Genomic DNA, 57671 nt, shown 5'->3' on the forward strand with positions numbered 1-57671 from the left:
CGCACACGATCGAGGTGACGGCGTCGTCGAGTGACGGCTCGACGTCGAGCCAGAGCTTCACGATCAGCGTGACGGATGAGAACGAGACGGCGATCTCGGCGATCAGCGACAGCAACGGCTCGGCCGACCTGGTGTCGGAAGATGCCGCGATCGGCACGGCGGTCGGTGTGACGGCTTTGGCGAGCGACGCCGACGTCACCGACACGGTGACCTACTCGCTCAGCTCCAACCCGGGCGGGTTCTTTGCGATCGACGCCAACACCGGCGTGATCACGGTCGCCAATGCGCTCGACTATGAGGGGGCTGCCGATCACACGATCGAGGTGACCGCCACGTCCAGTGACGGCTCGACCTCGACGCACAGCTTCACCATCGATGTCGGTGATGTGAACGACAACGCGGCGAGCTTCACCTCGGGCACGAGTGCGTCTGCGGCGGAAGATTCCGCCGAGACCGATGTGCTCTACACGGCGACCGCAAGCGATGCGGACACCACCGGTGAGGCGCTGACCTACAGCCTGACCGACGATGCGGGCGGTCTGTTTACGATCGACGCCAATACCGGTGAAGTGACGCTGGCCAGTGGCCAGACGCTCGACTACGAGACGGCGACCAGCCACGACATCACGATTGAGGTCTCCGACGGCACCAACACGTCATCGCAGACGGTGACGGTCAATGTGACCGACGTGAACGAGGCGCCGACCAATATCACCTACACCGCGGATGCGCCGAGCGTCAGCAATCTCATCGTCAACGGCTCGTTCGAAGACAATGAGGTCGTCGGCAGCGGCGGCAATTACACCTACACCAGCACGGTCGACGGCTGGTCGTCTCCGACGCAGATGGAACTGCAGGAAGATGGCGTGGGCGGCCATGTCGCAAGCGACGGCGATCAATGGCTCGAACTGGACGTCGACAGCGAGGTGGACTCCGTCTACCAGGACGTGACGACCGAAGCGGGCAAAGTCTACGAACTGAGCCTCGATCTAGCCCATCGCAGCACGACGACATCGGCATCGAGCACGATTGAGATCTACTGGAACGGCGTTCTGGTTGACTCCGTCGATCCCGCGACGACCGATTTCACGACCTACACCTACAACGTGACCGGAACGGGCGGGTCGGATCGCCTCGAGTTCCGCGAAACGGCGGAAGACACCAACAACGAAGGCGCGCTGATCGACAACGTTCAGCTTGTCGACGTGACGGTGGGGTCGGCAGCGGGTTCGGACCCCGACAGCGGCGACACGCTGACCTATTCGCTGGTCGATGATGCCGGTGGCGCCTTTGCGATCGATGCCTCGAGCGGGCAGATCTACATCACCGACCGGACGCTCGTTGATTACGAATCCGCCCCGACGATGGATGTCACGGTGCGCGTCACCGATGGCTTCGGTCTCACGCATGACGAGACGATCACGATCGACGTTCCGGACTACAACGACGCCACGGAAATTACGTCCGATGGCGGCGGCGACAGCGCAAGCGTCTCGGTCTCTGAGAACAGTTCGACCGTGACGACTGTCGCGGCAAGCGATGAGGATGCCGGCGACACGATCACCTATTCGATCGTTGGCGGCGCCGATGGCGGGATGTTCTCAATTGACTCCGCAACCGGTGAACTGACGTTCAATTCTGCGCCCGACTATGAGGCGGCCGGGGATTCCGGCGCCGACAACGTCTACGAAGTGCGGGTGCAGGCGTCCGACGGTGTGTCTTCGGATGTCCAGACGATCAACGTCACGGTGGATGATGTTGCCGAACACCAAATCCTGACGTCCGGGGATGACAGCTACACGGAAGCCGGCATTGCCGAGCTTTCGGTCGACGGCGGAACCGGCAACGACACCATCGTCGGCGGGTCCGGCAATGACTCGCTCGTCGGCGGCGACGAAGCCGAGTCATCCGGTGCGGTTGAAATCAATCTCGATGGCGCGACCGATCAGTATGTGACGGCGACCAATATTACCGACTTCCCGTCGTCTCGAATCTCCTTCGAGATGCGCTTCACGGCCGACGCCGACGCAACCAGCGGCAACGACGTGGCGCTCGTCTCGTATAATACCTCTTCCGGCGACAACGAGTTCACGGTCATCGCCAAGCCGGGTGGCTATATCGAAGTCCTCGTCGACAATGTTTCCCATGTGACGACGGTCAGCTCCGCCGATCTGATCGACGGGAGCCAGCATACGCTGTCGGTCACCTGGGACAGCAGTACCGGTGCTCTCAAGGTCTACGTCGATGGCACCCTGGACTATTCTGGCACGGTCGCGCAGGGCCACACGATGTCGTCCGGCGGCACGCTGATCATCGGCCAGGAACAGGATTCTCTGGGTGGTGGTTTCAACTCCGCCCAGATCTTCGCCGGCACGGTCGATGAGGTTCGCCTCTATAACGACGTGCGCACCAGCAGCGAAATCTCCGACAACTACGACAGCGAACTTGCTGATCCCACCAGCGACCATCACCTCGTTTCGAACTGGCAGTTCAATGAGGCATCCGGTTCGACGATTTCCGACCTCGCCGGCAGCAACGACTTTACCATGGTCAATGGTGCAGCGCTCGAGACCGGCGGCGGCGACTCGCTCGTCGGTGGCGCAGGGAATGACACGTTGGTCGGCGGGAGCGGTGCGGACACCCTGTCGGGCGGTGACGACAATGACGTCCTGCTCGGCGGCGCGGGGTCGGACTCGCTCGTCGGCGGCGCCGGCGACGACAGCCTAGACGGCGGTGAAGGCAACGACACGTTCGTGATCGAGTCGGGCGCCGACACCATCGTCGGTGGCGAAGGCTTCGACACGCTCGAATTTTCGGGGTCGAACGCCGTCGAAATCGACCTTTCGGCCGGGACGGTCACTGGTACCGGTGTGACCGGCACGACGTTCTCGGATATCGAGGCAGCCTCCGGCGGCAGCGGCAACGACACCATCACCGGTTCGTTCAACGACGAGACGCTGAGCGGCAACGACGGTTCCGACGTCCTCTACGGCGGTTCGGGCGATGATGTGCTCGACGGTGGTGCCGGCGATGACCGGTTGGTCGGCGGTGCCGGCGATGACACCATCTCCGGCGGCGATGGGACCTACGACGTCGCGGTGTTCACCGGCAACAAAGCCAACTACACGATCACCTGGAACAGCTCGACCCAGACCTACACGGTCTCCGGTCCGGACGGCACTGACACTGTCGACACGACGGTCGAATACCTGGCATTCGACGATCAGACAGTTGCGATCGATGATTTCGGCAACGTGACGACCCCGTCGTCGGGCGGCATCAACGGATCCTACAACGGCGGCACGTCCTCTGAAAACCTGGTCGGCTCGTCGAACAGCGATGTCCTGTACGGCAACGCCGGCAATGACACCATCGATGGCGGTGGCGGCGACGATTTCATCTATGGCGGCAATGACAACGACAGCCTCCTCGGTGGCGACGGCGACGACTACATCTCCGGCGGCGGCGGCGGGGACACGCTCGACGGTGGCGCCGGGTCGGACACGGTCTATTACGGCTACACCAATACCGGCCTGACGATCGATCTTTCGGCCAGCAAGGCCTATGTGACCAGTACGCCGTCGACCTATGAAACGATCACGAACTTTGAAAATGCCATCGGCGGCAACTACAATGACGTTCTGGTCGGTACGACCGATGCCAACGTGCTCGACGGCGGCGCGGGCAACGACTCGCTGTCCGGTGGCGATGGTGATGACACGCTGATCGGTGGGTCCGGGTCCGATACGCTTTCGGGCGGTACGGGGACGGATACGGCGGACTATTCGTCCTCGACCAGCGGTATCGCTCTGTCGCTCGGTGCGACGGACGGAACGGGCGTCGGCGGCGTTTACACCAACCGCAGCGCCGGCGGTTACGCGGGCGATGCCAATGGCGACGTCTTCTCGAGCATCGAGAACGTCATTGCCACCGAATACAACGACACCATCGGTGGCGGCACCTCGGCCGGTACCTACCAACTCGGCGAAGGCAACGACGTCTTCGACACCAACAGCACGTCGACCGCAGCCGATACGGTCTATACCGGCAGCGGCAACGACTCCGTCTGGGCCGGCGCCGGCAACGACGTGATTTATGGCGAAGAGGGCAATGATAACCTCGCCGGTGAAACCGGCAACGACACGATCTATGGCGGCTCCGGCAACGACTGGTTGGATGGCGGGTCGGGTAACGATCTGCTGGACGGCGGTTCCGGCAACGACGAACTCGTCGGCGGCGACGGAGACGACCTCGTCAGCGGCGGCAGCGGCGACGATACGCTGAGACTTAACTCTGGCGCTGATACCCTTGACGGCGGCGAAGGTCACGACGTGCTTGATCTGTGGACCAGTTCGACCAACGTCAATCTCGCGACCGGTATGGTCACCAGTGGCGAGGGCGACGGCACGACGGTCTCCGGTTTCGAGGAAGTCTGGGGTGGCACCGGCAACGACACCATTACCGGTTCGAGCGGTGATGAAACGCTGTACGGCTATGACGGCAACGACTCGATCTACGGCGGCGCCGGCGACGACTCGCTGGAAGGTGAAAACGGCGACGACACCATCGAAGGTGGCACGGGCAACGACACGATTCTCGGCGGCAGTGGGACCGATACGGTCGTCTACAGCGGCAATCGCTCGGATTATACGGTGACCTATGATGGTGGGGCAGGAACCTACACGGTCATCGACAACCGCGCCGGTGGTGGAGACGGCACCGACACCGTCTACGACGACGTCGAGAATATCTCGTTCGCCGACGAAACCCTGGCGATCTCGGATGCGGCCGGCGTTGCGCCCGCAAGCCCGGCCTATGTCGAGGACAACCCGGACTACGACGAACTCGGCAGCGCGGGCGCTCAGTCGACCTGGGGCACCTTCGACGCTGACACCCTCTACGGCGGTGCCGACAACGACACACTCGGTGGCTACGAGGGCAACGATGTTCTCTACGGCGGTTCGGGCGATGACTGGCATTTCGCAGCCGAAGGCAACGACACCGTCTATGCGGGCTCCGGCAACGACCTTGTCTATGCCCATACCGGCGATGACCTCGTTACCGGTGACGGCGGCAACGACAGTCTTTACGGCGATGACGGCAATGACGAGATCCACGGCGGTTCAGGTCTCGACCTGATCTATGGCGGTATTGGCGACGACACCATGCGTGGCGGTACCGGCGATGACACCTTGTACGGCGAAAGCGGCAATGACGTTTTCATGTTCCAGGAAGGCGACGGCCACGATGCGGTCACCGGCGGTGCCGGCGGAAGCTGGATCGACACCATCGACCTCAGCGTCGGCGGCGATCTCGGCACGCTCGGCACCGACTGGACGGTGACGATTACTGTCGGCACGATCGACGCACAGGATGCCTCGTCCATGACCCTGTCCGACGACGCCCAGGGCTACATCACGCTGCAGGACGGCTCGCAGATCGATTTTGTCGAGATGGAACGCATCGAGTGGTGAAGGGAGGGCGAAGAAGAGCCCGCGACCTGACCGCTCTCTGAAGCGAAACGAAGGGGCGATCCGAAAGGGTCGCCTTTTCTTTTGTCGATGTTCGCGCGGCAGAAGAGTCTTCAACAATTGCGATCCGGGGCGCCTCGGGGCAAACTCACTGGATGATCGATCCTTCCGACCGCGAGTTTCTCAAAGCCCTGTTCGATGTTGCCGTGTCCGCCGCCGATCCGGCGCGGGTGCTGGCCGCTCATCTGCCCGACAAACCGAAGGGCCGCACCATTGTCATCGGCGCCGGCAAGGCGTCGGCTGCCATGGGGCGCGCGCTCGAAGAGGCCTGGGACGGCCCGCTCGAAGGTCTCGTGGTGACCCGTTACGGCCATGCGGCGCCGTGCGAGCAGATCGAGATCGTCGAGGCTTCGCACCCGGTCCCCGATGCGGCTGGCGAACAGGCGGCTGGACGTATCCTTCAGACGGTTCAGGGGCTTGGCCCGGACGATCTGGTGATTGCGCTGATATCCGGCGGCGGTTCGGCCCTGCTCAGCCTGCCGGCGCCGGGACTGACGCTTGCCGACAAGCAGGCGGTCAACAAGGCGCTGCTCGCCTGCGGCGCGACCATCGACGAGATGAACTGCCTGCGAAAACACCTCTCGGCGGTGAAAGGCGGACGATTGGCGGCGGCCGCTGCGCCCGCCCGCGTCGTCACCATGATCATCTCCGACGTGCCGGGCGACGATCCGGCGGTGATTGCGTCTGGCCCGACCGTGCCGGATCCGACCAGCGCAGCGGATGCCCGTGCGATCCTCGAACGCTATCGCCTCGATGTGCCGCAAGTGGTGCGCGACTGGCTCGCCGATCCGGCCTGCGAGACGCCGAAGCCGGGCGATGCCGTGTTCGACGGCAATGACGTGCGCATGATCGCGACGCCGATGATGGCACTCCAGGCCGCTGCCGCCTTTGCACGCGAACAGGGCGTGACGCCGCTCATTCTCGGCGATGCGCTCGAGGGCGAGGCGCGCGAGGTCGGTATCGTGCACGCCGGCATCGCCGAATGCGTCCGCGGTCATGGCCAGCCGATTGCCGTGCCTGCCGTGCTCCTGTCGGGCGGCGAGACGACGGTCACGGTGCGGGCCAAGGGCAAGGGCGGCCGCAACACCGAGTTTCTGCTCTCGCTGGCGCGGTCGCTGCGCGAGGTGCACGGGATTTCGGCGGTTGCCGGCGACACCGACGGCATCGACGGGTCTGAAGATAACGCCGGCGCCTTTGCCGACGGCTCCACCTTCGCCCGGCTCGCCGCGCAGGGGCTCAGCCTCGATACCTTTCTCGATGGCAATGACGCCTACTCCGCCTTCGAGGCCCTCGGTGACCTGCTGGTCACCGGCCCGACGCTGACCAATGTCAACGACTTCCGCGCCATCCTGATCCGCTGAGGCGAGGGCACAGCAAACCCGCGCCGAGCGTGGATTTGCTGCGCTGCATCACAACCAATCCGGCGGGGCCGGTTCCCTTTGCGCCGGCCAGCCACTATTTATGGCCGTAATCCGAACCGCCGTCCGGCGGCCACCAAGCTCCAAACCAAGGACCGAGAATGATCGATCTCTACACCTGGACCACGCCGAACGGCCGCAAGGCCTCGATCGCGCTCGAAGAGCTGGAACTGCCCTACACGGTCCACCCGATCAACATCATGGCCGACGAGCAGTTCGCGCCGGATTTCCTGAAAATCAGCCCCAACAACAAGATCCCGGCGATCGTCGATCGCGAGACCGGCATCGAGATGATGGAATCGGGCGCGATCCTCATCTACCTCGCCGAAAAGACCGGACGGCTGATGCCGAGCGACCAGAAGGGCCGCTTCAAGGTCATGGAATGGCTGATGTGGCAGATGGGCGGCTTCGGACCGATCCTCGGCCAGGCGCATCACTTCCTCGAATTCAATCCGGGCAAGGCGCCCTATGCGGAGGAGCGCTTCTCCAAGGAGGCCGAACGTCTCTACGGCGTGCTCGACCGCCAGCTTGCCGACAATGAATTCGTCGCCGGCGATTTCTCCATCGCCGATATCGCCATCTGGCCGTGGGCGACGCGCTTCGACTGGCAGCGCATCGAGATCGAGGATTTCCCGAACGTGATGCGTTGGTACATTGCGATGGCCGAACGTCCCGCCGTGCAGCGCGGCTATCACGTGCCGAAGAAGATGCCGGAAATCCCGATGCCGTAACCGGCACGGGAACGGAAACAACGCGAGCCAGACCGAAGGAGACATATATGCGCGCCGTCGTGCTCGAAAACGATTTCGGTCTCGCCAACCTTGCGATCGCCGAACGCGAGACGCCACGTCCGGGGCCGGATCAGGTGCTGGTCAAGGTCGGCGCCGTCTCGCTCAACTATCGCGACGTGCTGCTGATCGAGGGCGTCTACAATCCGCGCCAGAAGCTGCCGGTCGTGCCGGTCTCGGATATGGCGGGCGTCGTCGAGGCGGTCGGCGAGAACGTCACCCGCTTCCGGCCGGGCGACCGGGTGCTAAACGTCTTCATGGAGAAATGGCCGGCCGGCCAGCCGTCGTCGCAGTCGCTCTCGGCCGCGCGTGGCGGTCCAGGCGGCGATGGCGTGCTCGCCGACTATGTGGCGTTCGACGAGGACGCGCTTCTGCCGATCCCCGCGCATCTCAATTTCTCCGAAGCCGCGACCTTGCCTTGCGCCGGGCTGACGGCCTGGGCGGCGGTTGCCGAGCATGGCGATATCCGCCCCGGCTCGACCGTGGTGGTCGAGGGCACCGGCGGCGTCGCGCTGTTCGCGCTGCAATTCGCCAAGCTCGCCGGCGCTCGCGTCATGGTGCTGTCGTCATCCGACCAGAAACTCGAATGGATCCAGGATCTAGGTGCCGACGAAGTTGTGAACTACGCCGAGACGCCGGACTGGTGGCGCACGGTGCGCGAGCGGCTCGACCCTGAAGGCGCCGACCTGGTGATCGAACTGGGCGGTGCGCAGACGCTGGAAAACGCGCTGCGCGCTGTGCGTCCCGGCGGTGTGGTGTCGCTGATTGGCGTGTTGTCGGGCGCGCATGCGCCGCTCAACCTGCCGCTCGTCGTCATGCGCCAGGTCCGCCTGCTCGGCATCACCTGCGGCTCGCGCGCCGACATGGTCCGCATGATGGCCGCCGTCGAGCAGCACGGGATGAGGCCCTGGGTGCACGAAACGCTGCCGTTCGAGCGCTATGTCGATGCCTTCGAACTGCTGAAGAGCGGCAGCCATGTCGGCAAGGTTGCGATTCAGGTGAATGACCTGTGATATCAAGAGCATTGCAAATGCTGCTTGATATTCCATTCGCAGATTTCTCAAGCTATTGGAGCATTTGAGAAATCTGCGAGTGTCCGACGATCGGATGCGTGAGCATCTTCGATCGTCCAGAAGTTCCCTATTCCTTCGTGGTGAAGGTGGCGATGCCGCCCCAATCGCCGGGCGGCGGGGTTGCCTCAAGCGCGTCGATACGCGTGCCCATGAACGCCGCATAGCCGGCGAGCGGCAGCAATTCGTTGCCCGCGATCTCGCCGAGCGCTGTCCGCGCGTGCGCCCAATCCTGTGCCCGATAGGCGGCGAGGAAGGCGGATTGGCTCTCGGCAAGCGCGGCGAAACCCGCGCTTTCGCGCATCTCTTCGTCGCCTGCGAGCGCATAGAGCGTGACGGCTTCGGTCTTGCCCTTGGCGCGGATGCGGTCGAGTTCCAGCCAGGCGAAACCGGGCGCCTCCGCCACCGTGTCGTCGCCGGCGATCGTCGTCACGCCATAGGTCTTGGTCAGGTCTTCGAGCCGCGAGGCGATGTTCACCGTGTCGCCGATAGCGGAATAGTCGAAACGCTGCTCCGAGCCGAGATTGCCGACACAGCACGGGCCGCTGTTAAGGCCGATACCGACGGTGATCGGGTCGCCCGCGCGCCGGGTGTTCAAAGCGGCGAGCTCATCGCGCATGACAAGCGCGGCGCGGCAGGCATGGACGGCGTGGTCGGCATCGTCCATCGGCGCGTTCCAGAACGCCATCACCGCATCGCCCATATATTTGTCGATGGTGCCGCGGTTCGACAGGATGACGTCCGTCATCGGCGTCAGGAAGCCGTTGATGATCGCGGTCAGCGCCTCGGCATCGAGCCCTTCGGCGAGCGTGGTGAATCCGCGGATGTCGCAGAACAGCACCGTCAGCGGGCGGATCTCACCGCCGAGCACCAGCCGTGCGGGATCGTCGGCCAGTTCATCGACCAGATCCGGCGCAAGGTAGCGGCTGAACGCGGTTCGGATGCGTCGCCGCGCTCTTTGTTCGGAAAAGGTGACGATGCCGGTGCCGGCAAACAGCGCGGCGAGCGTCGTGCCGATCGGGAAGGCCGGGTCGACCAGCACGCCTGAGCGCGAAAAGGCGAGCCAGCTCGCCGCGCCGAAAGTGGCAACGCCGAGCAGCGCGAGCGGTAGCGCGAAACGTACTGGCGCCGCGGCGACGAGGATGGCGGCGAGCAATGCGCCGAGTACCGCCGCGACGGTTTCCAGCCCGTCGGCCCAGTCCGGCCGCACAAGGCGGGAACCGGCGAGAATGTGCTCAATGGCCTGCGCGTGCACCTCGACACCGGCGGCAGCGGCATTGAGCGGCGTTGCACGAAGGTCGAGCAGGCCCGCTGCGCTGGTGCCGATCAGGATGATGCGGCCGGCGATCTCGGAGGCTGGGACTTTGCCCTCGAGCAGTTTCCAGGCCGGCAGGAACCGCTCGCTTCGAAATGCGCCGTAGTGCACCACGATTGCTCCGCTGCGGTCGGTGGGAACGTCGATGGCGCCAATACGTATCGCGTTCATCCCGCTTGCCGCGCCAAAGGCGGTCTCGCCGCTGGCGTTCGAGGCGCGAAGGACATAGGTCGACGCGCCCTGCGCCACCCGGAGCGTTTCGGCGACCAGCGTCGGAACGTAGTGGTCGCCCTGTCGCAGCACGAGAGGGACCCGCCGAACGACCTGATCACGGTCGGGGATCCAGTTGACCGCGCCAAGTCCGCGCGCGGCGTCACCAAGGATCGCAAGCGGCACGACCGCATGGCCGAAGTTCGGCACAAACGGCGCGGGATCGTCGCCGGCAATCGCGAAGCCGGCGGTCTGGCGCGGTGCTGTCGTGCTGCCGCTGTTGGCAAGGACGACCGCGAGAACGGCAGGCGCGGAACCCAGCGTCTGTGCCAGCCTCTTGTCGTTGGTGTCCTCCGGGTCGAGTACCGCATCGAGCGCGCGCCGGGCCGGGCTGTCGGGCAGCGTGGCGAGGATTTCCTCAGGCGAAGACCGGTCGGGCTCGGAAAAGACGAAGTCGAACGCGATAGCCGCGGCGCCCGCCGCCGTCAGTCGTTCGACCAGTTCGGCCACCTGGGTTCGCGGCCACGGCCATTGCCCGAGCCTGGAGAGCGACTCCTCGTCGATGTCGACGATGCGCACTGGCGCGTCGGGCGACCACTGGCGCGGCGAAAGTCGCTGGTAGCCGTCGAAGACATCATTGGCGATGCCGCGCACAACCTCCGGCTGGGTCACCTTCAGGCCGACGGCCAGAAACGCGATGAGCGCGGCTGCGGCAAACGCGAGCAGGGTTGTCGGCGTGGGGAGGAAAGGCCGCATCCCGCGCCTGTCGGTACCGACCTAGAACCGCGCCTGGATGCGCGCGGTCACGGCGTGGTTGTCGAAGTCGCGCGTCGGGTCGTTCGAGTTCTGGTGCTCGAAGCGGTAGTCGACGCGGATATCGACATTCTCGGCGATCAGGTCATGCAGCACCGCCGTCGCGCCGGGCGCGAAATAGGTGTCCTCGCGATCCGGTCCGGCAAAGAAGGCCGGCGTCTTGTACCAGCGCTGCGCGAAGGTCACGGTCGGCCCGGCATAGAGCCAGTCGGTGAACGGCACGGTGTAGGCAAGCGTTGCGCCGGCCTCGACATAGCGCCCCGGCTCCAGTGTCGAAACGAGCAGCACGCCCGGGCGGACGTCGATGTCGCTCCAGCGCAGCTTCGGGCTGAGCACCAGCGCGTCGCCCTCGGCGATCACGCTGTCGGCGGCGAAGCGCCCGCGCAGATCGATGATGAACCCGTCGTCGGACACCCAGCGGCTGGTGTAGTCGCGCCACACCGTGCGAAGTTCGACCGACTGCAGCGCGCCGCCATAGCGGCCTTCCAGCGTGAACGAGGCGCCGACCTCGCCGTAGAAGCCGTCGCCGTCGAGCACCGAATAGCCGCCGACCAGCGCCGGCCGCAAGACGACGACATTGCCGAGCGGGACGAGCGGGCCGATGCCGGCCGAAAGAACCGCCTGGTTGAGCTGGTTGGTGTCGCCATAAAGGCGGCCGTACAGACCGGCTTCCGTACGCCAGCGCATCGAACCGAGCCGGCGCTCGTCGCGCACCGAGACGGCGGCAAAGGCGCTTCCGTCCTCATCCTCGAAGGGCGAGGGGAACTGGCGCGCATTGCTGTCGTAGCCGAACCCGAACTCGGCGAAGAATTGCGTCGTCTCGGGCTCGATCAGCCGGCGCACGCGCACCAGAGCGGCGGAAGCTTCCGGGTGATCGGGATCGGCGGCGAGCACACGCTCATAAGCGGCCAGCGCCTTGCGGTATTCGCCGCGGTCTTCGGCACGCTGGGCGTAGGCGAGATTGACCGCCGGATCGTCCGGCGTGGCAAGCACCTGCGAAAAGAACGGATCGACCCCGCCGCCGGCGGCGACGGCGCTGCCGGCCCCGAATGTGAGCGCGGCGAGCGAAACGGCAATCGCGGCCGCCGATGCGGTCAGGACCGATGTCATCCTTGCCAAACCCTGTTGTCGGGCCTCGGTTTGGGCGGGTTCAAACAATCGCTGCCCGCTTCCGACGCCGCAAAGTGTCGTAATTCTGTCGGCCCGAAGGTATCAGACGGGGCCCTTCACGCAACGCATTGCCGCCATTTTTTTCCCCTTGTGTCCTTTTCATCGCGCCTGTCGTTGAAATCACACCTTTGCCCCGGGCAGGTGTGTACAAGTTTTCTAAGGGCGGGCGATTTCCTTGCCTTCGCCGATGCTCTAGGATCGCGGCGAAACCGGATCGGAGCGAAAAAAGGCATGCGACGGGAGCACGGCATGAAACGATCATGGTCCTTGAAAGTGGTTGGGGCGGCGCTCGCGGGCACGCTGCTGGCCACCGGCGTGTCGTATACGGCAAGCGCGGCCGACCGGGTCGGCGTCGCCGCTGCCGTGCGCAAGGACGTCTCCGGCCAACTCGGCGGTGCGCCGCGCGCGCTCGCCTCCGGCGACTCGGTGTTTCGCAACGAACGGGTCAGCACCGGCGTCGACAGCTCCGCGCAGCTGATGTTCCTCGACGAGACGAACCTGTCCATTGGCCCGTCGTCGCAGGTGGTCCTCGACCGCTTCGTCTACAATCCCGACGGCACCGTCAGCGATCTTGGCCTCAACGCCACCAAGGGCGCCTTCCGTTTCATTTCCGGCTCGTCGCGGCCGCAGAACTACAACATCAACACGCCGGTCGCGACGATCGGCGTGCGCGGCACCATCCTCGACATCATCGTGGAAGCAAGCCGCGCGATCGTCATTCTCGTCGAAGGTGCGAGCGACGTGTGCGTTGGCGGTTCCTGCACCGGCCTCGTCAAACCCGGCAGCTATGTCACCGTTCATGCTGGCGGCCGGGTCGAGGGCCCGCGCACCTGGGACGGGTCGCTGCGCCGGATTCTCGGCCGCACGTCCTTCCCGCTCTATGGCAACCGTCTCGACGGCGATCTGACCGATCCGGTGGCGCCCGATGACAATCGCTCGATTGTCGACGAGGTCGAGGCGCGTCACCACTACGATTTCTACCGGAACTATTTCGACTATCCGCAGCGCTATCGCACGCGCTGACGCATGCTCCCGCGCGGCGCGGCCCGGCGACCGCCTCGTTTGGGGCCGGTCGAAAGGCGCGCTGCTCACCATGAATAACCGACAGCCGGGACGATAAAACGCCCGCAGCGAGAACCGGAGGACACAACATGACCGCAGCGATTGTCGGCTGGGCCCATTCGAAATTCGGCCGCCTCAGCGACGAGACCGTCGAAAGCCTGATCGTTTCCGCCGCCACCGAGGCGGTGCGCGATGCCGGGCTCGAGCCGGGCGATATCGACGAGATCGTGCTTGGTCATTTCAACGCCGGTTTCAGTGCTCAGGACTTCACTGCAAGCCTCGTTCTGCAGGCCGACCCGGCGTTCCGCTTCAAGCCGGCGCTGCGTGTCGAGAACGCCTGCGCGACCGGCTCGGCGGCCGTTCATCAGGGCATCACCACGATCCGCGCCGGCAAGGCCCGCTTCGTGCTCGTCGTCGGCGTCGAGCAGATGACGACGACGCCGGGACCGGAAATCGGCAAGAACCTTCTGAAGGCGTCCTATCTGCCTGAAGACGGCGACACGCCCGCCGGCTTTGCCGGTGTGTTTGGCAAGATCGCCCATCTCTATTTCCAGAAATACGGCGACCAGAGCGAAGCGCTCGCCCGCATCGCGGCCAAGAACCACAAGAACGGCGTCAACAATCCGTACGCCCAGATGCAGAAGGACCTCGGCTTCGACTTCTGCTTCGCCGAGTCGGAAAAGAACCCCTTCGTCGCCGGGCCGCTGAAGCGCACCGACTGCTCGCTGGTGTCGGATGGCGCCGCGGCGCTGGTGCTGACCGATCCGACGACGGCGCTCGGCATGAAGAAAGCGGTGGCCTTCCGCGCCGCCGCCCATGTGCAGGACTACCTGCCGATGTCGAAGCGCGACATCCTGAAATATGACGGCTGCAATGTCGCCTGGGCGAAGGCGCTGGCGGGCGCCGGCGTCACCCTCGACGACCTTTCCTTCGTCGAGACCCACGACTGCTTCACGATCGCCGAACTGATCGAATACGAGGCGATGGGCCTTGCACCGGAAGGCGAGGGCGCCCGCGCGATCCTCGAAGGCTGGACCGAGATGGACGGCAAGCTGCCGATCAACCCGTCGGGCGGCCTGAAGTCGAAGGGCCATCCGATCGGCGCGACCGGCGTTTCCATGCATGTGCTGACCGCCATGCAGCTGACCGGCACCGCCGGCGGCATGCAGGTCAAGGATGCGAGCCTCGGCGGCATCTTCAACATGGGTGGCGCCGCGGTCGCAAACTATGTGTCGATCCTGCAGCCGATGAAGTAACGCGGCAGAGCCGAAAAGTTCGCGGCGGGGACTGGTGTGATCCGGTCCCCGTTGTCGTTTGGCGTGAACCGCACCTTGAAAAGCTCCGGTCCTCACCGCACATCTCCGCAGATGGTGCCGGCGTATTGCGATGCAATCGCGCTGGCGCCGCCATTCACCCGCTGCATCGCCGGTGAGCCGTTTTTCGCCCCTCGGGAGACCGTTTGAGTGCTGATTGATGTCGTCCTGCTGGTGGTGGGGCTCGTGCTTTTGTTCGCGGGCGGCGAGGGGCTCGTGCGCGGTGCCGTATCGCTTGCCAACCGGCTGCATCTGTCGCCGCTCGTCATCGGCCTGACCGTCGTCGGCTTCGGCACCTCGACGCCGGAACTGCTGGTCTCATTGAAGGCGGCGATGCACGGTTCGCCCGATATCGCCATCGGTAATGTCGTTGGCTCCAACACGGCCAATATCCTGCTGATTCTTGGCATTGCCGCGCTGATTTCGCCGATGGTCGTGCGGGTGTCCGGGCTTGCCCGCGATCTCGCCGTCATGACGCTTGCCGCCGCCGCCGCCCTTGCATTCGGTTTCCTCGGCGGAGTTGAGAGGATCGGCGGCGCGCTGATGTTTGCCGCCCTTGTCGTCTATCTCGCCTATGCCGCGATCGCCGGCCGTCGCGACGGCGTTCCCGTCGCCGACCTGCCGATCCAGCTCACCGGCTGGAAGGAGGCGCTGCTGATCGTCGGCGGGTTGGCCGCGCTCATGTTCGGCGCCGACACGCTGGTGAATTCGGCGACGCGCATCGCCCGTGACTTCGGCGTTTCGGAAGCGGTCATCGGTCTGACCATCGTCGCCATCGGCACCAGCCTGCCGGAACTGGCGACATCGATTGTTGCCGCCCTGCGGCGCCATTCGGAAGTGGCGATCGGCAACGTCGTCGGTTCCAACATTTTCAATATTTTCGGTATTCTTGGCGTGACCGCGATGGTCAAGCCGGTGCAGATCGCCCCGGAGATCGCCCGCTTCGATATCCCGCTGATGCTCGGCCTGTCGCTGGCGCTTGCCGTGCTCATGCTGGCCTTTGGCCGGATCAGTCGCCTGATCGGCGCGGTTTTCCTCGCCGCCTACGCGGCCTATGTGGCGTTCCTTTTCTGACGAGCCTTGAACCGTCCTCGTCGTTCGGGCATCACCTCGGCAAGGCACGACAGGCCCACTGTGCGGAGGATGCCCGATGACCACGCCCGAAAAGCCGTCCCGCGAACCCGTCAGCATCGACGCGACCGAGAATCTTTTCTCCGGGTTCCTCCGCCTCGACCGGCTGACCGTCAGCCATGACACGCGCGACGGACGGCGGCTGACCGTGGAGCGCCTCATCCATGATCATGGCAATGCGGTCGCGGTTTTGCCCGTCGATCCGCGCCGCCGCACCGTGTTGCTGGTGCGTCAGCTTCGCATGCCGGTCTACCTCAATCCCGCCGACGCGCCGGGCGCCGAGGGCGGCATGCTCGTCGAAGCCTGCGCCGGTCTCATCGATGGCGATGGCGAGGGGGCGGCGGCGACCGCCGAGCGCGAGGCGATCGAGGAACTCGGATACCGCATCCACGATCTGACCAAGGTCGCCGAGGTCTACATGTCGCCGGGCGCGGTCACCGAGCGGGTGACCTATTTCCTCGCAACCTATGACGGCGACGATGACCGCGTCGCCGATGGTGGCGGCCTGCATCACGAAGGCGAGGATATCGAGGTGCTCGAATGGTCCTGCGACGAGCTGCGCAGGGCGCTCGGGGAAGGCCGCGTGCACGACGGCAAGCTGGTCGTCCTCGCCCAGGCGCTGCAATTGGCGCACCCCCATCTTTTCGCGTGAGTTTTGCCGGCTTTCCTGAGAGAATCGGCGACAATGAATGAGGGGTTCCGGCGGTTCGCCGCCGCGCTCCGGGGGAATGCTGGGGAACGGAATACGATATGCGGATTGAATCCATGACCGGCGATGCGCTGGCCGCGGCGCTTGGTGACCTCGCGCGGCTTCGCATCGCTGTCTTTCGCGAATGGCCTTATCTCTATGATGGCGATCTCGACTACGAGGCGGGCTATCTCCAACGGCTCGCGGAAGGCGAGGGCAGCGTCATCGTCGGCGCCTTCGATGGCGACGCGCTGGTCGGAGCCGCGACGGGCGCGCCGCTCGCCACCCAGCACGACGCCTTTGTGCAGCCGGTCGCGGGCAGCGGAGCGCCGATCGATCAGACGTTCTATTTCGCCGAGTCCGTTCTGCTGCCGGACTATCGTGGTCGCGGTATCGGCAACGCCTTTTTCGATGCCCGTGAAGCGCACGCCCGTTCGCTCGGTTTCGATCGTGCGGTGTTCTGTTCCGTGGCCCGCCCGAGCGACCACCCCGAAAAGCCTGAGGACTATCGCCCGCTCACCGGCTTCTGGAAGAAGCGCGGCTACCGTCCGCTTGCCGGCGTCGTCGGCCATTTCTCGTGGAAGGATGTCGGCAGCGAGAAGGAAACAGAAAAGCCGATGCAGTTCTGGATCGGGCATCTGGTATGAGCCGCTCTCTCGTCGTCGCCACCGCGCAATACCCGATCGACTGGCTCGATTCCTTCGCTGCCTATGAGGAGAAGATCGCCGATTGGGTGGTCGGGGCGGTCGATGACGGGGCGGAGCTGCTCGTCTTCCCTGAATACGGCGCGATGGAGCTGGCAAGCCTCGCAGGCGCCGAGATCGCCGGCGACCTCGCCGGCTCGCTCAACGCCGTTAGCGGTTTTCTCGAGGAATCCGACCGGCTGCACGAGGTGATGGCGCGCATTCATGGCGTTCACATTCTGGCCGCCACCGGCCCGCGCCGCGCCAAGTCCGGGCGCATCACCAACGAAGCCAAGCTTTTCGCCCCGAACGGGGAAATCGGCGTTCAGCCGAAACAGATCATGACGCCGTTCGAGAGCGATTGGGGGGTGGTTGGTGTGCCCGGTCTCAAGGTCTTTGACATCGGCAAGGCGAAGATTGGCATCTCGATCTGCTACGATATCGAGTTCCCGTTGATCGCCCGCGCGCTTGCGATGGCCGGTGCCGAGGTGATCCTTGCTCCGAGCAACACCGAAACCAAGGCCGGCGCCTGGCGGGTACGCACCGGCGCGCGGGCTCGCGCGCTCGAAAACCAGTGCTGGACGGTGGTCTCCCCGACGGTCGGCAAGGCCGACTGGTCACCGGTCGTCGACCTCAATCACGGCCGTGCCGGCATCTACGGTCCGCCCGACCGCTATTTCCCCGAAAGCGGCATTCTGGTCGAAGGGGAGTGGGACGACCCGACCTGGGTGATCGGCGAGCTCAACCTCGATCTCGTTCGCCAGGTGCGCGCCCACGGCAATGTCCGCACCTTCCGTGATTGGACGCAGCAGCAGGGCCTCGGCGATCTGCCTCAGGTGGACGTGGTCGAGCTGTAGGGCGCGAGGCATCGTCCCTTTGGCCTCTCTACTCAACTCCCCACGTCATCCTCCGGCTTGACCGGAGGATCGCTCTCGAATGTCCCCGGCTTTGGTTTTCGAAGCTTTTTGATCGGCACGCCGAAGCGCACGAAACTCGGCGCCGGGCGAAAAGCAACCCGATCCTCCGGTCAAGCCGGAGGATGACGGGAGAGGGGATTCGAAGGATGCGGAATAAAGAGGGCGCTACTGGAACCTCAGGCCGGCAGTGCGGCGACCAGCGTTTCGCGGGTGCGGATCAGATAACGCACCAGCCGGCTGGCCGCGTCCTTCTCGTCGCCCTTGCGCACGGTCTCGAGCAGCGAGTCGAGATCGGCGGCGATCGCCGCACGGTCGTTGGCCGCTTCGACGTGGTTGATCAGCCCGGAAAGCCGCAGCCGTAAGTCGCGGATCAGATGCAAATAGAGCGGCCGCGTCGCGCCGGCATAGAGCGCTTCGAAGAAATGCCAGTCGGATACAGTGACCGGAACCTCGCTGTCGCTCTGGCGCAGTGCGGCGAGCGCCGCATCGGCGGCCTCGAAGTCGCGCGGTCCGAGCCGCGGCACGGAAAGCCGCAGGACATGCGGTTCAAGCTGCATGCGCAACTCGAAGATCTCGACCACCTCGTCGCGATCCGGGCTGTGAACGAAGGTGCCGTCGCCAAAGACGATATCGACGAGCCCCTCGGCCTCGAGCTGCTTCAGCGCTTCGCGCACCGGAATCCGGCTGACACCGTAGCGTTTGGCGAGCGCGTCCTGGACCAGCGTTGCGCCGGGCTCCAGCGCGCCCGTCGCGATGTCCGCGCGCAGGGCTTCGGCGAGATCTTCGGGCCTGGGCTTGCGCGATGACATGACGAACTTCCGGATGAGCAGAATCGGGTGAGCCGACCGATTATGACCAGTTCCCGCCGGCGGACAAGTCACCGGCATGGCGATCCGCGGGGCGCTCCATAAAGGCGCCGCGCCGCGTTTGGCGAACCGCGATGGCCTAAGCGGCGGCGAACGCGCCGAAAAGAATGAATACCTATAGGCTATTTACTGAAATCCAGAATGGAATTGCTCAAAACAAGGCAATCAGAAAACCGCTAGTCTTTGGTTCATTGGTCGAAAAAAGCTGTCGTCAGACGGTTGTTGGTAAGCGTTAGAAGATTGAAAAAGTTTCGGAAAAATGCCGTGCCTGCGACATATTTGAAGTGCTTGCGTTCTGCGCTTTCAAACAAATCAAGCAGACGATACGCTCCTTTACATAATAAAATGAAACTGGATTGCAGTATTTAAGTAACTGCTTAAATACTGCAAAGGGTGGGACGCATGAAAGGCCGAGCATTGGTCCGTGGAATATTGCTGGGGCTGAGCCTGGCAATAGGCCAAGGGGTTTGGGCCGCCGAGGAACCGCATGAGGCGGTTGCAGGCGGCATCGACGAATACAAGCACACCAGCGACCTGAGCGCGCAGCAGATACCGGATGACGGCTCGACCGCCGATCATGCCCGGTTCAAGGAGCTGCAGGGACCGTTCGCCGACGGCCCGTCGGTAACGGCGGCCTGCCTCTCCTGTCACAACAAGGCCGGCGACCAGTTCCTGCATTCGATCCACTGGAAGTGGGAATACAAGCACCCCAAGACCGGGCAGGTGCTTGGCAAGAAGACGCTGGTCAACAATTTCTGCACCAACGCCCGCGGCAATGAGGGCATGTGCTCGCAGTGCCACGCGGCCTACAATCACACATCCTACGAGTTCGACTACAAGAACACGGCGAACATCGACTGCGTCGTCTGCCACGACCGCACCGGGACGTACTACAGGACCCCGGCGACCAAGGGCAGCCCGGCCTGCTCGGTCATGTTCGAGGGCAAGGACCCGATCGACTGGACCAAGGTCGCCCAGAGCGTCGGCATGCCGACCCGGCGCAATTGCGGCACCTGCCACTTCTACGGCGGCGGTGGCGACAACGTGAAACACGGCGATCTGTCGTCGGCGCTGGCCAAGCCCGCCAAGGATCTCGACATCCACATGGCTTCCGACGGGCTAAACTTCGCCTGTCAGAAATGCCACGTCACCCGCCAGCACATCACCGCCGGCAGTCGCTACGAGATGGCCGCGGTCGATCTGGTTGGCACCGGCAAGCCCGGCGAGCGGCGTCAGGCCTCGAGCTGTGAATCCTGTCACGGGAACCAGCCGCATCCGGTCGACGGCATTCTCGCGGTCAAGCTGAATGGCCACACCGACAAGGTCGCCTGCGTGACCTGCCATGTGCCCGAATACGCCAAGGGCGGCGTCGCGACCAAGACCGAGTGGGACTGGCGCACGGCCGGCAAGCTGAAGGACGGCGAAGGCTTCTACGTCAAGGGTTACACCCAGGGCAACGGCGTTCACCGCAAGACCTACAAGTCGATCAAGGGCGATTTCAAATACGGCGAGAACCTGAAGCCGGAATACGCCTGGTTCGACGGTACGATGCGCTACACCACGATCGACACCAAGTTCGATCCGGCGGCGGGCCCGGTCAAGATCAACAGCTTCGCAGGCTCTTACGAGGATCCGCAGTCGCGTATCTGGCCGTTCAAGCGCATGAAAACCGTGCAGCCCTACGACAAGGGCAACAACACGCTCGTCTACATGCACCTGTGGGGCGACGACGACTCTTCCTTCTGGGGCAACTACGACATGGCCAAGGCGATCAGCTACGGCATGAACGAGGCCGGCAAGCCCTACAGCGGCGAATTCGACTACATCGAGACCGCGTCCTACTGGCCGATCACCCACATGGTCGCGCCGAAGGAAAAGGCGCTGCGCTGCGGCGCGTGCCATTCCGAAAATGGACGGCTCGCCGCGCTCGGCGGGTTCTACATGCCCGGCCGTGACCGCTGGTGGTGGCTTGACCTGCTCGGCTGGCTTGCCATCGGCGGCGCGCTTGCGATTGCCATCATTCACAGCATCGCGCGCGTGATCCTGTGCAAGAAAAACCGGTTGGAACAATGCAAGACCGGGGAGGAAAAGTGATGGCCACGCTCAATCGCAGCACCCATGCCGTCGTCATCTACACGCGTTACGAACGCTTCTGGCACTGGACGCAGGCGGCGCTGATTTTCTTCCTCGCCTTCACCGGCTTCAATGTGCACGGCACCTTCGACGTGTTGCCCTTCGGGCTCGCGGTGAAACTGCACACCTACGCCGCCATCGCGCTGATCACGCTGTGGATCTTCACGACGTTCTGGAACTTCACGACCGGCAATTGGAAACAGTTCCTGCCGTTCTTCCAGATCCGCGAGACCGACGGTCAACGCTCGAGCCGTATCGCGGTGTTCTTCAAGCGGCTGTTCGCCGTTATCCGCTATTACGCATACGGCATCCTGCGCAACGAGGAACACCCGCACAAGAAGACGCTGCGGCGCAAGCAGAACGCGCTGCAGGGGCTCTCTTATCTGTTCTTCATGATCATCATCGGCCCGGCACTGTGGCTGACGGGCATCGTCTACCTGCTGTTCGACGTGTGGAACGGCGGGCCGAATTCGGGCGTGCTCTTCCAGATCGTCGCTTTCATCCATACGGCAGCGGCGTTCCTCATCATCGCCTTCGCCATCATCCACGTCTACATGACGACGACGGGCCACACGGTGTTCCACTACATCAAGGGCATGATCACCGGTGTCGAGGAAATCGAACTGACCGACATCGAGAAGGCCTATCTGGAGACCGAGCACCCCGAGCGGATGGGGTAACCACAAGGGTTCAAAAAAACGCCCGCCGGTTCGCACTGGCGGGCGTTTTCTATTGGATGCGGTGCGGGTGCGTCTACAGCCGGTCTCTGAGCGCGAACCAGCTCATCGCCAGCACCATCGAGGGGTAGCGCAGCCAGCGTCCGCCGGGAAAGCGTTGGCTCGGCAGCCGCGCGAAGGTGTCGAACCGTTCCTGATCGCCGGCAAACGCCTCGGCGAAGATCTTGCCTGCCATCGTTGCCGTGCCGACGCCATGGCCGGAATAGCCGGCCGATACGTAGACGCCGGGCGACTGCCGGCGCAGATAGGGCATGCGGTTGACGGTGACGGCGACCGCGCCGCCCCAGGCGTAGTCGATGCGCGCATCGGCGAGCTGCGGATAGACCTTCAGCATATGGCGCCGCACGAAAGCCGGCAGGTCCTTGGGGAAGTTCGGCGAATAGTTCTCGCCGCCGCCGAACAGCATCCGCCCGTCCGCCGAAAGCCGCCAGTAATTGACCACGAAGCGGGTATCGGCCGCGGCCTCATTGCCGGGGATCAGCTCCTTGGTGCGCTCCCCGAGCGGTTCCGTCGCCAGGATGAAATTGTTGATCGGCATCACCCGCGCATCCGTCGCCTCATCGATGCCGGCGATGTAGCCGTTTCCGGCAAGCAGGACCGCCTTGGCGCGGATCGTGCCGCACTCGGTGACGATTTCGACCGGGCTCCCTTCGCGCACGGCCGTGACGCGCGTGTTTTCATAGATCCGAGCACCGGCCTCTTCCGCCGCGCGGGCCAGCCCGAGCGCGAAGTTGAGCGGATGCAGATGGCCGGCCGTTGCATCCCGCGTGCCACCGAAATAGACGTCGGTACCGAGCGCGGCTCTGGTTTCCTCCGCGCTCAGCATCGACAGCACGTCGTAGCCGTATTTCCGCTGCAGGAAGTCGACGTAGTGCTTTTCCTCGTCGAGATAGCGGTGCTTGTGGATGCCGTGGATCAGCCCCTCGGCGAAATCGCAGTCGATTCCGTGCTTGGCGATGAGGTCGCGGATGAGCTGTTTCGACTCTTCCGCCATCGCCCACAGCTTGCGCGCGTCCGCCTCTCCGACAGCCTTTTCCAGCCACATCTGGTCGCGTCGCTGGCCGGAATGGAGCTGGCCGCCATTGCGGCCCGACGCGCCCCAGCCGGCCCGGTTGGCTTCCGCCACGATGACCGAATAGCCGCGCTCGGCCAGATGCAGCGCCGCCGACAGGCCGGTGAAGCCGGCGCCGACGACGCAGACATCGGCCTCCACATCCCCGAATATGGAGGGGAAGGTCTGCATGCCCTTGGCGGTTGCCGCGTAGTAGGAAGGTGCGTGGCTCTCCGCGTTCGTGAGGGGCGCCATGTCTTTGTCCTCGCCGGTTCGACGGTCTTTTTCACTTCGTTATGGGTGCGGCCCGTCGCACCGAAATGCGCGGGCCGCTCGCCACTTTTTCTGCACAATAATACGAAAAACGTATCTCGTGTATTGGGGAGTTTCGCTACGCCGTGATCTTGCCGAGCCGGTTCAGTTCGGCATAGGCATCGTCGAGCGTCTTCTTCGCCCGTACGATCAGCTCGTCGGCTTCCTCATGCGTCAGCACCAGCGGCGGCGACAGGATCAGCGAGTCCCGCACGCCGCGCATGATCAGGCCGTTGTTGATCGAGATATCGCGGGCGATGGTCCCGACCTCGCCCGTATTGTCGAACTTCGCCGCCCGCGTGGTCTTGTTGGGCACCAGCTCGAGCGCACCGACCATGCCGAGCATGCGCGCTTCGCCGACCAGCGGGTGATCGCCGAGTTCGAGCCACTGCTTCTTCAGATAAGGGCCGATGTCGTCGCGCACCCGGTCGACGAGCTTTTCTTCCTTGATGATGCGCAAATTCTCGATTGCCGCCGCGCAGCACACCGGGTGCCCCGAATAGGTGTAGCCGTGATAGAACTCGCCACCCTTTTCGACGACTTCGGCGACCTTGTCGGAGATCATCACGCCGCCGATCGGCAGGTAGCCCGACGACATGCCCTTGGCCATCGGCATCAGGTCCGGTTCGACGCCGAAATACTGCGAGCCGAACCATTCGCCGAGCCGGCCGAAGCCGCAGATCACCTCGTCGACGACGAGGAGGATGTCGCGTTCGGTGCAGATGCGGCGGATTTCCGGCCAGTAGGTCTCCGGCGGGATGATCACGCCGCCGGCGCCCTGAATAGGCTCGGCGATGAACGCCGCGACCTTGTCCTCGCCGATCTCGTCGATCGCCTTTTCCAGCTCGCGGGCCGCCCACAGGCCGAACTCGGCGGGATCCATGTCGCCGCCTTCGCCGTACCAGTAGGGCTGTGCGATGTGGTGCACGCCCGGCACCATGCCGCCCTGATTGTGCATGCCTTCCATGCCGCCGAGGCTGGCGCCGGCCAGCGTCGAGCCGTGATAGCCGTTCTTGCGGCCGATGATGGTCATCTTCTCCGGTTTGCCGAGCACGGCCCAGTAGTGGCGGACCATGCGGAAGACCGTGTCGTTGGCTTCAGAACCCGACGAGGTGAAGAACACCCGGTTCATGTGCGGCGGCGTCAGTTCCGCGAGCGTCTCGGCCAGCTTGACTGCCGGCGGATGGGTCGTCTTGAAGAAGGTGTTGTAGTAGGAGAGTTCGGCCATCTGCGCCTGCACGGCCTCGGCAACCTCCGGTAGGCCATGGCCGATATTGGAGCACCACAGGCCGGCCATGCCGTCGAGAATCTCGTTGCCGTCGGAGTCCGTCAGCCACACGCCCTTGGCGCCGACAATGACGCGGCTGCCCTCGCGGTTCAGCGAGGCCGTATCGGTGAACGGATGCCAGTGGTGACGGGCATCGGCTTCGCGCAGCTGCTGCGTCGGATAGACATTCGACAGGACGTTCATTCACGTTCTCCACGTTCTTGCGGTAAAGCTTCCTCGTCCGGCTGGGCAAAACCCATCCGTCAGCGGCCCCCGTGAGCCCGCTTCACCCTTGTTGTTCGAAGTGAGCCGACGGCGGCTTGCGAGCGCCGGCAGCTCCGGTTGTCAGTGCCGTCTGGCCTGAGGGGCCGGCGCGGGACCTGCCCGCGCGGTTGCTGCCTCAGACGTTGAGCAGCAGATATTCGCGCTCCCACGGGCTGATCACCCGCATGAAGGTCTCGAATTCGTCCTGCTTCATGGCGCGGTAGGCGTGCACGAAGCGTTTGCCGAAGACGTCGACGAGCGGCTCGCACTCGCTGAACAGGGCAACGGCCTCAAGCAGTCCGCGCGGCAGCGTGAACTCCTTGCGGCTCGCGGAACCCTCGATCGGGTCTTCCGGCGCCAGGTTCTCGATGATGCCGAGATAGCCGCAGGCGAGCGACGCGGCGATGGCGAGATAGGGATTGGCGTCCGACGACGGCACCCGGTTCTCGACGCGCCGCGCTTCCGGCCCGGCGATCGGCACGCGCAACCCGACGGTGCGGTTGTCGTAGGCCCAGTGAACGTTGATCGGCGCCGAGGAATGCGGTGTCAGACGGCGGTAGGAGTTCACGTACGGCGCCAGGATGCACATCACGTGCGGCAGGTACTTCTGCTGGCCGCCGAGGAACGCGAAGAACTCCTTCGACGGATTACCCTCGGCATCCGAAAAGATGTTCTTGCCGGTTTTGGTGTCGACGACCGACTGGTGAATGTGCATGGCCGAGCCGGGTTCGGTCTCGATCGGCTTGGCCATGAAGGTGGCGTACATGTCGTGCCGCAGCGCCGCTTCGCGGATCGTGCGCTTGAACATGAAGACCTGGTCGGCCAGCGCCAGAGGATCGCCATGGCGCAGATTGATTTCCATCTGCGCGGCGCCTTCCTCGTGGATCAACGTATCGATCTCGAGGCCCTGCGCTTCCGAGAAGTCGTAGATGACGTCGAACAGATCGTCGAACTCGTTGACCGCGCCGATGGAATAGGACTGGCGGCCGACTTCGGGCCGGCCGGAGCGGCCGATCGGCGGCTCCAGCGGGTAGTCCGCGTCGGTGTTCGGTTTGACCAGGTAGAATTCCATTTCCGGCGCGACGACAGGCTTCCAGCCCTTTTGCTCGTACAGGTCGACGATGCGGCGCAGCACCTGGCGCGGCGCGATTTCGACCGGACGGCCGTCGGCATGAAAGGCGTCGTGAATGAGCTGCGCCGTCGGGTCGGTCTCCCACGGCACCAGCGCAAGCGTCGAAAAATCGGGCTTGAAGAACAGGTCGCCGTCGGTCGGGTCGTGCTGGAAATCCTCGTCATCTTCCGGGTAGTCGCCGGAGATGGTCTGCAGCAGCACCGAGCTCGGCATCGTCATGACGGGGCCGGAGAAGAACTTCTCCGTCGGCATCATCTTGCCTTTGGCAACGCCGGCCTGGTCGGGGACGATGCATTCGATGTCCTCGATGCGCCGTTCGGAGAGCCACGATCGGGCCTCATCGATGGAAGTTACGCCACGTCTTGAGGCAATCGAGGCCTCCTGGTGGGCGGATTTCGTCTTGATTCTCATAGTGTCACCCAAAGGGTCAAAAATTCAGCTTATCTATCAAAGGTATGAAGCGGTGCGTTTTGGCCGCTGTCGGCCTAATCGCAACCGCCGAATGACACGATAACACCGCTCGTGCCGATGCTCGCATGCGCGTCGGCGTATGGGTCGCCAGTATCTGCGGTATGCCTGTCGAGCATCGGGTCCTCTCCCGCGAAGCGGTGTTGTGAGATCATTTCGGGATCCTCTCCCGATTTGTGATCACATTTTGGAGCGTTGTCAAATCGTCGATGGAATCTCGGAGCCGGGCAGCAGCGCGACACCGATCAACCGCATGCCGTCGAGGATGTCGGCGGCGATCGCGCGTTTCAGTGCCGCGACGTTGCCGGCACGGATGGCATCGAGCGCTTCCTTGTGCTGATCGTCGAGCTGGATTGTGCCGACCCGCCCGTAAACGGTACGCATGAACGGGCCGAACTGCAGCCACAGGCTTTCGATCAGCGTCAGGAAGACTTTCGAACCCGACGCCTCGTAGAGCGCGAAATGGAAATCGTGATTGAGCCGCATATAGGCTTCGACATCGCCGCTCTCAAGGCTTGCGTCAATCTCATCGTCGATCGCCTGAAGCCGGTCGATTGCATCGGAATCCAGATTGTTCATCGCCGCCGCGGCGGCCTCCGGCTCAAGCAGAACCCGCGCTTTTACCAGGTCCTCGAAGCGTTGCTCGGTCATTTGCGGGATCTGGATGCGGCCGTTATCGCGCACCTCGATGGCGTTTTCCGCGGCCAGCGTGCGGATCGCCTCGCGCACCGGTGTCATGCTGGTGCCGAGGGTCGCCGCCAGCCCGCGCAACGTCACCGTGTTGCCGGGAACGATCTGGCCGGTGATCAACGCCAGCCGGAGCGAGTCGATGGCCTGGTCGCGGACGGTCCGGCGGCGGCCATTGGTCTCCACGTCGACGCTTGGAAGCTCTGCGACAGTCATGGGTCTGGAAACACTCCCTCCGGCTCGGGTGTCGCATAATGCTTGTTGACACTCATCGGTGTAATGTGATCACAATCCGCCGGCTTGGCAACAGGAGATAGCCGTTTCTTTCGGTACACCCCCATCATGACAAATAATAACGAAGTGGATTTGAGTTCATCGTCGGACGTGTCGTCCCCAACCGCCGAGGCGGATGCGTTCCTTGCCCAGCACCCCCATTTCGAGGCGGTCGAATATCTGATGACCGACGTCAACGGCGTCCTGCGTGGCAAGTGGGCGCCGATCGAATCCCTGCCCAAGGCATTCGAAACCGGCATCAATTTTCCGCTGTCGCTGTTCGGACTGGATATCTGGGGCCGCGAGGTCATGGAGACCGGACTGCATGTGGACACCGGCGATCGCGACGGATTCTGCATGGCGGTTTCCGGTACGATCCGCGAAGTGCCCTGGGCCGACCGACCGACCGCGCAGGTTACCCTGACCATGCACACCGACGAGGCGGAGCCGTTCTACGCCGATCCGCGCCAGTGCCTGGAAAACATGGTCAAACGCATGGACGCCGCCGGGCTGCGCGCCGTCTGCGCTTTCGAGCTCGAATTCTATCTGCTCGATCCCAAGGCCCAGCCGGCCGATGACGGAACGCCGTCGCCGGTGCTCAACGATGCCGCCGGTCCCGACCGGCAGAACATGTATTCGCTGTCGGACCTGTCGCATTTCGAAGGGCTGTTTGCCGACATCCGCGCGCACGGCCTTGCTCAGGACCTGCCGCTCGACACCATCGTGTCGGAAGCTGCCCCCGGCCAGTTCGAGGTCAATCTGAAGCACCGCGCCGACCCGCTGGCGGCAGCGGACGACGCGATCCTGCTGAAGCGGCTGATAACCGAAACAGCCCGCCATCATGGTCTGACGGCGACCTTCATGGCCAAACCGTTCATGGGCTGGCCCGGCAACGGCATGCATGTCCATGCGAGCGTCATCGACAAGGATGGCAACAACATCTTCGCCGACGAGGAAAAGGGTGAGCGCCTGCTCGAAGCAGCGATTGCCGGCCTGCTCGACAACATGGCGGATTCCACGCTTTGCTTCGTGCCCGGCTGGAATGGCTTCCGCCGGCTGCAACCCGGTTCCTATGCGCCGACGAGCGCGTCCTGGGGACACAACAACCGCTCGGTCGCGGTGCGTGTGCCGGCCTCGCCGCCCGAGGCGACGCGCATCGAACACCGTATCGCCGGCGCAGACGCCAATCCCTACCTGGTGGTGACCGCGATCCTCGGCGCCATGATGGAGGGCATCGAAAACGACATGGTGCCGCCGCCGGCCGTCGAGTTGAACGCATATGAGGAGGCCGCGCCGCAGCTGCCCTCCACCATGCCCAACGCCATCAAGCGCTTCGGCAAGTCGGCGTTCACCGCGAAGGCGTTCGGCACCGAATTCCGCGATATGTTCGTGGCCATCAAGCAGGCCGAGGCCGAGGCCTTCCTGGTCGAAATCACACCGCTTGAGCGGTCCACCTACCTGTAATTCCGCGAGAAACGGAGCGCCGAAAAAGGCTGGAGGAGAAAAAACCCTATTGTGCGAAAACGGCATGGCTCCTAACGTTCTTTCAGCCGTCAAACACCAATTAGACAAAGCCCCAAGAAAAAACCGGGGCAGCTATGTTGGCAGTCAACAGAGAGGGATAACCAGATGATGCGCAAAGCGCTTTTTGCCACCACGGTCCTGACCGGCGTGATCGCGGCGGTCGCCGCCAACGCCCAGGAACGGGTCGTCAACGTCTACAACTGGTCCGACTACATCGACGAGGAGATCCTCACCGAGTTCACCGCAGCGACCGGCATCAAGGTCGTCTATGACGTGTTCGACTCCAACGAGATCCTCGAGACCAAGCTGCTTGCGGGCGGCACCGGCTATGACGTCGTCGTCCCGACCGGCACCTTCCTTGCCCGCCAGATCCAGGCCGGCGTGTTCCAGAAGCTCGACAAGTCGAAGCTGCCGAATATCAGCAATATGTGGGCCGACATCTCCAAGCGGATCGAAGCCTACGATCCGGGTAACGAGTACTCGATCAACTACATGTGGGGCACCACCGGTATTGGCTACAACACCAAGGCGGTTGTCGAGCGCATGGGCGACGAAGGCGCGGTCGGTTCCTGGGACCTGATCTTCAATCCTGAAAACCTCAAGAAGTTCCAGGATTGCGGCGTGCACATGCTCGACGCTCCGGCGGAAATGATCCCGGCCGCGCTGAACTATCTCGGCATGAACCCGGATTCCAAGGACCCGGCGGAAATCGAGAAGGCCGGCGAGCTGCTGCTGACCATCCGCCCGTACATTCAGAAGTTCCATTCCTCGGAATACATCAACGCGCTCGCCAACGGCGACATCTGCATCGCGGTCGGCTGGTCCGGCGACGTGCTGCAGGCTCGCGACCGTGCGGCCGAAGCCGAGAAGGGCGTCGAGATCGGCTATTCGATCCCCAAGCAGGGCGCCCAGATGTGGTTCGACCAGATGGCGATCCCGGCCGATGCCAAGAACGTCGCCGAGGCCCATGAGTTCCTCAACTACATTATGGACCCGAAGGTCATGGCGAAGGCGTCCAACTACGTCTACTACGCCAACGGCAACAAGGCCTCGCAGGAGTTCCTCAACGAGGACGTGATCGGCGATACGGCGATCTATCCGGACGAGGCGACCGTCGGAAAGCTGTTCACGACGACGCCGTATGATCCGAAGATCCAGCGCATCGTGACCCGCACCTGGACCAAGGTGAAGAGCGGTCAGTAAGCCTAAACGAGCCGCCGCCTCGCAGTCATGCGGGGCGGCGTTTTTCCAGGCATTCCCGCTACGATTGCCCGGCGCGCCGCCGGGGTGGGGCGGTATTTTCAGTCGTCTTTCGGAGTGTCTGTCTTTCGAAGCAATGCGGGGAGGATTGCGCGGTGGCAGCAAAGGCTCTTGGACCGATCCGTCGGTCGTTCGCGCCCTGGGACGATCCCTCGGCAAAGCCCTTTATCGACTTCAGGAACATCACCAAGAAATTCGGTGAGTTCACGGCGATCGACAATCTTTCGCTGTCGATCTACGAGCGCGAGTTCTTCGCACTGCTCGGGCCGTCTGGCTGCGGCAAGACCACGTTGATGCGCATGCTGGCCGGCTTCGAGGAGCCGACCGAAGGGCAGGTCATGCTCGACGGCGTCAATCTCTCCGGCGTGCCGCCCTATCGCCGGCCCGTCAACATGATGTTCCAGTCCTACGCGCTGTTCCCGCACATGACGGTGGAGGCCAATATCGGCTTCGGCCTCAAGCAGGACGGCATGCCGAAAAACGAGATCGCCCAGCGCGTCGAGGAAATGCTGGCCATGGTGAAGCTGGAGAAGTTCGCCAAGCGTAAGCCGCACCAGCTTTCCGGCGGTCAGCGCCAGCGCGTCGCGCTTGCCCGCTCGCTCGCCAAGCGCCCGAAGGTGCTGCTGCTCGACGAACCGCTTGCCGCGCTCGACAAGAAACTGCGCGAGGAAACCCAGTTCGAACTGACCGACCTGCAGCAGGAACTCGGCATGACCTTCCTGATCGTCACGCACGACCAGGAAGAAGCGATGACGGTCGCCGACCGGATCGCCGTCATGGATCACGGCCAGCTCATTCAGGTCGCCACGCCCTCGGAGATCTACGAGCTGCCGAACAGCCGTTACGTCGCCGACTTCGTCGGTGACATCAACATCATCGAAGCCAAGGTGGTGTCGCAGGAGGGTCGCACGGCGGTGCTCGAAACCGCGCATGGGCGCATCGAGGCCAATCACGACACCAAGCTCGAAACCGGCAAGACCGTGTGGTTCGCGATCCGGCCGGAAAAGGTCCACATCCGCCTCGATGCTCCGGCTGAAGGGAGCGTCAACACGCTGGGCGGCGAGATCTGGGACATCGGCTATCTCGGCGACATGTCGATCTACCACGTCCACTTCGCCAACGATGCGGTGCTGAAGTCGGCACAGACCAACGCCACCCGCCTGACCGAGCGCCCGATCGGCTGGGATGACAAGGTGTGGATCTCGTGGGATCGCGACGCCGGCGTGGTGCTGGACCGGTAATCGCGGCAGCTGCGGGCGACCGGATCGAACAGAAACGGGACAACGATCACAGGACGGCCAGCGAGCCGTCGCGATCGCAAAGGGGGACGGAACATGAGCGCTGATGCGACCACCCCGCACAGTCTGACCAAGAAGAGCGCGCTGCGATGGCTCGTCGTCGGCATCCCGTATGTCTGGCTGCTGGTCTTTTTCCTCGCGCCGTTCTTCATCGTCTTCAAGATCTCGCTGTCGGAAGTGGCGATTGCCATGCCGCCATATCTGCCGACCTTCGACGCGGTGAAGAGCGTCAGCGAGCTCTGGGACAATATCGCCAAGCTCTCGATCGCCAACTATGTCTGGCTGACCGAGGACGCGCTCTACTGGCGCTCGTATCTCTCGAGCGTCACGATTGCCGCGATCTCGACCTTCCTGCTGCTGTTGATCGGCTATCCGATCGCCTACGGCATGGCGCGCGCGCCGCGCGCCTGGCGGCCGACCCTCTTGATGCTGATCATCCTGCCGTTCTGGACCAGCTTCCTGATCCGCGTTTACGCCTGGATCGGTATCCTCAAGAAGGAAGGCCTGCTGAACCAGTTGCTGCTCAATCTCGGCGTCATCAGCGACCCGCTGACGATCCTCAACACCAATTCAGCGGTCTATATCGGCATTGTTTATTCGTACCTGCCGTTCATGATCCTGCCGCTCTATGCGGCGCTCGAGAAGATGGACGAGTCGCTGCTCGAAGCGGCCGCCGATCTCGGTTGCGCGCCGATCAAGGCGTTCTGGGTCATCACCTTCCCGCTGTCGTTGTCCGGCGTGCTCGCCGGCTCGTTCCTCTGCTTCATCCCGATCGTTGGCGAGTTCGTCATCCCCGATCTGCTCGGCGGCTCCGATACGCTGATGATCGGCAAGACGCTGTGGACGGAATTCTTCAACAACCGCGACTGGCCGGTTTCCAGTGCCGTCGCCGTCATCCTGCTGCTGATCCTGGTGATCCCGATCGTGGTCTTCCAGAACAGCCAGGCCAGAGCATTGGAGAAGGGACGATGAGACGCGGTTTCAGCTGGTTCAACGGCATCTCCATTACGCTCGGCTTTGTCTTCCTGTACCTGCCGATCCTGTTGCTGGTCATCTACTCGTTCAACGAGTCGCGGCTCGTCACGGTATGGGCCGGCTTCTCGACCAAATGGTACGGCGCCATGCTCGAGAACGAGGGGCTGTTGAACGCGGCCTGGGTGACCGCCCGCGTCGCCTTCCTTTCGGCGACCCTGTCGACCATCCTCGGTACGCTCGGCGCCATCACGCTGGTGCGTTTCGGCCGCTTCCATGGCCGCACGCTGTTCTCCGGCATGATCTATGCGCCGCTGGTGATGCCGGATGTCATTCTCGGCCTGTCGCTGCTCCTGCTGTTCGTGGCGGTCAATTTCGAGCGCGGCTTCTGGACGGTGATCATCGCGCACGTCACCTTCGGCATGTGTTATGTCGCCGTCGTCGTGCAGTCGCGGCTGGTCTCGTTCGACCGCAGTCTGGAAGAGGCGGCGCTTGATCTAGGCTGTCCGCCGTTCAAGACGTTCTTCATCTTCACGCTGCCGCTGATCCTGCCCGCTGTCATCGCCGGCTGGATGCTCGCCTTCACCCTGTCGCTCGACGACCTGGTGATTGCGTCCTTCACCACCGGTCCGGGCGCGACGACGCTGCCGATGAAGATCTACTCGCAGGTCCGCCTCGGCGTGACACCGGAAATCAACGCCGTGTGTACGGTTCTGATTGCCTTCGTCACGGTCGGCGTCATCACCGCCTCGGTGATCACCAAGCGCCAGGAAGTGGAGCGTCAGCGCGCCGAGCGCCTCGCCATGCAGCACTAACGAGCGTTTCCCTGCTCACAGCAGGTTCGACAGCGTCGTCAGCGCGCCGCGCAGCACCGCGCGCGTCGGCGGCGCGGTCAGGCAGATGCGGATACCGTCGAACGAGCCGCGCCCGACGGTGAATGTCGAGGCCGGCACCACCGAGACCCCGTGATCATGCGCCCGCCGGGCGACAGCGTCGCCGTCGGCAAGTGGCAGCCAGTGGTGCAGGGCAGGGGCCGATTCCGGCTCCGTCCCGCCGAGGATGCGCATCGCCAGGCGATGGCGGGCGGCGACCTCCTTGCGCTGCCAGGCAGTGCGCTCGTCGACCCTGCCATCCTCGATCAGCCGGCACGCGAGCATCAGGGTCAGCGGACTCATCATCCAGGTCGTCGCGTGGGCTTCCGGGTCGAGCGGGGCAAGCCGTGCCGCCGGCCCAGCGATCCAGCCGAAGCGCAGGCCGGGCGCCGCCGTCTTCGACAGCGATGACAGCAGCACCACCCGGTCGGTATCCTCGGCCAGAAGCGGCGGATGGTCGGTGAGGGCGCCATAGACATCGTCCTCGATCAGCATCAGACCGAGCCGTTCGGCGGTAACGACGATGTCCCGCCGGCGCAAATTGCCCATCACCGCCGCCGTCGGATTCTGAAGGTTCGGCACCAGCACGGCAACCTTGGCGCCGGAGCGCCGTGCCTCGCGGGCGAGCGCATCCGGCAGCATCCCCTCCTGGTCCATGGCGACGGGAATGAGCGTGATGCCAAGCGTGCGGGCAACGGCCTTGATGCCGGGGAACGTCATCTCCTCGACCAGCACCTTGTCGCCGGGACCGACCAGGCACATCAGCGTCGCAAGCAAGGCCTGCTGCGCGCCGGCGACCAGATGTACGACCCCGGATTTCGGGTCGACACCGCGGCTGGCGAGCATGGTTGCCGCGGCCGCTCTGGCCCGTTCAAGCAGCACCGCGCCCGGATAGGCGAGCGCGCCGGCCAATCCGCCGTCGCGGGCCAGGTCGGCAAGCGCCTCTTCGACCCCTGGGGCGGTATGGTTTTCCGCCGGCACATTGGTCGACAGATCGACAGGCGCACGCTCCGCGCTGGCGGCAAGCGCGAACAGGCCCGCCTCCAGCGAGCCGGCACGTACATAGGTGCCGCGACCGACTTCGCCGACAACGAGATGACGCCGCGCCGCCTCGCGATAGGCCTCGGTGATCGTGGAGACGTTGACGCCGAGATGCCAGGCCATGTCGCGATGGGTCGGCAGCCTGTCGCCCGGCCGCAGCGCGCCGGTTTCGATCGCTTCGGCGATGGCGTCGACGATGGCGCGGTAGCGCGGCCCGCTGCGTTCCGCAATCTCCGGTATCCAGCCCGCTCCGCCATCGGCCATCGCAATTGTCGCCCATACAATGTTTCGATTGACCCATACAATAGCGCTTGCTACCCCAAGGATGCAAGACAAGGAAGGTCGCCATGATCACGCTCGAGGAATTCGATCACGCCGCTGAAGTCGTCTACAGCGCGATGCTGCCGACACCGCAATACGCCTGGCCGCTGCTGGCCGCCGAACTCGGTGTCGATGTCTGGGTCAAGCACGAGAACGCGACGCCGACCGGCGCGTTCAAGGTGCGCGGCGGTCTCGTCTTCGTCGACCGGCTGATGCGCGAAAACTCGTCGGTGAAGGGCATCGCGTCGGCCACCCGCGGCAATCATGGCCAGAGCCTTGCCTATGCGGCGCGGCGCGCCGGGATCGGCTGTGCCATTGTCGTGCCGTATGGCAATTCGCAGGAAAAGAACGCCGCCATGCGTGCCTTCGGCGCCGACCTCATCGAGCACGGTGCCGACTTCGACGCCGCCAAGGAGAAAGTCGCCGAAATCGCTGCCGAGCGCGGTTACGAAATGGTGCCGAGCTTCCATCGCGATCTGGTCAAGGGCGTGGGCACCTATTCGCGCGAGTTCCTTTCTTCCGTCAGCGACCTCGACACGGTCTTCGTGCCGATCGGCCTTGGCTCCGGCATCTGTGGCATGATTTCGGCGCGCAACGCGCTCGGCCTCAAGACCAAGATCGTCGGCGTGGTTTCAGAAGGTGCACCGGCCTACGCGCTATCCTTCGAGGCCGGCAAGGTCGTCGACAGCGACAAGGCGATCACCTTCGCCGATGGCGTCGCCGTGCGCGGCCCCGCGCAGGAAGCCTTCGACGTCATCAAGGGCGGCGCCGAGCGTATCGTGCGGGTCAGCGACGCGGCGATCGCCGAAGCGGTCCGGCTCTATTTCCGCGCCACCCATTGCGTCGCCGAAGGGGCGGGCGCCGCGGGTCTCGCGGCTGTCATGGCCGAGCGCGAAAGCCTGCGTGGCAAGAAGGTCGGTGTCGTGCTGTCGGGTCAGAACATCGACGCGCCGTGGTATCGTGAGATCCTCGCCGGCGGCGTCCCGACCCCGGCCTGAGGTGAGGGCCCGGGAAGGCTCGCTCCAGATCCCCCCGTCAGGCTTCGACAGGGGCTCCTAAAATCACGATCAAGGCGGCAAGCAGCGTCAGAATGCCGAACGCCATGGCGAGAGGCCGTTTGCCGGGTTGCCGCCAGGCGGTGCTCGTCGCGATGGCCGCCTGCAGCATGTAATAAAGCGCAAAGGCCCGCGAGGCGTAGGCGATGATCGAGAAGATGTCGCTCAGCCACGTCAGGCCGAGCCCTGCAAGTACCAGCAGCGCATAGCCTGCGCGGGCGCTGACACGCTTCCGGCTCAATTCGGCGATCAGCCCGCCCGAGCCGCTGGTGTCGGCAACGGCCGCGCTGAACTGGGCGCTGAGCGCGGCGGCAACCAGCAGTGCGGGAAGGATCGGCGCGACGTAGCGCATCATGCCGATGATGGCCGTTTCGCTGAGCTGCAGTTGGCCACGCTCGAAGACGTAGGCGATCAGCCCGATATAGACGAGATAGATCGCCGACGAGATGAGCTGTGCCGAGCGCATCGAGCGGATTCGCATTCCCGCGTCGTAGGTCGCCCCCAGATAGCGCGATGTCTCGAAGCCCTGCACGGTGACGATGAGGCCGAAGGCAAGCGTGATCGCACTCCAGCCGGTTTCCTTCGGTGCGTTGAGGATGAGGCCGCCCGATGCGGCTTTGCCGGAAAAATAGAACGCCAGCCCGATGAGCAGCCCGGCGATGATGGCGAGCTTGATGCTGACCGAGATCTGCTCGAGCCCTTCCAGCATGCGGAATCCATAGACCCAGCCGACGTACAGGATGACGGCGAAAACCGCGCTCGTCAGCATTTTGCCGTGAACCGGATCGTCGACCGGCGTCAGGCTGACCCCGAACGATCCGAACAGGTTGAGATAGTAGGCAACCGAGATGATGTAGGCGAAGGCCAGCGACCACGACGCAACTGTGTCGAGGCGCGCTTCTAGGCGTCCGCGCGTGCCGCCGCCGGGTTCCATGGCGGCGATGTTGAACCGGATCGCCGCGCCGAACAGGTAGGCGCCAAGGCACAGTAAGGCCATGACCGCAGGCGCATAGAGGCCGTAGGACGCATCAAGGATCGGGCCGAGCACGAGAAAGCCGCTGCCGATGATCGAGGCAAGTGGGCTCACTGTCGCCCGCCATAGCCGGGCACGCAGCAGGGCAGGGGATAGCAGCGCGAACCCTGACGCGACGACGGCGACGAGAATGAGTGCGTTTTCCAACACTTTGCAGGGTCCACGAACTCAGGAGATCGGGAGGAACCCTCCGACCTTGCGCCTCGGAGTCGGCGGGGTCAAGCAGCCCTGCTTTGCACCCGCCACGCGGCGCTGCGTTGAATAAACACGTCGCCCCACCCTTGTTGACATCTCGGGACGCCACATTTATGCAAATGAGAACCGTTTGCAAAAAGTGCATGGCGCCACCGGCGAAATGCGCCAGGAGATGTTTTCATGTTCCAGAAGGTTTCCTCGTTCCGTGCAATGGCAATGGCCGTCGCGCTGCTCGGTGCCGTATCGGCTGCCAGTACTGCCGAGGTGAGCGCCGCCGAGGTTAACGTCTACACCTATCGCGAGCCGGCGCTGATACAGCCGCTGTTCGAGGCCTTTACCGAAAAGACCGGCATCGCCGTCAACACGATCTACGCCAACAAGGGGCTTGAGGAGCGCATCCGCGCGGAGGGCCGCAATTCGCCCGCCGACCTCCTGATCACCACCGATATCGGCCGCCTCAATCAGGCCAAGCAATCCGGCATCACCCAGGCGGTGACGAGCCCGGCGCTGGAAGCAATGATCCCGGCGAACTATCGCGATGCGGAGGGGCACTGGTTCGCGCTCTCTTCTCGTGCCCGCGTCGTCTATGCCTCCAAGGAGCGGGTCTCGGAGACATCGATCACTTATGCCGATCTCGCCGATCCGAAATGGAAGGAGCGGTTGTGCACCCGTTCCGGCCAGCACGCCTATTCGATCGGTCTGATTGCCGCGATGATCGCCCATGACGGCGAAGAGGCCACCGAGAAATGGCTCACGGGCGTGCGCGACAACCTCGCCAAACGCCCCTCCGGCAATGACCGCTCGCAGGTCAAGTCCATCTACACCGGCGAATGCGATATCGCGCTCGGCAACACCTATTACATGGGCCTGATGCTGACCAACGAGAAAGAGCCGGAGCAGAAGGAATGGGCCGGCGCGGTCAAGATCCTGTTCCCCGACAGCGCCAGCGGCCGCGGCACCCACGTCAACGTCTCCGGTGCCATCGTTGCCAAGCACGCGCCGAACCGCGAGGAAGCCGTCAAGCTTCTCGAGTTCCTTGCCGGCGACGAAGCGCAGGCGATCTATTCCGCGGTCAACTACGAGTACCCGGTCAATCCGGCGGTGAAGCCGTCCGATCTCGTCGCCTCCTTCGGCGACATCACCATCGACACCATCCTGCTGGAAGACATCGCCAAGGCGCGAGCCGCCGCCAGCACCCTCGTCGACCGCGTCGGTTTCGATGACGGTCCCTCGAGCTAGCCGGCGTTGCACTGGGCATTGATACGATGACCCCAAAGGCGTACCGCGCATGACCCCAAAGGCGTACCGCGCATGACAATGGCGACGGCAGTTCTGTCGGACGACGCCGGGGAGAGCGGCAAACCGCTGCGCATGCCCCGCCGTGGCGATCTTGCCTGGATGGCCGTCGTCGGCGTCATCGCATTCTTCGCGCTGGTTCCCATCGCCTCGCTGGTGGTGCTGTCGCTGCAGCCGGCGGGCGACGTCTGGCTGCATCTGGCGACCACCGTGCTGCCGCGCGCCGCCTGGACAACGATCCTGCTGATGCTCGGCGTCGGCGTTCTCACCATCATCATCGGCGTGTCGACCGCCTGGCTGGTCACCATGTGCCGCTTTCCCGGTCGCAGCCTGTTCGACTGGGCGCTGCTTTTGCCGCTCGCCGTGCCGACCTACATCGTCGCCTATGTCTATACCGACTTCATGGATGTCACCGGACCGGTTCAGACGGCGATCCGTGCGGTGTTCGGCTTCACCTCGTCGCGCGACTACTGGTTCCCGGAGTTTCGTTCGCTCGGCGGCGCCGTCTTCGTCATGGGCATCGTTCTCTACCCCTATGTCTACCTGACCACGCGGGCGATGTTCCTGATGCAGTCGGCCTGCGCGCTCGACGTGTCGCGCACGCTCGGTGCCGGCCCGCTTCGCCTGTTCACCGCGATTGCCCTGCCGCTCGCCCGGCCCGCAATCGCCGTCGGCGTGACGCTGGTGCTGATGGAGTGTCTGAACGACATCGGCGCGGTCGAATATCTCGGCGTCAAGACGATGACCTTCTCGGTCTATGACACCTGGCTCAATCGCGGCAATCTCGCCGGCGCCGCCCAGATGGCAACGGCCATGCTGGTCATTGTCTTCGGTCTGATCTGGGCCGAGCGCTACGCCCGCCGCCATCAGCGCTTCCACCAGACCACCAGCCGCTACATGAGCCTGCCGCGTTATCAGCTGCGCGGGCTGCGGGCGGGCGGCGCGATCCTCGCCTGTGGCCTGCCGGTGCTGCTCGGATTTCTCGTTCCCGGCGGACGTCTGTTCGATCTTGCCTCGCGCCGGCTGGAACACCTGACCGATGCCGGCTTCCTGTCGGCGGTCGGCAATTCGTTGCTGCTCGCCATCGCCGCTGCTGTCATGACGGTCGCGACCGGCGTCATGCTCGCCTATGCACTCAGGATGCGCCGCAATCCGGTGATCCACGCGATCGCCCGGCTCTCGGCAATCGGATATGCGGTGCCCGGCACGGTGCTGGCGGTCGGCATCCTGATCCCGGTCGCAGCGCTCGACAATTTCATCGACGGCACGATGCGCGCCACCTTCGGCATCGCCACCGGGCTCATTCTCTCGGGCTCAGGAATCGCGCTGGTCTATGCCTACGCGACGCGCTTCCTCGCGGTGTCCTTCGGCGCCATCGAAAGCGGGCTTTCCAAGGTCTCGCCGCATCTCGACATGGCCGCCCGCGCGCTCGGACGCTCGTCGCTGCGCACGCTCGTCGAGGTTCATCTGCCGATGATCAAGCCGGCGCTGGCAACCGCCGCGATGCTCGTCTTCGTCGACTGCATGAAGGAGCTGCCGGCGACCATCCTGCTGCGCCCGTTCAACTTCGACACCCTGTCGACGACGGTCTACGCGGCTGCCTCGCGCGAGGCGTTCGAGGACGGCGCGGTGGCCGCGCTGACCATCGTTGCGGTCGGCCTCATCCCGGTCATCATGCTGGCGCACACATCGGCAACCAGCTTCCGCGATGCCAAGGGCAAGCGCCGCTCAGCCGCCAAGGGTGAGGCCGCCTAAGAGGGTCAGATTCCGCTGATGCGGCCGGTCGTGTTGTCGACGATTACCGGCGTCTCGAACAGGCGGATCTCCGGTTCGGACTTGTACTTGTCGAGCACCAGCGCCCGCCAGGTGTCATCGAACGAGGCTTCCGCCACTTCCCGGTTCTCGAACAGATAACAGCCGCCGCCTTTGCGGGTTTCCGGCTCGAAAATGTAGTACTTGCGAATGAGCCCCGCCTTGTCGAGATAGCGCGGCGCGGTCGAACGAAAGATCGCCGCGGCGTCCTTGAGCGTCGCGTCGTCGGCAAGCTGAAACAGAACCATGGCGGTGATCATCGTGGCGTCTCCTCGAAAAGCGTGGCGTGTTTTCCCGCGATCATAGCGAAAGATGATGACGATGCCATGGGATCGGGAGACGCAGGCCGCCGCCGCTCCTGCGGTGACCGGGATTTTGCCGATGCTCAACGCGGACAGGCTCGAAATGGGCTATCCTTGCCGCATTGCGTGAAAGCGGACCGGCGCAATTTCGCCGCGCGATGTTCGTAAGCCCGCATCTCCCGCTTTCTCTGTGCGATCCGCTGGAGCGTTCCATGGACAAGAAGAGCCAAATCAACTTCTGGTATGCCGTACTCGCGGTCTTTCTGATCCTGATGTTCCAGTCGTGGTACGTGACGACGCAGACCGTCGAGGCGATCCCCTACAGCCAGTTCGAAAAGCTGCTCGCCGAGGGCAAGGTCTCCGACATTGCCGTCAAGGAGCGCACCATTGAGGGCAAGCTCAACCCGCCGATCGACGGACGGGAATACTTCGTCACCACCCGCGTCGAGCCCGATATCGCCAAGCAGCTCACCGATTCCGGCGTGACCTTCCGCGGCGTGATCGAATCGTCCTTCCTGCGCGATCTGCTGTCGTGGATCCTGCCTGTCCTGCTGATGTTCGGGTTGTGGATGTTGGTCATCCGCCGCATGGCCGACAAGCAGGGTCTCGGCGGCTTCATGACCGTCGGCAGGTCGAAGGCCAAGGTCTATGTCGAGAAGGACACCGAGGTCAGCTTTGCCGACGTGGCCGGCGTCGACGAGGCGAAGCGCGAGTTGCAGGAGATCGTCGCCTTTCTGCGCAATCCGGCGGACTACGGCCGGCTCGGCGCGAGGGCCCCGAAAGGCATCCTGCTCGTCGGCCCTCCGGGCACCGGCAAGACGCTCTTGGCGCGGGCCGTCGCCGGCGAGGCAGGCGTCCCGTTCTTCTCGATCTCGGGCTCCGAATTCGTCGAGATGTTCGTCGGCGTCGGCGCCGCGCGGGTCCGCGACCTGTTCGAGCAGGCACGCAAGAGCGCGCCGGCGATCATCTTCATCGATGAGCTTGATGCGCTCGGCCGCGCGCGCGGTATGGGCCTTGCCGGCGGCAACGACGAGAAGGAGCAGACGCTGAACCAGCTACTCGCCGAGCTCGACGGCTTCGACCCGTCCATCGGCGTCATTCTGCTCGCGGCCACCAATCGGCCCGAGGTGCTCGATCCCGCCCTGCTGCGCTCCGGTCGTTTCGACCGCCAGGTGCTTGTCGATCGCCCCGACCGTACCGGCCGGCGGCAGATCCTCAACGTGCATATCCGCAAGATCCGGCTCGGCGACAATGTCGATCTCGACCAGGTGGCGCAGATCACGGCCGGCTTCACCGGCGCCGATCTCGCCGGGCTGGTCAACGAGGCGGCGCTCCTCGCCACACGGCGCGGCGGCGCAGCCGTCGAAATGGACGACTTCACGCAGGGCGTGGAGCGTGTCGTCGCCGGCATCGAGAAGAAAAGCCGGCGCCTGTCGGAGCCCGAGCGCAAGCGCGTCGCCTATCACGAGATGGGCCATGCGCTTGTCGCCGCCAACCTTCCCGGGGTCGATCCGGTGCACAAGGTGTCGATCATCCCGCGCGGCATCGGCGCGCTTGGCTACACCATGCAGCGCCCGACCGAGGATCGCTTCCTGATGTCGACCGCGGATCTGGAAAACCGCATGGCGGTGTTGATGGGTGGCCGTGCGGCCGAGCAGCTCGTCTTCGCCGAAATCTCGACCGGTGCGTCGGACGATCTGCAGCGCGCCACCGATATCGCGACCGAGATGGTCACCCGCTATGGCATGGCGCCCGATCTCGGTCAGCGGGTTTACGCGGAACCGCAACAGGCGTTCCTCGGTCAGATCGGAACGCCGCGCGGCAAGGAGATTTCCGACGAGACCGTGCGCGAAATTGATCTCGCGGTCCGCCGCATGGTCGAGGACGCCTTCGACAGGGCGATGCAGCTACTTCAATCCGTACGCGCCGATCTCGATGCCGGCGCAGCCTATCTTCTCGACCATGAAACGATGACGGACGAGGACTTCCCCGCCCTGCGGCCGCTGCCGCCTGGGGAGGAAAAGGACGTCTTGTGATTCCTTTTTTTGACTGACAGACGCCGTTCTTCGAACCGTGAAATTACGAATCACGTCATCCGGCAGCGAGTTCGACGTTGTCGCGTGCGCCGCCGAGAGAGATTAGGCGGCTCAGCTTCGAAGCAATGAAATTCCACATGACGGCACCACTATAGGATGCAGTTCCTTTTTTGAGTCTATTTCTGCTTTGTTTCCCGGCTAAAAATAAAAAATACGAAAAAAAATCCGCACTGTACGAAAATAGTATTGAAGTTCGGACAGTATTCACAAATTTGTGATTCCGCATTTGCAGGAAATGCGTAAAATTACGTAATGAATAAGGGGGCGGCGAAAAGCGGGAAGCCAATCTTTTGGGTTTCCGCAGACTGAGCGCCCGGGACCTTCGTAAGGCCGGGTAAAATGCGTAAGTAGTTTCTGCGGATGATAAGCAGACTACCAAACGGGCACCGACGTTCTGCAAATAAAAAACGTTGGAATTTCCGCGAAGCACGGGAATAATTTTGTGGCGACGGTGTCTATAGCGTGTAGGGGCTCTGAAAAATGAGCAAACAAACTTCTGATTTCTGTGACTCTGTCACACGTCTCTATCGTCTGCTCGATACGAGGCCCGATGAATATATGCAGATCGGTCACAACACGAAGCTGAACTCTGTCGATGTCTCGGCCGTTCAGTTCGTTGGCGACAACCCCGACTGCATTGTCAGCGATCTTGGCGCGTTCCTCGGTGTCGTTCCAACGACAACCAGCAGTATCGTCGACCGGCTGGTGAAGCGCGACGTGATGAAGCGGCTGCGCACGGAAGAGAACCGCCGTGTCGTTATCCTTCGCCTCGCCCCCAAGGGTGAGGAGATCTACAACACCCTGCATAGCCGCCGGCTCGCGGTCGGCCAGAAGGTACTGCTCAATCTGAGCTCGGCCGAGCGCAGCACCCTGACCTCGCTGATGCGCAAGATGGCGGTCGGCAGCAGCGGCACCGCCTGACGAAACGCCCGACACGTCCAGTACCCCGCGCCCGCAGGAAAAAAGGCCGGTCATTTGACCGGCCTTTGTCGTTCTGCATGGGCTCGGGCTGAGACAGGACGTCAGCTCTGCAAATCGGGGATGTCCTTGAACAGGTTGAGCGCTTCCGGATTGGCCAGCGCTTCCTTGTTCTTCACCTCACGCCCATGCACCACGTCGCGCACGGCAAGCTCGGTGATCTTGCCGGACTTGGTTCGCGGGATGTCCTTGACGACGACGATTTTGGCCGGCACGTGGCGCGGCGAGGCCCCGGTGCGGATATTGGTCTTGATCCGCTTCGTCAGGTCCTCGTCGAGGGCAACGCCATCGGCAAGCCGCACGAACAGTACGACGCGCACGTCATCGTCCCATTGCTGGCCGATCGCGAGCGCCTCGATCACTTCCGGCATCTGCTCGACGACGTTGTAGATCTCCGCGGTCCCGATGCGCACGCCGCCCGGGTTGAGCGTGGCGTCGGAGCGGCCGTGAATGACCATGCCGCCATGCTCGGTCCATTCGGCGAAGTCGCCGTGGCACCAGACATTGTCGAACCGCTCGAAATAGGCGGCGTGGTACTTCTCGCCTTCAGGGTCGTTCCAGAACTTGATCGGCATGGAGGGGAACGGCTCGGTGCACACGAGTTCGCCCTTGCCGGCCACCATCGGCTTGCCGTCCTCGTCCCAGACGTCGGTCGCCATGCCGAGCGACGGGCCTTGCAATTCGCCCTTCCACACCGGGTTGATCGGAATGCCGCCGACGAAACAGGCGACGATATCGGTGCCGCCCGAGATCGATGCGAGGTGGATGTCCGGCTTGACCCCGTCATAGACGAAATCGAAGCTCTCCGGCGCCAGCGGCGAGCCGGTCGAGGTCATGAGGCGCAGCGACGACAGGTCGTGTGTGTCGCGCGGGCGAAGTTCGGCCTTCTTCACGGCGTCGATGAACTTCGCCGAGGTGCCGAACATCGTCATCTTCTCGGCTTGTGCATAGTCGAACAGCACAGCGCCGCTCGGCGCAAACGGCGAGCCGTCGAACAGCAGCAGCGTCGCCTCCGAGGCGAGCCCGGTGGCGAGCCAGTTCCACATCATCCAGCCGCAGGTGGTGAAATAGAACACCCGGTCGCCGGGGCGGATATCGCAATGGAGCTGATGTTCCTTGAGATGCTGCAGCAGCGTACCGCCGGCCGAATGGACGATGCATTTCGGGATGCCGGTCGTGCCGCTGGAAAACAGGATATAGAGCGGGTGGGAGAACGGCAGCCGCTCGAAGGTTACTGGCGCCGCCTCATACGGTGCGGTGAACGCATCGAGCGTGACGGCCTTCGGGATCTCTGCCGCGACCTCGTCGGCGGTGCCGAGATACGGCACGATGATCGCCGTGTCGACGGTCACAAGCTGCTCCAGGATCGGCTTCAGTTTCTCGCCGACCGGGTTCTGCTTGCCATTGTACCAGTAGCCGTCGCAGGTGACGAAGATCTTCGGTTCGATCTGGCCGAAACGGTCGAGCACGCCGCGCTCGCCGAAATCCGGCGAGCAGGACGACCAGATGGCGCCAAGCGACGAGGCCGCCAGCATGCCGGCGATGGTCTCGGGCATGTTCGGCATCATCGCCGCGATACGGTCGCCGACGCCAATACCCGCCGCCTTGAAGCCCTGCTGTAGCCGCGACACCAGCGCGTGCAACTCGGCCCAGCTCATCCGCCGCTCGACCTTGTCCTCGCCGCGGAAGACGAGCGCGTCGCTGTCGTCGTTGCGGCGCAGAAGGTTCTCGGCGAAATTCATCCGCGCATCGGGGAAGAATGCCGCGCCCGGCATCTTGTGTCCGTCGCTGAGCGTGCGCTCGCCCCGATCGCCGACGACGCCGCAGAAATCCCACAGCAGCGACCAGAACGCCTCTTTCTCATCCGTCGACCAGCGATGAAAGCTCTTGTAGTCGGGGAAGGAGCGGCCGGTTTCCTTCTCGGCTCGGTCCATCATGCGGCGCAGATTGGTGCCGGCGATACGCTCTGGCGAAGGCTGCCACAGGGGCGTTGCGTCACTCATTGGGATCTCCCTCATCGCCCGTCGGATACGGGGCTCGCATTGTTCTGACCGATAGCGGTTGGATAGCACTCTTGTTTGCACTGCGACAATGAGCGGCGACGATTTTCCCGTCGTTTCACGATGTTCCGCGAAAGGTGCCCGCCTTGCCCTGGAACTCGACGCCATTTCCTCGCGAGAAGGCCGTTCCCGCGCGCCGGAAAGCGGGCGCGGGGGCTTGCGGGAAAGCGCCAATCGGCCTATTCGGCCCTGTGCGCGTTTTCGCGCCAGGGGCGAAAGACGGGACACCATGCAGAGGCCGATTGCCATTCTGGCAATCCTCACGACGATTCTGATTGCGGCTTACGCGGTTTTTGCGTCGGCGGTTCCGACCGCCGTCGTCGGCCCGCGTTTCCTTGCCGCGATCGAGCGCGGGACCGGCATGCGCGTCGAGAGCCACGGCCGGATCGGTTTCACCGTCTTTCCCCGCCCGCGTATCGCGGTGGCCGCAACCTTGCTGCGTGGCGCCGACGGAGCGGCCTCGCTGCCAATTGGCGATGTTGAGGCCGGCCTTGAATTGATGCCTCTGCTGAGCGGCGAAATCGTGCTCACCGACGTGCAGCTGACCGGCCCGTCGCTCGACTTCCTGGCCGACGGTTCCTCGGCGCTGCCGCTCACCCGGGTGATCGAACGGCTGATGGCCGGCCGAGTCGCAAGCATCGCCGTGCGGGGCGGTTCGGTGACGGTGGGCGCGCGCCGCGACGCTGCGGAGCTGCTGCGGAACGCGGATTTTTCCTTCGCCCGCTCCGGCAACGCCGGCATCCGGGTCTCCGGCAATGCCGATTGGCGCGGTGAACGCATCGCGCTCGACCTGACGCTCGGCGACGTTGCCGGAATGACCGCCGGCAATCGCCATCCCGCACGTCTCGACCTCGTTTCGCCGGGGTTGACGGTGCGCATGGACGGACAGGCCGCACTCGGCTCGGCGGCCAATTTTGACGGGGCCGTCTCGATCGCCGTGCCCGAACCCGCCGCGCTCGCGGTTCGTTTCGACTGGGCGGCGGAAGGTCTGCCGGCAGGTGTTCCGTTCAGCGTCAAGGGCAGGGGCCAGGTCACCCCGGTTCACATGGCGGTCGGCGAGGCGGAATTCGCATTCGGACCGGCCAGTGCGCTCGGCGCCCTTGCGGTCCATTGGGCGCAGCCGCGCATCGTGGCGCAGGGAACGCTCGCCTTCGACGAACTGAAACTGAGTCTCTCCGCGCCCGAGTGGCGGCCTGTGGGTGTGCTCTCGGAAGAACCGGTTGTCCTGCCGGGGTTCCTCGCCAATCCGGTCGACCTCGATCTGCGCCTCTCGGCGGCGGCTCTGCGCTACGCGGATACGCGCCTGGGCCGTCTTGCCGGATCGTTCATTTCCCGTGAGGGACGGATATCCTTCGATCTCGGCGAGGCCCACGCCCTCGATGGCACATTCACCGGCCAGATCCGGATCACGCCGAAGGATGCGGGCCTCGAGCTCAAGGCAAAGCTGCAGGCGAGCGGTGTCGCCGCCAAGGCGCTGGCCGCGTCGTTCCCTGCATTGAACGGTCTTTCGGGCCGCATCCGCGCCGATGGAACGCTGCAAGCCATCGGCCGCACCTATGGCGACTGGGTGTCCTCGGCAACAGGCAAGGCGACCGTGTCGGGCAGGGATCTGGCGCTTTCGGCCGGCCTCGTCGAGGCGCTGTTTGCCGATGGCGCGGACGGGCAGGGCGGCAACCCGCCGGCCGCTGCGCTGTCTGTCCCTGCCGCCTCGGCCAAGCTCGGCCTGAAAGGGCAGCGGGTGACCATCTCGGACATTCGTTTTGGTGACGCAGCCGCTGTCGATGACGCCGATCTCTCGCTCGATTTTGCCGCCGGTCTCTACCGCATCAAGGGCACCGTGTTGCTGCCTGCGCCGGAGGTCGAAAACGGCGGCGAACGCGCGCCCTTCGCCTGGGAGGGAACGCTGCCGGCGCTCGCTCTGCCGGGCTGGTGGCAGGCCCGGTAACCGCATTGGCACAACGCTCTTTCGTCATGATGCGGCGAACGTGTATCATGATGCCGTAAGCCCATGCCGTTCGCAGCCAATGGTTTTCCGCAGTGCTCCGCCTGTTTGCGACCATCACCAAAATCGCTCTCGCCTCGATGCTGACGGGCGCCGTCTTGTCGGCGCTTGATATCAGCGCGGTCGAGATTCTGAGCGAGATCGGCCTGACGCCCGAACAGGTTTTCGAATGGCTGACAAAAGGGCTTGAATGGGCCGTGCCCAATATCGTGCTCGGCTCGATGGTGATCGTCCCTGTCTGGATCGTCATCTACCTCTTCCGCCCGCCTCGCGGCTGAGTGAGCCTGGTCGCGTCCGTCCCGGTTGAGGCCGATCTGTCGCCTTTACGATAGTTTTTGTCAGCCTCGTGCCTTTGCGGCGGCGCCGGTCTTGCCTAGAACAGCGTCGGGATGATTCTCGCGCGCAGAGGTGCCTCCGGCTGCGCGGCGTCAGCACCCATTCGGAACCGTCGGGAGAAACAGCGCGTGGAGATCCTCCGCAAGCCGAGCCACCTCTTTGTCCTTGCCGCGATGGTTTTCGCCGGCCTGCTGCTGGTCAATACGCCGGCGTGGCTCGACGAAACGCAGGGTCGGACGCTTGCCATCGTCATCGTCGCGCTCAGCCTGTGGGGCACCAACGCTCTGCCGGGGTATCTGACGGCCTTCCTGTTCTTCCTGACCGCCATCCTGCTCAAGGTCGCGCCGCCGGCGACCGTGTTTTCCGGCTTTGCCTCGACCGCCATGTGGCTGAGCATCGGCGGCTTTGTCATCGGCATGGCGATCCGATCGACCGGCCTTGGCGCCAGCCTCGCCGCCTATCTCGGCCGCCGGCTGGAGACCAGCTACGCTCATCTGATCTGGGGCCTCTTGATCGTTTGCGTCCTGCTCGGCTTCATCATGCCGTCATCGATCGGGCGCGCGGTGATGATGGTGCCGATCGGCATGGCGCTCGCCGATCGTTGCGGCTTCGCGCCGGGCTCCGTCGGCCGCACGGGCATCGCGCTCGCCGTCGCCTTCGGCTGCCATGTGCCGACCTTCGCGATCCTGCCCTCCAACGTGCCGAACATGGTGCTGATCGGCGCCGCCGACACGATCTACGGCCAGCACCTCGCCTATACCGACTATCTCTTCCTGCATTTCCCGGTCTTGGGTGTCGTGAAGACGGTCGTGATCGGCGCGCTCATTCTGTGGCTCTTTCCCGCCCGCCCCGAACTGGCGATGACCGCCGCCGAGCCCGACAAGGCAGCGTCCGATCGCAAGGGGCAGGTGCGCCTTGCCGTCGTGCTTGCCGGCGCGCTCGGTCTGTGGCTGACCGACGCCTGGCACGGCATCAGCCCGGCCTGGGTCGGTCTCGGCGCCGCCTGTATCCTGCTCCTGCCACGCATCGGTCTCGTCGACGGCGAGACCTTCGCCAAGGAAACCAATGTCGGCATGCTGTTCTTCATCGCCGGAGCGCTCGGGCTTGGCGCCGTGGTCAACAGCACCGGGCTCGGCACCGCGATTGCCGGCCAGATCGAAACCTGGCTGCCGCTCGACCCGGGCGCCGATTTCGTCAATTTCCTGTCGCTCGCCGGACTTTCCTTCGTCACCGGGCTCGGCACCACCTTGCCCGGTATTCCCGCCGTGCTGACTCCGATGGCCGGCGATCTCGCCAACCAGACCGGCTTCGTCCTCTATACGGTGCTGATGACACAGGTGATCGGCTTCTCGACCATCCTGTTCCCCTACCAGTCGCCGCCGCTGATGGTTGGCATGCATCTGGCGAACGAGCCGGTGCAGATCCTGCTGCGCATCACCGTCCCGCTGACCATCATCACGTTGCTGGTGTTGGTGCCGCTCGATTTCCTGTGGTGGCGCCTGCTTGGCCTGTTCGGCTGACAGCCACGCCGGAAACGCAACGGGCCGCCAGTGGCGGCCCGCGAAATCGCAGATACCGTCGAAGGGAGCTCAGTCCGCCAGCACCCGCGTCGTCGGGAAGGCGATCTGCGCGAGCGTGCCCCTGCCGGCCTCCGAGGAAATCGTGAAGCTTGCCCGGTTGGCTTCGACCAGCGCCTTGGTCAGCGGCAGGCCAAGTCCGGTGCCGCCGCCGCGCCGCGCCGTGTTGAGCTGGCGGAACGGCTCCATCGCGCTGGCGAGATCCTTGTCTTCGATGCCGATCCCGGTGTCGCGCACCCGGATCATCACCTCGCCGCTATCTTCCAGCGCCGTCGACACGATCACCTGACCGCCCGAGACGTTGAACTTGATGGCGTTGGACAACAGGTTCAACACGATCTGACGCAGGCTGCGCGCGTCGGCGACGATCTTCGGCACCGCGCTCGACAGGCTGGTGCGGATGATCACCCGCTCGCGGTTGGCGCGCGGCTGTGTCAGCGCGACGCATTCCTGGATGATGTCGTTGGCCGACACCGCCTCGAAGCTGAGGTCGAGCTTGCCGGCCTCGACCCGCGTCAGGTCGACGAGGTCGTTGATGAGGCACATGATCTGCGTGCCCGACGCGTGGATATCGCGCAGATAATCGCGGTAGCGCTCATTGCCGACCGGCCCGAAACGCTCCTCCATCATCACTTCCGAGAAGCCGATGATGGCGTTGAGCGGCGTCCGCACCTCAAGGCTGATCTTGGCGAGGAAATCGGACTTCTGCGAACTGGCGTCGTCGGCATGGCGCTTCGCGCTCGTCAGTTCCTCTTCCGCCCGCTTCCACTGGGTGATGTCGCGCAGCACCGCGCAAAACTTGCCCGTCGTGCCGTGGTTGAGCCGGCCGATCGTCATGAACAGCGGAATGAGCCCGCCGCCGGAGACTTCGCCGATCACCTCGCGCCCGTCATTGAGCACGCTGGCGACACCGTTGCGGGCCAGACCGTCGAGATAGTCTGTCGCCGTGCGCCGGCTTTCCGGGGCCAGGAACCGCGCCAGGGTCTCGCCGATCATGTCGGTGCGGTCGGTGCCGAAGAGCGCTTCCGCGCTGCGGTTGACGCCGAGGATCAGGCCTTCGCCATCAAGCATCAGCACACCGTCGGTGGCGGTGTCGATGATGGTCTCGAGTTCCTCGACCCGGTGGCTCAGATAGGTGGCGCTGCGCTCAGCGGGCGCGCCGGCGGGCGGTTCGCTCTGGTCGGTAGCCAGACCGGCAGCTGCGGAGCCTGCAGCGGCTGCCGCAGCCGTCGTGGCGGTATCAGGCGCAGCGGTGCGCTCGGCCGGACGGAACGACATCATCAGCGCGTTGCCGCCGTTCCACGGCACCGCGTGCAGCCGCACCACGGCCGACACCTTTTCGCCATCGCGGCGGCGGATCGGCATCTTGCGATCGGACTCGCTCTCGTCGCCGGTCTCTTCCCATTCTTCCGGGTCGACGAACAGAGCGTCGAGCCCGCCTGCGGACGCAAGCCCCGCGCCGGTGTCGTAACCGGTCAGGTCGAGCATCGGCTGGTTGACGTAGAGAACGTCGTGATCACGCGCGATCAGCACGCCGATCGGCAGCCGGTCGAGCAGGGTCGGGTCAATCGGCTGCGGCTTGCCGGCGGCAAAGGCCGAGGGCAGCGTGACGACCTTGTCCTCGTCTTCGCCAGTCGGCTCATCCGCCTGCGTGTCTTCGTCGTCACCCTCGAGCCGCGCGCCGAGCAGGCTGGCGATCTGCTTGAAGGCTTCGCGCTCGGGCCGTGACAGATCGTGCGCGTCGGTGATCTGCTTGGTGTGCTGGTCGGAGAGCATCACCACGTTCGGCGGGGCCGGCAGCGCGGCATTCGGGTCGGGCATGGCAAAGACCGGCTTCTCGACGGCCGGCGGGGCAAGCGACTGGTCGGCCTCGCCCTCGTCAGCGATCTCTGGACTGTCCGCAGGCTCTTCGTCGTCGGACTCATCGTCCGCCCGCGCCTCGTCGAGTTTGCCCGCTGTCGCCTCTTGCTCGCGGGCGTCGGCGCCCTCGCTCTCCACCTCGGAAGTGTCGGTTGCCACGGCGGTTTCGACCTGTTCTTCGGCCTCGCCCGTATCTTCGCTTGCCGGGTTTGCCGGTGCGGCTTCGGCAGGCGCGACGGACTCGGCTTCCGACTCGCGCAGGAACGCCGCGATGTTTTCCATGCCGCGCTCGTAGTCTGCGGTAACCGTCGGGTTCGCGATCGCTTCGGCTTCAGCAGGCGCGTCCGCAGCCGCTTCTTCGGGCGTCTCATCGCCGTCCGTTGTGTCGTCGAAGGAGCGCTCGATCGGTTCGATGGTCCTGGCTTCCGGATGCGCCGCGTCGGTGTTTGAAACCTCGCTCTCGCCGGCGGAGCCCGCGTCGCGGGCATCGCTGTCGGCGGAAATGTCCGGCTCGGTTTTGAGAGCGTCGGAAACCGGGGCTTCGGTCTCTACGACCGGCTCGGCTTCATCCGAAACGACCTCCGCCTCCGCCATGTCGTCACCGCTCTGAGGCGTGGCCTCGGCAGTCTCGGCGAACTCGCTGGCCTCTGCGGGCTGAACGGCTTCTCCCGGCTGGTCCGCGATGCCCGGCTCGCCCGACTGTCCGTCGCTGGCTTCGCTTTCCGTCGGCGTCAGCGGCAGGCTGCGCGACCACAATTCGGCAGCACCGGACCCGATGGCCGGGCGATGCGGCTCGACCGGGTGCTTGTCTTCCACCGTGCTGAACAGATCGGGCTCGGCGTCCGAGGAGACATCGACTTCGGGCCCGACATCCTCGGTGCGTACGTGCTCAGCCTCAGCGTCGTCGGATGGGATTTCTCCGGTGTCGCTGTCGATGATGTACTCGGACACAAGGTCCGCCGCTTCCATCTCACCATCGGCGACCGGCGCTTCAACGCTGCTGTCGTCCACGCCCTCGGGCGCCGTCTCCAGGTGAGCGGAGAGAAACGCCCCGGCGGCGAGGATCGCCGCGCCCGCGCCAGCAGTCGCGGCGGTGATGGGGCTTGCGCCTTCACTGCTGTCTTCGGCCGGGATCATGGGGTCCTCGGCAATCCCGCCCGGTTCGACCAGCGCTTCACCGTCGCGGGCAACCAGAACCAGCTCCGGGGTCTTTTTCTCGCTGGAAGTTTCGTTTTCGTCCGGCGTCTCCGGCGTGCTGGCCTCCATAGTCCGGCAGACGCCGAAACCGCGGAAGCCTTCGAAAGTCCGCTTGTGGCCGAAGGCGGGCAGGGCGGCGAGATCGACCGGCACGCGCAAATCCGTGCCGTCGACCGGCCAGTCGATGGTAACCCCGCTCCAGGTGTCGCAACGCGCCAGCGCCCGCGCCACCTTGCCGTCGCGGTCGATATCGAATTCGGCGGCAATTTCGGCCCAGCTGCGCCCGACCAGATCGGCGGCGCGCGGCCCGACGGCGGCGGCCAGTTCCGTGCTGACATAGGTGAAGCGGCTTTCGACATCCATTTGCCAAACGAAGCGGGCGGGGCGGTCGCCCGGCACGAAAACGAAGTGCGGCTCCGAGCTGTCTTCATTGCCGTCGGAGGTCTTCCCCTCCTCGGCGTCTCCCTCAGCAACCGCATCGCCGTCCGTCGCCGCGCTCTCCGGTTCGTCCGTCATCTCGGCAACCGGAGAGTCGCCCGGCCGTTCCTCGTCGAGGGATGCACCGGACGTGAATTCTTCCGACGTCATCGCCGCGTCCTGCGCGGCTTCTTCGTCGGCACCGGGGATGTCTTCGGCTACGCCCGGGGCGACGCCTTCTGAAGCACTTTCCCCATCGTCGGCACCTTCAGACAGGATCGCGGTTCCCGTGGCAAGTACACCGGCGGTTCCGGCGACGATGGCGCTTTCGTCCAAAACTTCGGCTTCATCGGCCACGAGGGTTTCTGCCTCTGCAGCTTCGTCGGCGGCGTCTTCGGTGACGATGTCGCCGGCAAGCACGATGCTGTGCCCGAGGCTGCCGAAGGCATGCTTTGCCAGAATGCGGGTCCGGTCGCCGAGCGTGATGCGCTCGACGTTTTCTAGGCGTCCGCCCGCGGCGTCCAGCGCTTCCGACAGTGCGCCGGCAAAACGCGCGTCGGCGGTCGCAACGAAATGGCCGTCGGCATCGACGAGCGCAAAAGGTCCGTCGCCGAACGAGTCGAAATCGGCCCGCACACGCGCCGCGCCGTCACTGGCCGAATCGGTGCCGGCCTCAAGGCCGTGCCCGATCACCGCGCGCCGGTCGTTGCCGAGCGCCACGCCCTGGCACACGGCCATCAGGTTGAGCGGCTTCAGGCCGCGGAAATAGCGTAGACGGGCAAGGCTCGGCGCGCTGTTCGAGACGGCGACACGGGCGATGTGGCTGGCGGCGGCATCGCGCGGCAGCTCACGAGCGCGCAAATCGGCCAGCGACTTCGCGCCGAACGTCTGCACCCCGGCCGTGTTCGCCCACAGGATGTGGCGGCCGTCGTCGCTCCACAGCCAGACCGGGCGCTCATCGCCGATCAGCGCGGAAAGCGCATCGCCGGACAGGATCTCGGCGGGGGAAAAGGTCACTTCACTCGTCATCATGTCGACCCGTCGGTTCGGGCTGTGCCGCGCCTCGAAAACACGGCGAAAGCATGTGTTTCCCGGCAGGAAATTTACACTTTTTTAATATCTGTAATCGGCAACAACGTCCATTCTGTGATGGCCTTTGCCGCACTCGACATGCGGTTACGGTAAACGGCGAAATGTCCGTCCGGGTACGGCACGTGGAGCCACACTTGCAACGCAATGCTGGGGCCACTACCTATGTTGCAGTGCAGCAAACTTCGTGTTACTGTATTGATGAAAAAGTAGGCAGCCGACCCGTCGGCGTGCCGCGGGCCATATGCGCATGGAGGACAGGGCATGGCGACGATGAAGACCCCGAATTTTGAAGTTCCCGAGCAGATGCGGGAGTTTGCCGAAACGAGCGTCGACAAGGCGCGTTCGGCGTTTGACGAGTTCATGGCTTCGGCCCAGAAGGCGGCGTCGACGGTCGAGGAATCGACCACCGCGATGCAGTCGGGCGCGGTCGACCTCAGCCGCAAGGCGATGAGCTTTGCCGAAGAAAACGTCGCGAACAGCTTCGATTTCGCTCAGAAGATGATCCGTGCCAGGGACCCGCAGGAAATCCTGCAGCTTCAGACCGAGTTTCTGCGCTCGCAGATGACGGCGCTCGGCGAACAGACCCGCGCGATGGGCGAGGCCGCCACCAAGACCGCCTCCGACGCCGCCAAGAGCGCGTCCGAAATGGTCAAGCCGAAGTAAGGCAGATACCGCGTTAAAGGCGGATGCCGACAGGCATTTAATTGAAGCCGGCCCTTTCTCGGGGGCCGGCTTTTTCCATTCTGGTCACGGCACGAGTTATTGTGCACCGCAAAAAAATGTTGCAATGCAAAAACCGCTGCGCTATATAGGAAGCAAGAGATTGGTAGCGCCCCGCACCACCCCTGAATGGGAGATATGACGATGGCTGAAGTGAAATCCGTTTCCGCGGCGAAGAGCAAGACGGCGAAGCCGGCGGCCCCCAAGGCCAAAGCCTCCAAGCCCTCCACCACAGAGGATGTGTTTGACATGTCGATGCCCGAAGTGCCCGCAATCATGCAGGAAATGGCCGAAAAGAGCGTCGCTCAGGCCAAGGATACCTACGAGAAGATCCGCGTTGCCGCCGAAGAGGCGACCGACCTGATGGAAGACAGCTACGAGTCGGCGCGCCAGACCACCATCGGCTTCAATCTGAAGGCGATCGACACGGTCAAGACGAACTCCGATGCAACCTTCGAATTCATGAAGGAACTGCTCGGCGCCAAGTCGCTCGCCGAAGCGATCGAGCTGCAGTCGTCCTTCGTGCGTGAGCAGTTCGATGTCTTCTCGGCCCAGGCCAAGGACATGCAGGACCTGGCCACCAAGGCGCTCGCCGAAGCCGGTGAGCCGATGAAGGACATGTTCGACAAGGCCATGAAGGACATGGCGCAGTTCAAGGTGGCGTAAGCCTCCCGAACGCCCGGCGCGGTTCATGCATTGCCGCGCCGAGCGAGACCTGATCCGGGACCTGGTGGTGTCGAGACCGGCGCCACCGGAACCGACCGGATAGTTCCTCCCAAGAACACCGAATGCCCGAGGCACCGCCTCGGGCATTTCGGTTTTGAAGGCCGAATTTGTCCGGGCGATTTTTCGCGGATCGGAGCTTTTCGTTCTCTGCCGTCGACCAGGGGCGGTGCGAAGGCCGCAGACACCGCAGAAAACTGCGCTTCTCCGGTCATGTACAAATTGCCGCAAGGTTTTGCGCAAGCCCTCTTGAAATGACCGCGATTTGTTCATAGTGTCCCGCCGATTACGGGACCTGTGCAGCTGTAGCTCAGTTGGTTAGAGCGCCGGATTGTGGATCCGGAGGTCGTTGGTTCGACCCCAACCAGCTGTACCATCCCGTAACGAGCACCCTTTCCGAACACGGTGACAGCTTCACCCCTGCGGGGACACCCGCGGGCGCGGCGGTGCGCGCGGCTATCGACTCATCCCATCAACTGGCCGCCATTCACTTCCAGCACCTGTCCGGTGATGTAGCCCGACAGTGCGCTTGCCGACAGGAACAGATAGGCGCCAACGCAGTCCTGAGGCGTTCCAAGTCGCTGCAGCGGAATCGCCTTTGCGGTCGCCGCGAGCTTCTCCTCGCTCGAATAGCGGCGATGGAAATCCGTCATGATCGTACCCGGCGAAACCGCGTTGACGCGGATTTTGTCCGGCGCCAGCTCGCGCGCCAGGCTGCGGGTGTAGGTCGACACGAAGGCTTTTGCCGCGCTGTAGATCGACGAGCCGGGGCTGCCGCCGGTCGTTGCCGAGATCGAGGTCGTGTTGACGATCGCGCCCTCGCCGCTTGCCTTCAGCAAGGGAATCGCCCGCGTCGATGCAAGCACCACGGATCGCGCGTTGAGATCGCTGACCCGGGCATAGTGTTCCGCCGTCATCGTCTCCGCCGGCACTCGGCCGAACATCGTGCCGGCATTGTTGATCAGCACATCGAGGCCGCCGAGCCGGTCCGCGGCCGTATCGATCAGCCGCGCGGGCCCGTCTTCGCCGATCAGATCTCCGGCCACGAGGCTCATCCGTTCCCGCGCGTCGACGTCGAGATCGGGAAACAGTTCTGCCACGTCGCCCCGCGCTTCGACCCCGACATGGACGAGGACACGCGCGCCGGTCTGCGCGAAGGCGGCAGCAACCGCATGACCGATCCCGCGTCCGCCACCGGTCACGAGAACGGATTTGCCGTCGAACAGGGTGGGCGAAAAGGGAAGATGCGTCGTCATGGAGGAGTCTTTCGATTTTCGATCAGGCGAAGCCGGCTCTGCCGAACGGGATCATATGCCTAACCTGCTCCAGTTCGCGGAAGAAAGCCAGTTCGGCACGTTGACGCGGCGGCATCATAGCGCTTTCGATTTTTCGTTTCCCATTGTAAATTGAAACCAGCCAGGGGAGGCCCGCATGGTACTTCAACGCCATAACGACATCATCGAGATCGCCCAGCGGGATGGCCGGGTGCTTGTCGATGATCTTGCCAGCCATTTTCGCGTCACGCCGCAAACCATCCGCAAGGATCTCAACGATCTGTGCGAACAGGGGCTGTTGCAGCGGACCCATGGCGGCGCGTTGATTGCCTCCAGCGTGCACAATGTCGGCTACAATGCCCGCCAGGTCATTGCTCGCGACGCCAAGAAGGCGATCGGCAAGCTGGCGGCAGAGCAGATCCCCAATGATTGCTCGCTGCTGATCAATATCGGCACCACCACGGAAGAGGTCGCCAAGGCCCTGCGCAAGCACCAGGGGTTGCTGGTCATCACCAACAACATCAATGTGGCCAATATCCTGCGGCCATATCCCTCGATCGAGGTGATCATCGCTTCCGGCGTCGTGCGCCATTCCGATGGCGGCATCGTCGGCGACGCTGCGGTCGAGTTCATCCGCCGCTTCAAGGTCGACTACGCGGTTATCGGCACCTCGGCGATCGACGCCGACGGGGCGCTGCTCGACTACGATTATCGCGAGGTCAGCGTGTCGCGCGCCATCGTCGAAAACGCCCGCCACGTCATCCTCGTTGCCGATTCGACCAAGTTCGACCGCACCGCGCCGGTGCGCATCGGCCACCTCTCCCATGTCCACACCTTCGTCACCGACCAGATTCGCGACGAACGGATTCGCATGATCTGCCGCACCGAGGACGTGGCGGCGATCGAGGCCGATGGCGATGGGGTTGTGTACGAACCAGAAATTTCGTAGCGGGCAAATAAAGGAAAGAACGAAAGTTCGAATTGACAGTTTTCGGCCTCAAAACTATCGTGAGCGCTCCATTCCGAAGGATTGTGCGCGGTAGAGAGGCGTCGAATGAC

Annotated in this window: 41 protein-coding genes and 1 tRNA gene (1 of these 42 running past the window's edge); 30 read left to right on the plus strand and 12 right to left on the minus strand. The window is 64.1% G+C overall.

Annotated elements, in window-relative coordinates; genetic code table 11:
- The 4 genes from C0606_15180 to C0606_15195 form a co-directional block, all read left to right on the plus strand.
- A partial coding sequence (locus tag C0606_15180; GenBank protein PLX36063.1) for a hypothetical protein occupies positions 1-5474 on the plus strand: 5474 nt, incomplete at its 5' end.
- 152 nt (positions 5475-5626) lie between these two features.
- Complete coding sequence (locus C0606_15185; GenBank protein PLX36064.1) at positions 5627-6892, plus strand: glycerate kinase; 1266 nt, start codon at positions 5627-5629, stop codon at positions 6890-6892.
- A 158-nt stretch (positions 6893-7050) separates the two neighbouring features.
- Positions 7051-7680 (plus strand): glutathione S-transferase, encoded by a 630-nt coding sequence (locus C0606_15190; protein PLX36065.1) that lies wholly within the window; start codon positions 7051-7053, stop codon positions 7678-7680.
- 47 nt (positions 7681-7727) lie between these two features.
- Positions 7728-8750 carry an NAD(P)-dependent alcohol dehydrogenase gene (locus C0606_15195; GenBank protein ID PLX36066.1) on the plus strand — a complete coding sequence of 341 codons (1023 nt, stop codon included), beginning with the start codon at positions 7728-7730 and terminating at the stop codon, positions 8748-8750.
- Between the two features lie 127 nt (positions 8751-8877).
- On the opposite strand, the gene C0606_15200 is transcribed toward C0606_15195, so the two are convergent.
- Positions 8878-11088 carry an adenylate/guanylate cyclase domain-containing protein gene (locus tag C0606_15200; protein PLX36067.1) on the minus strand — a complete coding sequence of 737 codons (2211 nt, stop codon included), beginning with the start codon at positions 11086-11088 and terminating at the stop codon, positions 8878-8880.
- Positions 11089-11181: 93 nt separating this feature from the next.
- Here C0606_15200 and C0606_15205 point away from each other — a divergent pair, with 93 nt between their 5' ends.
- From C0606_15205 to C0606_15230, 6 genes are all read left to right on the plus strand, one after another.
- Entirely contained in the window at positions 11182-13338 is a 2157-nt protein-coding gene (locus tag C0606_15205; GenBank protein PLX36068.1) for a hypothetical protein, read from the plus strand.
- Positions 13339-13466: 128 nt separating this feature from the next.
- A complete protein-coding gene (locus C0606_15210) occupies positions 13467-14633 on the plus strand; it encodes an acetyl-CoA acetyltransferase (GenBank protein ID PLX36069.1) in 1167 nt (388 codons plus the stop codon).
- Between the two features lie 213 nt (positions 14634-14846).
- Positions 14847-15764 (plus strand): sodium:calcium antiporter, encoded by a 918-nt coding sequence (locus C0606_15215; protein ID PLX36362.1) that lies wholly within the window; start codon positions 14847-14849, stop codon positions 15762-15764.
- 76 nt (positions 15765-15840) lie between these two features.
- Positions 15841-16473: a hypothetical protein gene (locus tag C0606_15220; GenBank protein PLX36070.1), complete on the plus strand. Its 633-nt coding sequence runs from the start codon at positions 15841-15843 to the stop codon at positions 16471-16473.
- 98 nt (positions 16474-16571) lie between these two features.
- Positions 16572-17156, plus strand: coding sequence for a GNAT family N-acetyltransferase (locus C0606_15225; protein ID PLX36071.1), 585 nt, complete (start codon positions 16572-16574; stop codon positions 17154-17156).
- Positions 17153-18049, plus strand: coding sequence for an amidohydrolase (locus C0606_15230; protein PLX36072.1), 897 nt, complete (start codon positions 17153-17155; stop codon positions 18047-18049). The genes C0606_15225 and C0606_15230 overlap by 4 nt, the downstream gene beginning before the upstream one ends.
- A 236-nt stretch (positions 18050-18285) precedes the next feature.
- Here C0606_15230 and C0606_15235 read toward each other — a convergent pair whose 3' ends face one another.
- The gene (locus C0606_15235; GenBank protein ID PLX36073.1) at positions 18286-18996 is read right to left on the minus strand and encodes a hypothetical protein; all 711 of its coding nucleotides are present in this window, start codon (positions 18994-18996) and stop codon (positions 18286-18288) included.
- Positions 18997-19377: 381 nt separating this feature from the next.
- Between C0606_15235 and C0606_15240 the strand changes: the two genes are divergently transcribed.
- Together C0606_15240 and C0606_15245 are read left to right on the plus strand one after the other, a co-directional pair.
- Positions 19378-21069, plus strand: coding sequence for a cytochrome C (locus tag C0606_15240; GenBank protein PLX36074.1), 1692 nt, complete (start codon positions 19378-19380; stop codon positions 21067-21069).
- Positions 21069-21788, plus strand: coding sequence for a cytochrome B (locus tag C0606_15245; GenBank protein PLX36075.1), 720 nt, complete (start codon positions 21069-21071; stop codon positions 21786-21788). Before C0606_15240 ends, C0606_15245 begins: the two co-directional genes overlap by 1 nt.
- Positions 21789-21861: 73 nt before the next feature.
- Here the strand turns inward: C0606_15245 and C0606_15250 are convergent, their stop codons facing one another.
- The 4 genes from C0606_15250 to C0606_15265 all read right to left on the minus strand — a co-directional run bounded on the left by C0606_15250 (position 21862) and on the right by C0606_15265 (position 27242).
- The gene (locus C0606_15250; protein PLX36076.1) at positions 21862-23151 is read right to left on the minus strand and encodes an FAD-dependent oxidoreductase; all 1290 of its coding nucleotides are present in this window, start codon (positions 23149-23151) and stop codon (positions 21862-21864) included.
- 136 nt (positions 23152-23287) lie between these two features.
- Entirely contained in the window at positions 23288-24679 is a 1392-nt protein-coding gene (locus tag C0606_15255; protein ID PLX36077.1) for an aspartate aminotransferase family protein, read from the minus strand.
- A gap of 196 nt (positions 24680-24875) precedes the next feature.
- A complete protein-coding gene (locus tag C0606_15260; protein PLX36078.1) occupies positions 24876-26282 on the minus strand; it encodes a glutamine synthetase in 1407 nt (468 codons plus the stop codon).
- Between the two features lie 255 nt (positions 26283-26537).
- The gene (locus tag C0606_15265) at positions 26538-27242 is read right to left on the minus strand and encodes a GntR family transcriptional regulator (protein PLX36079.1); all 705 of its coding nucleotides are present in this window, start codon (positions 27240-27242) and stop codon (positions 26538-26540) included.
- A gap of 126 nt (positions 27243-27368) precedes the next feature.
- On the opposite strand from C0606_15265, the gene C0606_15270 reads away from it, so the two are divergent.
- The 5 genes from C0606_15270 to C0606_15290 all read left to right on the plus strand — a co-directional run bounded on the left by C0606_15270 (position 27369) and on the right by C0606_15290 (position 33168).
- Positions 27369-28763, plus strand: a complete 1395-nt coding sequence (locus C0606_15270; protein PLX36080.1) for a glutamine synthetase — start codon at positions 27369-27371, stop codon at positions 28761-28763.
- A gap of 165 nt (positions 28764-28928) precedes the next feature.
- Entirely contained in the window at positions 28929-30026 is a 1098-nt protein-coding gene (locus tag C0606_15275) for a spermidine/putrescine ABC transporter substrate-binding protein PotF (protein PLX36081.1), read from the plus strand.
- A gap of 152 nt (positions 30027-30178) precedes the next feature.
- The gene (locus C0606_15280) at positions 30179-31324 is read left to right on the plus strand and encodes a polyamine ABC transporter ATP-binding protein (GenBank protein ID PLX36082.1); all 1146 of its coding nucleotides are present in this window, start codon (positions 30179-30181) and stop codon (positions 31322-31324) included.
- Positions 31325-31417: 93 nt separating this feature from the next.
- Positions 31418-32353 carry a putrescine/spermidine ABC transporter permease gene (locus C0606_15285; protein ID PLX36083.1) on the plus strand — a complete coding sequence of 312 codons (936 nt, stop codon included), beginning with the start codon at positions 31418-31420 and terminating at the stop codon, positions 32351-32353.
- The gene (locus C0606_15290; GenBank protein PLX36084.1) at positions 32350-33168 is read left to right on the plus strand and encodes a putrescine ABC transporter permease PotI; all 819 of its coding nucleotides are present in this window, start codon (positions 32350-32352) and stop codon (positions 33166-33168) included. Before C0606_15285 ends, C0606_15290 begins: the two co-directional genes overlap by 4 nt.
- 15 nt (positions 33169-33183) lie before the next feature.
- Here C0606_15290 and C0606_15295 read toward each other — a convergent pair whose 3' ends face one another.
- Positions 33184-34530, minus strand: a complete 1347-nt coding sequence (locus C0606_15295; GenBank protein PLX36085.1) for a PLP-dependent aminotransferase family protein — start codon at positions 34528-34530, stop codon at positions 33184-33186.
- Positions 34531-34613: 83 nt separating this feature from the next.
- Between C0606_15295 and C0606_15300 the strand changes: the two genes are divergently transcribed.
- Positions 34614-35585 (plus strand): hypothetical protein, encoded by a 972-nt coding sequence (locus C0606_15300; protein ID PLX36086.1) that lies wholly within the window; start codon positions 34614-34616, stop codon positions 35583-35585.
- A 37-nt stretch (positions 35586-35622) separates the two neighbouring features.
- On the opposite strand, the gene C0606_15305 is transcribed toward C0606_15300, so the two are convergent.
- A complete protein-coding gene (locus C0606_15305; protein ID PLX36087.1) occupies positions 35623-36822 on the minus strand; it encodes a hypothetical protein in 1200 nt (399 codons plus the stop codon).
- 228 nt (positions 36823-37050) lie between these two features.
- Between C0606_15305 and C0606_15310 the strand changes: the two genes are divergently transcribed.
- Positions 37051-38109: an iron ABC transporter substrate-binding protein gene (locus C0606_15310; GenBank protein ID PLX36088.1), complete on the plus strand. Its 1059-nt coding sequence runs from the start codon at positions 37051-37053 to the stop codon at positions 38107-38109.
- A 159-nt stretch (positions 38110-38268) separates the two neighbouring features.
- Positions 38269-39921 (plus strand): iron ABC transporter permease, encoded by a 1653-nt coding sequence (locus C0606_15315; protein ID PLX36363.1) that lies wholly within the window; start codon positions 38269-38271, stop codon positions 39919-39921.
- A 5-nt stretch (positions 39922-39926) separates the two neighbouring features.
- Here the strand turns inward: C0606_15315 and C0606_15320 are convergent, their stop codons facing one another.
- Positions 39927-40238 (minus strand): monooxygenase, encoded by a 312-nt coding sequence (locus tag C0606_15320; GenBank protein PLX36089.1) that lies wholly within the window; start codon positions 40236-40238, stop codon positions 39927-39929.
- Between the two features lie 254 nt (positions 40239-40492).
- On the opposite strand from C0606_15320, the gene C0606_15325 reads away from it, so the two are divergent.
- Both C0606_15325 and C0606_15330 read left to right on the plus strand, forming a co-directional pair.
- Entirely contained in the window at positions 40493-42316 is a 1824-nt protein-coding gene (locus C0606_15325) for a cell division protein FtsH (protein PLX36364.1), read from the plus strand.
- A 540-nt stretch (positions 42317-42856) separates the two neighbouring features.
- Complete coding sequence (locus C0606_15330; GenBank protein PLX36090.1) at positions 42857-43297, plus strand: hypothetical protein; 441 nt, start codon at positions 42857-42859, stop codon at positions 43295-43297.
- Between the two features lie 101 nt (positions 43298-43398).
- Here the strand turns inward: C0606_15330 and C0606_15335 are convergent, their stop codons facing one another.
- Positions 43399-45357, minus strand: coding sequence for an acetoacetate--CoA ligase (locus tag C0606_15335; protein ID PLX36091.1), 1959 nt, complete (start codon positions 45355-45357; stop codon positions 43399-43401).
- An 88-nt stretch (positions 45358-45445) separates the two neighbouring features.
- Here C0606_15335 and C0606_15340 point away from each other — a divergent pair, with 88 nt between their 5' ends.
- From C0606_15340 to C0606_15350, 3 genes are all read left to right on the plus strand, one after another.
- Positions 45446-47359, plus strand: coding sequence for a hypothetical protein (locus tag C0606_15340; GenBank protein ID PLX36092.1), 1914 nt, complete (start codon positions 45446-45448; stop codon positions 47357-47359).
- 92 nt (positions 47360-47451) lie between these two features.
- The gene (locus C0606_15345) at positions 47452-47694 is read left to right on the plus strand and encodes a hypothetical protein (GenBank protein ID PLX36093.1); all 243 of its coding nucleotides are present in this window, start codon (positions 47452-47454) and stop codon (positions 47692-47694) included.
- Between the two features lie 111 nt (positions 47695-47805).
- Positions 47806-49272 (plus strand): sodium:sulfate symporter, encoded by a 1467-nt coding sequence (locus C0606_15350; protein PLX36094.1) that lies wholly within the window; start codon positions 47806-47808, stop codon positions 49270-49272.
- 69 nt (positions 49273-49341) lie between these two features.
- Here the strand turns inward: C0606_15350 and C0606_15355 are convergent, their stop codons facing one another.
- Complete coding sequence (locus C0606_15355; protein PLX36095.1) at positions 49342-53835, minus strand: PAS domain-containing sensor histidine kinase; 4494 nt, start codon at positions 53833-53835, stop codon at positions 49342-49344.
- Between the two features lie 321 nt (positions 53836-54156).
- On the opposite strand from C0606_15355, the gene C0606_15360 reads away from it, so the two are divergent.
- The 3 genes from C0606_15360 to C0606_15370 all read left to right on the plus strand — a co-directional run bounded on the left by C0606_15360 (position 54157) and on the right by C0606_15370 (position 55714).
- Positions 54157-54558 (plus strand): phasin, encoded by a 402-nt coding sequence (locus C0606_15360; GenBank protein ID PLX36096.1) that lies wholly within the window; start codon positions 54157-54159, stop codon positions 54556-54558.
- Positions 54559-54744: 186 nt separating this feature from the next.
- Positions 54745-55281, plus strand: a complete 537-nt coding sequence (locus C0606_15365; protein PLX36097.1) for a phasin — start codon at positions 54745-54747, stop codon at positions 55279-55281.
- Between the two features lie 356 nt (positions 55282-55637).
- Positions 55638-55714, plus strand: a tRNA-His gene (locus C0606_15370).
- 88 nt (positions 55715-55802) lie between these two features.
- On the opposite strand, the gene C0606_15375 is transcribed toward C0606_15370, so the two are convergent.
- Complete coding sequence (locus C0606_15375) at positions 55803-56594, minus strand: oxidoreductase (GenBank protein ID PLX36098.1); 792 nt, start codon at positions 56592-56594, stop codon at positions 55803-55805.
- 175 nt (positions 56595-56769) lie between these two features.
- On the opposite strand from C0606_15375, the gene C0606_15380 reads away from it, so the two are divergent.
- Together C0606_15380 and C0606_15385 are read left to right on the plus strand one after the other, a co-directional pair.
- On the plus strand, positions 56770-57561 hold the full coding sequence (locus C0606_15380) for a DeoR family transcriptional regulator (GenBank protein PLX36099.1): 792 nt from the start codon (positions 56770-56772) through the stop codon (positions 57559-57561).
- A gap of 105 nt (positions 57562-57666) precedes the next feature.
- Positions 57667-57671: the start of a glycerol-3-phosphate dehydrogenase gene (locus tag C0606_15385; protein ID PLX36100.1), read on the plus strand. Its footprint extends 1501 nt past the window's final position; the window shows 5 of its 1506 coding nt (coding positions 1-5); the start codon lies at positions 57667-57669; the stop codon falls past the right edge of the window.

The organism is Hyphomicrobiales bacterium (assembly GCA_002869065.1).
GTDB lineage: Bacteria > Pseudomonadota > Alphaproteobacteria > Rhizobiales > Rhodobiaceae > Rhodobium.

Excerpts from the sequence above, each read along its gene's own strand:
- C0606_15355 (PLX36095.1), bottom strand. The coding sequence starts at position 53,835 with ATGATGACGAGTGAAGTGACCTTTTCCCCCGCCGAGATCCTGTCCGGC.
- C0606_15270 (PLX36080.1), top strand. The coding sequence starts at position 27,369 with ATGACAAATAATAACGAAGTGGATTTGAGTTCATCGTCGGACGTGTCG.
- C0606_15250 (PLX36076.1), bottom strand. The coding sequence starts at position 23,151 with ATGGCGCCCCTCACGAACGCGGAGAGCCACGCACCTTCCTACTACGCG.
- C0606_15315 (PLX36363.1), top strand. The coding sequence starts at position 38,269 with ATGGCCGTCGTCGGCGTCATCGCATTCTTCGCGCTGGTTCCCATCGCC.
- C0606_15365 (PLX36097.1), top strand. The coding sequence starts at position 54,745 with ATGGGAGATATGACGATGGCTGAAGTGAAATCCGTTTCCGCGGCGAAG.
- C0606_15220 (PLX36070.1), top strand. The coding sequence starts at position 15,841 with ATGACCACGCCCGAAAAGCCGTCCCGCGAACCCGTCAGCATCGACGCG.
- C0606_15350 (PLX36094.1), top strand. The coding sequence starts at position 47,806 with ATGATTCTCGCGCGCAGAGGTGCCTCCGGCTGCGCGGCGTCAGCACCC.
- C0606_15285 (PLX36083.1), top strand. The coding sequence starts at position 31,418 with ATGAGCGCTGATGCGACCACCCCGCACAGTCTGACCAAGAAGAGCGCG.
- C0606_15380 (PLX36099.1), top strand. The coding sequence starts at position 56,770 with ATGGTACTTCAACGCCATAACGACATCATCGAGATCGCCCAGCGGGAT.
- C0606_15185 (PLX36064.1), top strand. The coding sequence starts at position 5,627 with ATGATCGATCCTTCCGACCGCGAGTTTCTCAAAGCCCTGTTCGATGTT.
- C0606_15300 (PLX36086.1), top strand. The coding sequence starts at position 34,614 with ATGATCACGCTCGAGGAATTCGATCACGCCGCTGAAGTCGTCTACAGC.
- C0606_15255 (PLX36077.1), bottom strand. The coding sequence starts at position 24,679 with ATGAACGTCCTGTCGAATGTCTATCCGACGCAGCAGCTGCGCGAAGCC.
- C0606_15325 (PLX36364.1), top strand. The coding sequence starts at position 40,493 with ATGGACAAGAAGAGCCAAATCAACTTCTGGTATGCCGTACTCGCGGTC.
- C0606_15225 (PLX36071.1), top strand. The coding sequence starts at position 16,572 with ATGCGGATTGAATCCATGACCGGCGATGCGCTGGCCGCGGCGCTTGGT.
- C0606_15235 (PLX36073.1), bottom strand. The coding sequence starts at position 18,996 with ATGCCGGTGACTTGTCCGCCGGCGGGAACTGGTCATAATCGGTCGGCT.
- C0606_15295 (PLX36085.1), bottom strand. The coding sequence starts at position 34,530 with ATGGCCGATGGCGGAGCGGGCTGGATACCGGAGATTGCGGAACGCAGC.
- C0606_15230 (PLX36072.1), top strand. The coding sequence starts at position 17,153 with ATGAGCCGCTCTCTCGTCGTCGCCACCGCGCAATACCCGATCGACTGG.
- C0606_15320 (PLX36089.1), bottom strand. The coding sequence starts at position 40,238 with ATGATCACCGCCATGGTTCTGTTTCAGCTTGCCGACGACGCGACGCTC.
- C0606_15330 (PLX36090.1), top strand. The coding sequence starts at position 42,857 with ATGAGCAAACAAACTTCTGATTTCTGTGACTCTGTCACACGTCTCTAT.
- C0606_15190 (PLX36065.1), top strand. The coding sequence starts at position 7,051 with ATGATCGATCTCTACACCTGGACCACGCCGAACGGCCGCAAGGCCTCG.
- C0606_15265 (PLX36079.1), bottom strand. The coding sequence starts at position 27,242 with ATGACTGTCGCAGAGCTTCCAAGCGTCGACGTGGAGACCAATGGCCGC.
- C0606_15200 (PLX36067.1), bottom strand. The coding sequence starts at position 11,088 with ATGCGGCCTTTCCTCCCCACGCCGACAACCCTGCTCGCGTTTGCCGCA.
- C0606_15310 (PLX36088.1), top strand. The coding sequence starts at position 37,051 with ATGTTCCAGAAGGTTTCCTCGTTCCGTGCAATGGCAATGGCCGTCGCG.
- C0606_15195 (PLX36066.1), top strand. The coding sequence starts at position 7,728 with ATGCGCGCCGTCGTGCTCGAAAACGATTTCGGTCTCGCCAACCTTGCG.
- C0606_15260 (PLX36078.1), bottom strand. The coding sequence starts at position 26,282 with ATGAGAATCAAGACGAAATCCGCCCACCAGGAGGCCTCGATTGCCTCA.
- C0606_15340 (PLX36092.1), top strand. The coding sequence starts at position 45,446 with ATGAGCGGCGACGATTTTCCCGTCGTTTCACGATGTTCCGCGAAAGGT.
- C0606_15245 (PLX36075.1), top strand. The coding sequence starts at position 21,069 with ATGGCCACGCTCAATCGCAGCACCCATGCCGTCGTCATCTACACGCGT.
- C0606_15210 (PLX36069.1), top strand. The coding sequence starts at position 13,467 with ATGACCGCAGCGATTGTCGGCTGGGCCCATTCGAAATTCGGCCGCCTC.
- C0606_15275 (PLX36081.1), top strand. The coding sequence starts at position 28,929 with ATGATGCGCAAAGCGCTTTTTGCCACCACGGTCCTGACCGGCGTGATC.
- C0606_15240 (PLX36074.1), top strand. The coding sequence starts at position 19,378 with ATGAAAGGCCGAGCATTGGTCCGTGGAATATTGCTGGGGCTGAGCCTG.
- C0606_15360 (PLX36096.1), top strand. The coding sequence starts at position 54,157 with ATGGCGACGATGAAGACCCCGAATTTTGAAGTTCCCGAGCAGATGCGG.
- C0606_15290 (PLX36084.1), top strand. The coding sequence starts at position 32,350 with ATGAGACGCGGTTTCAGCTGGTTCAACGGCATCTCCATTACGCTCGGC.
- C0606_15335 (PLX36091.1), bottom strand. The coding sequence starts at position 45,357 with ATGAGTGACGCAACGCCCCTGTGGCAGCCTTCGCCAGAGCGTATCGCC.
- C0606_15375 (PLX36098.1), bottom strand. The coding sequence starts at position 56,594 with ATGACGACGCATCTTCCCTTTTCGCCCACCCTGTTCGACGGCAAATCC.